Raw genomic sequence first — 57,671 nt, forward strand, 5'->3', positions numbered from 1 at the left:
CTCTTTAAATTAATGGCGGAGTGGACGGGACTCGAACCCGCGACCCCCGGCGTGACAGGCCGGTATTCTAACCAACTGAACTACCACTCCTAAAGAGTAACGTTTGAAATAATTGGCGGAGTGGACGGGACTCGAACCCGCGACCCCCGGCGTGACAGGCCGGTATTCTAACCAACTGAACTACCACTCCGCGTCATTTCAAACCTGTCATGACTCACTTTTGATTTGACTCTCAGTGCTCCTTGACAGCGGCGTGAATAATACGAATCACCCCTTTAAGAGTCAATAGTTTTTTTGCTTTTTTCTCGCTTTTTTACTCATCTGGCAACGAAAGGTTCAAAATTTCATCTGAACTGTCTGATTTCTGCTCAGAACCCGCTACTTTTTGTTCTTCTTGGCCTTTTTTGTTTTTCTTCAATTTACTCATCAAGCCACCTAATAACGGTTTTTTCTGAATAAATACACGGATCACAATAAAGCCAATAAAGATAATAAGCACATTACCCACCACTGCCCAGATGATAATTTGCTCAACATCGAGTTCTGGCTCTGGTGGCAGTTCAGGTTCTTGGTTTATTTCCGGTAAAATGGGTGCAGGTTGTTCTGGTACAGCTTCAATCGGTTTATCAATTTCAAACTCTTGCTTATCAACTTTAGCGACAAATTCACGCCCGTTTATATTGCTACCAAATAAGGTAAGTTCGACTTCATAAACACCCCAGTCATAATTAACGAGCTTTAATTCACGCACTGCTTTATCTTGCGCTTCAAGATTAAAGGCTTGCGTCTCGCCATTAGGGTAAAAAATTGTCCCTTGATAAATGAGTGATTCGGGCTGTACTTTTTCGGTATTCACATTAAGCGTAAGCTGATGGTGCTCTTCGCCCTCACCCGCTTCGCTAAATTCAAAGGTAATAGGAGCGTTTTCGATAATAATGGGATCTTTTACCAAACTGCGTCTTAATATTGGCGTTCGTACTTCGTATTCAGGTTGCCATTCACCAGAGGCAAAATTAAGCGTAAATTCACCAGTAAATACACCATCGCCCGGTCTTTCATCATAGCCTTTGCCATCATCTAATAGTTCTGCAATAGGTACCGGCTTTGCGCCAAAATTAAGGTAGTCCTTATTGTTCGTGCTAACAAAATCGACATTTAACGTCACTAAATCACGAAACAGCCCTTCTTCAATAGGTTTGCCGCCATTTGTTAAGCGACCTGTTACCTTAATGGTTTCGCCTTTAAATAATAGTGGTGGCAGCGGATCTACATGTAATTCAATATCACTTAAGATCATTAATTTACTGTCGGGTAGGATTTTTCCGATGGCTTGCCATGGACCTGGCATTGGCTTTTTAATTTTTATAATGTCGTAGGTTTCGTCATCAAACCATTCAATATTCATATCACCCAGCGAGGTAGTCGCATAAATTTTACTACCATCGGGCCTGACAAGAATAACTGCTGGTGTGCCTTTTTGTCGAAAGAAGAGTAACGTGATTTCATCAACTTGATAGTCGATGCGAAAACGGTTGTCGAAAATCTTAAGTTCATTTTGTTCGCTATTGCGTTGAATTACGTCTAATTCAGTCTGCTGCGCAAAGCTATTCGAAATCAAAAATAAACTAAAAAACCCTAACAACCATTTTTTCATTATGCGTCCTCAGTAAGCCAAAGGCAGTGGCCACCTTTATCATTAACTAAATTTAAGCGCTCTAAGTGTGCCGCTTGTTCTTCGTTATCGGCAAATACGACGTTTAGTCGAGGTCTATCTGGCGAAAGTCGGCGAATACCTTTACTGTTATCACCACTTTGCCCTTCTTTATTGGCAAGGTTAAGGCTTACTTGACCACCTGTCATGCCTAAATACACATCAGCCAATATCTCTGAATCGAGTAAAGCGCCGTGCAATGTACGTTTTGAGTTATCAATATCATAGCGGCGACATAAGGCGTCGAGGTTATTTTTTTGCCCAGGGTGTAAATCACGCGCCATCGCAAGGGTATCGAGTACTTGGCAAACGTCGTGGGTTTTGGGGTAATTTTGTCTCAGCAGCGCAAACTCATGATCCATAAAGCCAACGTCGAACGCTGCATTATGAATGACCAGCTCACCGCCTTTGATATAATCTAAAAACTCTTCCGCAACATCGCGAAACTTAGGTTTGCCCGCAAGAAAGTCGCGTGTAATACCGTGTACAAAAATCGCCTCGTCTTCAATATCTCGCTCTGGATCGATGTAAACGTGAAAGTTATTTCCGGTGAGCCTACGGTTTACTAATTCAACACAGCCGATTTCAATAATGCGGTGCCCTTGCTTAGGGTCGATACCCGTTGTTTCAGTATCCAGTACTATTTGCCTGTGAGCCATATCACCAAATCACAAATTTTGTTATGTTAATAACTTCATTCTACATAATTTAAAGGCAAACTGTGCAAAAAAACGTAGAGATTTTTACTGATGGTTCATGTCTGGGCAACCCAGGTCCAGGTGGCTATGGCACCCTACTTCGCTACAAAGGTCATGAAAAAGAGTTGAGTCAAGGTTATACCTTAACTACAAATAATCGCATGGAACTGCTCGCAGCGATTATTGGCTTAGAGTCATTAAAAGAGCCCTGTCAGGTTATTCTCACTACCGATAGTCAATATGTGAAACAAGGTATTGAATCTTGGCTTGCCAACTGGAAAAAGCGCGGCTGGAAAACCGCCAGCAAGCAAGATGTAAAAAATAAAGATCTGTGGCAACGCCTTGATGCTGCCAATTCAAAGCACCACGTTGAGTGGCGCTGGGTGAAAGGGCATGCGGGTCACACAGAAAATGAACGCGTTGACGACTTAGCCAGAGAGGCCGCAGAAAGTAGCGACTTGCTTGAAGATACTGGATTCGTAGCGCAAAGCTAGATCTCTTTATTACTCTATGATATATCTTATTCCATATTTGATATATCCAGTTTTTGCTAGTATGAATGTAACCATTGAAAGTTTCTTTCACAAACAGTCTTCAACCATCAGTTATGTGGTATTTGATAACCGTAGCTTAAAAGCCATGGTTATCGATGCCGCTGTTGATTTTGATATTGCTTCAGGCAACGTCGGCTACCAGTTTGCTGATTCGATTATTCATTATATTGATAGCCACCACTTAGATGTTGATTGGATTTTAGAAACACACGCCCACGCAGATCATTTATCTGCCGCGCAATACCTCAAGCAAAAACTCGGTGCTAAAGTGGCAACAGGCAAGCACATTACGCAAGTACAGCAGCATTTTAATAAGGTATTTAACTTCGATATTCCAACGGATGGTAGTCAATTTTGCCATTTATTCGACGATGGCGAAGTATTTTATTTAGGTGAAGAAGCGGTTACCGTGATGTTTACACCAGGACACACGCCAGACAGCGTTACCTATATTGTCGATGGCAGTGCATTTGTTGGTGATACGCTGTTTATGCCAGATAGCGGCACGGCGCGTTGCGACTTCCCAGGCGGTGATGCCAGCCAACTGTATCACTCAATTCAACGCATTTTTGAACTTGGTAACGATACCCACTTATATATGTGCCATGATTATCAACCAAATGGTCGCGAAGTGAGTGTTGTTACCAGTGTTGAGGCGCAAAAACAATATAATGTGCACTTAAAGCACGGCATTACGCAACACGATTATGTGAAAACCCGCGAATCGCGAGATGCCGATTTAGCGGTACCCAAATTGATTCACCCTTCAATTCAAGTAAATATCAATGCGGGGCACTTTCCCGAAGCCGAAGCTAATGGCACCACTTACTTAAAAATACCGCTAACGTTTAACTAGATTCACGTTTTGAGCTAATAGAAGCATTTCGAGGAGTGCTTCTTAGCCCTACACCTCTTACCGCTGGATTAAATTGCGGACGAGCATGCCATTTCGGTTTAATCGGCGTTAATGGCGCCACACGTTTTCTTGCCACAATCACGTATACACTACCCGTCGGTTTTAAATAATGTTGGCAAAACGATTGCCACGCTGCAAAACGCGATAGCCGCTTACCGCGAGCAAGCGATGAGTAAATCGCTCGTTCTTCAAATACCACTTCGAACCCTAATAAATGTAACCAGTCTTTTACTCGTGCTGGGGTAAAAAAGCGCCCACTCCACGGTAACTTTTGCTTGGCAAAAGGCAGTATGCGCGCCAAGCCACAAAAGCTAAATGGATTAAACCCGCTAAGCACTAAGTAGCCGCCAGGCATTAATACTCTATGCACTTCTCGTAAGCAGTGGTGTGGGTCGGTTAAATACTCCAAACCATGACTTAATATACAGCCATCGACTGTTTGTTCAGAAAAAGGTAATTCATCAATGTGCGCTCTTACTCCGGCTTTACTCGAGTTTGCGACATTTACTTGGTGTTTAATAACACACGCAGAGGTATCTAACTCAGCGCTCAGCTCACCAATTTTGAGCAAGTGATAGCCAAAAATTCGGTTTAACCACGGCGTGAAGATTTGCTCGATTTCTTGTTTTAAGTATTCGCCATGAGGAAAATCATACCAAGAATGGGGTTGAATGGTATTTTGTAAACTTAGCGCTGGTTTCAAGTCTTTGCCTCGTTATAATGAGAGATAGCCTACAGAGTAAACATAACAGAGCAAGTCAATATGGTACAAGTAATTCCCATTCCCGCGTTTAACGACAATTACATTTGGGCATTGGTTAATCAAGACAACAAACAGCTTTATGTGGTTGACCCAGGTGACGCGGAACCCGTATTAGCGTTCTGCCGCGAGCACTCATTATCGCTTACAGGTATCTTAATTACCCATCATCATTGGGATCACACTAATGGGGTTGAAAAGCTGGTTACGAAGTTTAGTGGTTTACCTGTATACGGCCCGAGCAACAGCCCGTTTGACGGCATTACCCATAAACTTGAAGATGACGCTGTTATAACTCTGGATGAATTACAATTAACCTTAGCAATTATGCATGTGCCAGGACATACCCTTGATCATATTGCGTATTATAATGAAAACATGATTTTTTGTGGCGATACACTTTTTAATGGTGGGTGTGGTCGATTATTTGAAGGCACACCATCACAAATGCTCACATCGCTTTTACGTATCGCAGCCCTGCCCGATTCAACACAGGTTTATTGCACCCATGAATATACGCGTGCCAACCTAGATTTTGCTTCATATATCGAGCCAGACAATCATACGCTTGCTGCCTATCGCGATGAACTTGCCAAACATAGTGATATTTCCTTGCCTACCACAATAGAACAACAAAAGGCGATAAACCCATTTTTGCGCACTCATGAACATAATGTAAGAACCAGCGTGTTAGCTAAAAATTCAATTACCGAAATAAACGATGTCAGTGTTTTTGCAGCCTTAAGGGAACTAAAGGACAATTATTAAATCTATTTATCAATTAATGATAAAAATAAATGAAATTGGCAATTTTTAGCCAAGATCGGTATTATTCGGCGTTCCGTTTTAACTCGGTATTTTGTATTAATGACTTATAAGCAAATAATTGCCCTAAGCGCCAGTGTGTGGCTTGTGGGCTGTCAAACGACAAATCAATCTCAATCAGAAAATACGGCAGAGCCAAACTATAAAGTAGCCAGCTCACAAGACGTATATGATGCATTAACAGTGCTTGCACTTGCAGAAGAAGAGCAAGAAGTCATTGAACAAATCCCTGAATTTGACGATGTGTGGCAGCGAATTCGCTATCAGCTTTCGATTCCTGTGCCGCAAAATCGTGCCGTAGTTGCCGAGCGTAATTACTACGCTAAGCACCAAAAATATTTAGATCGTATCGCCACACGTGGTACTCCCTACCTTCACTATATTGTGGAAGAGGTCGAAAAGCGTCAGATCCCTATTGAAATTGCGCTATTACCTATTGTTGAAAGCGCATTTGACCCATTTGGCTACTCGCACCGCAGTGCTTCTGGTATTTGGCAGTTTATGCCAGCCACAGGTGAGCGTTTCGGCCTAAAGCAGAATTGGTGGTACGACGGTCGTCGCGATATTACCGAGTCTACTCGCGCTGCACTTGAATATTTAACGTATTTACACAAAACACTTGATGGTGATTGGCTAAATGCGATCGCAGCATATAATTCAGGTGAAGGTCGTGTATTACGTGCGATTAAAAAGAACCGTAAAAAGCAGTTACCAACAGATTTTTGGTCGCTTGATTTACCGCGAGAAACAACCCAATACGTACCTAAACTGCTAGCGTTATCAGACTTACTTGCGCGCTCAGATGAGTTTAAAGTAACGTGGAAAAAAATAGATAATAAGCCTGCGGTTGAATTGGTTAATACTGGCGGTCAAATTGACTTAGCAAAAGCCGCTGAAATGGCCGACATTCCAGTGACTGAAATGTATAAGTTAAACCCCGCATTTAACCGTTGGGCAACCGATCCAACCGGTCCGCATAAGCTACTTGTACCAGCAGATAAAGCTTATGGCTTCAAAGCACAACTTGCCAAAATGGATGCTAAAGATCGCATTCGTTGGCAGCAATACACAGTAAAATCAGGCGATAGCCTATCAAAAATCGCCAAGCAATTTGATACCAGTACAACTAGCATCAAAACGCTAAACAAGTTGAGTAACAACACTATTCGCGTTGGTCAACAGCTGTTTGTGCCATTAAGTAATGGCCAAATAGACAATAACTTATTAAGCGGTCCAATGCGTATTGCAGCTAACAACAAAGCAAACCGCAAAACTACGCATACCGTCGTTAGTGGCGATAGTCTGTGGAAAATTGGTCGTAAATATAAAGTATCAACCAAAGACTTAATGAAGTGGAATAACTTACGCAAAAATGCGACCTTACGTCTTGGCCAGCAGTTAACGGTTTATCAAAAAACCAGTTCAACCTTAGCGGGTAATGTGACTGAACGCACCATCACCTATAAAGTGCGCAAAGGTGATTCGTTAGCGCGCATTGCGGGTTTGTATAAAGTGTCAGTATCGGACATTATGAAATGGAATGGCATTGCCAAGAATGAATACATTCAACCTGGACAAAAGCTAAAACTAAAAGTGGATGTAAAAACAGGTTAACACTAAGCAAACATATTAAAAAAGGCGCTATTTAGCGCCTTTTTTTGTCGTACGTTAACTAATGAAAGTTAAGCAATACCAATATATTTATGCACTTGCACCGATAAGCGCCAGTTTTTAGCCTTACACACTTCAATCGCTAAGCGCGTTGCCTTTGCCTTTTGACTAATAGGCTGTAAATAAACGAGTTCTGGCGTATGCCCTGCTTCAGCAAACAGCTCTTCTAACTCCTCAACATGGCGCATCATCGCAACTGGATGTTTAATCTCGTTAGCACGTTGCATGGCGCTTTTAAGTACTTTATAGCCGCCACGCATATTAATTTTTGGTGATACCGTTACCCACGTTGTTGCTGGCGCTAAAATTTCAAATGTACCACTGGTTTCAATTTGCGTAGAAAACCCGTTTTCATGAAGTAATTCACAAAGTGGATTTAAATCGTACATGCATGGCTCACCACCAGTGATCACAATATGCTTTGCTTGATATTGCTTGTCGCGAATTAGCGCAAGAATTTGTTCTGCGGTGCAATTAGCAAAATAATCCGAGTCAGCTTTCTTTTCAACTGTGTCAGAGAGATCAACTAAATAAGTATCGTCCGTATGCCATGTTTGCTTAGTGTCGCACCAAGCACATCCCACAGGACACCCTTGCAAGCGAATAAATATAGATGGGCAACCTGTGTAACTTGCCTCACCTTGAATGGTTTCGAATACTTCGTTAATTTTGTACAACGTACGCCTCTAATTACTGCTAGATTTGTCTTCAAGGTCACGAAGGTGTAGACTATCGCGCCCGCAAAAACCGCTATTATAGCTAAAGTGAGAGAAATATGTCGCAAAAAGTTGTTGTAATTTACTCTGGTGGAATGGATTCATATACCGTTTTAAATAAAGCCATTCGCCAAGGTTATGAAGTGTATGCACTTTCGTTTGATTACGGCCAGCGTCATGTTAAAGAATTAAAAGTCGCAGCAGACGTATGTGCGGAATTAAACATTTCTCATAAGGTTGTTGATATTTCGGCAATCAACCAGTTAATTGGTGGCTCATCGCTGACTGACGATATTGACGTACCGGAAGGTCACTACGAAGAAGAAAGCATGAAATCAACTGTGGTACCAAACCGCAATATGATTTTATTATCACTTGCTGTTGGTTATGCAGTTTCACTTAAAGCCAATAAGGTATTTTACGGTGCCCACTCAGGTGACCATGCAATTTATCCAGACTGCCGCCCTGAATTTGTACAAAAAATGGATGATGTATGCCGCATCGCTAACTACGAAGAAATTGAAATAGTTAGCCCATACTTAAACAATACTAAAATTGAGATTTTAACCGACGGTTTAAATATGGGCCTCGATTACAGTAAGACATGGACTTGCTACAACGGTCGAGAAAAAGCCTGCGGTAAATGCGGCGCTTGCCAAGAGCGTTTAGAAGCATTTGAGCTAAACCAGGCAAGCGATCCACTACCATATGAAGCAAATTAACTAAAACCTGTTAGTTAACGTACATTAAAAGCACCAAATGGTGCTTTTTTGTTTTCCTCTCTCCATTCGCAAAACTCATTTTCATTGCTGTTATGCACCTTAAAAACTAAAGCCACATTTGTACTCCACGCATAAGTTACACTCTTTCGCGATAAGCCATTCTAATTTGTTTACAATCCCCTCTTTTTAAGCACCCAAATTACGAATAAACTATTGGCCTTTCCCACAACTGGATTTATTTATGCCTAAGACATTGAAAGTACCTCATACGCTGGTTTTACTACTAGCGATGATGTTTGTCGCTTATCTTGCTACTTGGATTGTACCCCAAGGCTTTTTTGATACCGTAGAAACAGCGAATGGCCGCCAAGCCGTTGTGCCTGGCACTTATCAAGTTGCCACTGAAAGTCATTACCTTACGCCGTGGGACTTTCTAACGGCAATTCCACGTGCATTTGCCGCTGCACAGGATGTTATCTTTTTTGTATTAATTGTCGGTGGTGTACTCGCAATTGCACGCGCTACAGGCACAGTAGATGCGTTAATTGGCCGTTTATTAGAGAAACATGGCGATAAGCCGCAAAAACTTATTTTTGCCGTCGTCTTTTGTTTTGCCCTTGCCTCAAGTGCGATTGGTACCGCAGGCGAATACATTCCATTTGTACTTATTTTAGTGGCATTATGTAAAGCCATGCGCCTAGATGCGATGACGGCGGTCGGTATGATTGTTGCCGGCTATGGCATCGGTTATGGCGTATCTGCGTTTAATCCGTTTACTGTATTAATCGCCCAACAAATTGCCGAAGTACCTGTTTATTCAGGCTTATGGTTACGTTTAGCGATTTTCGTGCCGTTCGTATTAATCGGTTTCCATCATGTGTGGTCATACACCAAACAAGTACAAGCGGACCCTTCTCGCTCGTTAATGGCTGGTATTCCTTGTCCGTTAGAAGGTAAAGAAACCCATGATTATCCTAAGCTTAATCGTCGTCACCAACTGGTGTTATTAAGCTTTATTGCCACCTTAGTAATCGCTGTATGGGGCATTGCAACCAAAGGCTGGTACTTATATGAACTTGGCGGCTTATTTGTTGCGTGGGGCCTTGTTATTACGGTATTGGGTAAACTTGATGCCAACACTGCTGCTAACAAATTTATTGAAGGTACCTCTGATTTAGTAACTACGGCAATTCTAATCGGTGTTGCTCGCGGTATCGCACTCATTTTAGACGACGGTAAAATTCTGCACAGCCTAGTGTACGGTATGAGTTTACCGCTTTCTTATGTGAGCGCAGAAATATCAGCTGTTGGTATGCTTGTTATTCAAACTCTGCTAAATACCTTTATTCCATCGGGTTCAGGTCAAGCGTACGTTACTATGCCGTTAATGGCGCCGCTTGGTGATTTAGTAGGTGTACCACGCCAAGTTGCGGTACTTGCGTATCAATTTGGCGATGGCTTTTCGAATATGATTATCCCAACCAATGCGGTATTGATGGGCATTATAGGTATGGCAGGTGTGCCTTATGGTCTGTGGTTTAAGTTCTGCTTGCCGCTATTAGTGAAACTAATGATTGCAGCCTCTGTCGTACTGATCGCCGCCACTTTCTTTGGCTATGGTTTAGATGTGCAACCGCAAATTGCTGGGGTTGAAAGCCAAGTAACAACAAATAGCTAATTCAATTACAAGCATAAAAAAGCCACCGAATACGGTGGCTTTTTTGTAACACATCTATTTACAGAGCTTAGCTAATAGCTGCTCTTTTACATTTGGCCATTCAGTATTAAGAATAGAATACACTGCGGTATCACGAATACTGCCGTCTTTTAGGATTTGATGGTTGCGTAAAATGCCATCTTGTTTTGCACCTAAACGCTCTATTGCGGTTCTGGAAGCATCATTTTTCACATGCGTACGAAATTCCACTGCTATTGCCTTACTTTGTTCAAAAAGTTGTTTTAATAGCAAGTATTTACATTCTGTATTGACTGCTGTTCGCCTTACAGAATTTGCATACCAAGTGTAGCCAATTAACGCGCGCTTATTTTCACGATCTACACCATAGTAACGTGTCGTGCCAACGATTTGATTTGTTGCTTTATGGCGCACTGCGTAAGCGATATTGCCTTTTTCCATCTGACTAATCGCCTCAGCAATATATTGGTCCATGCTGTCTGGCGTTGGTACATTAGCAAACCATAACCTCCAGTGTTCACCATCGTTTACCGCTGTACTAAGGGCTTCCGTATGAGCTAAACAAAGGGGTTCCAAAATTACATGCTGACCTTCAATAACCTGTTTTTTAATCCACATCATTTATCTTTCTTATTATTGCTAATTTAATATTTTCCAAAAAACACAGCATAAGTAACTGAAAACAGTTTATTTTTTCAAGCAAGAATATCGTGTTCTTTGAAACGCCATACAAAATTTTGGCATAAAAAAACCCAAGCATTAGCTTGGGTTTTAAATATTTGGTGCGGATGGAGGGACTTGAACCCTCACGTGATTGCTCACACAGCGACCTCAACGCTGCCTGTCTACCAATTCCAGCACATCCGCGAAGATGTTATTTATTAGTTTGGAACGTCGTTGCTTTTGTCTTGTGAAGCAGGAACGTCTTTATCTTTTGGTTCAGCAACAACTGTCGTTGCAGCAGGAGCGTCTGATGATAAATCTGACCACTCGTCAGTTTGTTTAATCTGACCTGCTGTTAAGTTACCTAACACAATGCTTAAAATAAAGAACACTGTTGCTAAAGTGGTTGTTGTTTTTGTCATAAAGTTACCAGCACCGCTTGAACCGAAAACGGTTCCAGACGCACCAGCACCAAATGATGAACCCATATCAGCACCTTTACCTTGCTGGATTAATACAAATCCAATTAAAGCAAGTGCGACGATAAGATAAACTACTAATAAAATTTCGTACATTGTTAGCCATTTCCTTTTGCGCTATTACAGATGGTTGCAAAGCTATTAGCTTTAAGGCTTGCTCCGCCTATTAGCCCACCATCAATATCTGGTTGCGCAAATAATTGTTCGCTATTGTTCTCGTTAACACTACCGCCGTAAAGCAGTTGTATTTTTGCAGCTAACTCGCTGTTAAGTTCAGCCAGCTTGCTACGGATAAATTTGTGCACAGCTTGTGCTTGTTCAGGCGATGCAGTTTTACCTGTGCCTATTGCCCAAACGGGCTCGTATGCTACCACACTATTAGCAAGTGCATCTACACCTAATTTGCTAATAATCGCATCGATTTGCTGCCAAACAACTTGTTCGGTCAATTCTTGTTCACGTTCTTGTTCACTTTCACCAACACATAGGATCGGTGTTAGATTATTTTCTTGTGCTTTGGCAAATTTAGCAGCAACTGTTTCGTTACTTTCACCGTAAATAGCACGTCTTTCTGAGTGACCAACCAAGGTGTAATTTGCACCTAGTGCGTGAATCAATTTGGCGTCAACTTCGCCAGTAAATGCACCTGCATTATTTTCTGACACTGTTTGTGCGCCTGCTTTCAAACCTGCATCAAGTGCTGATTTAATTAAAGGGAATGGCGGGAAAACTAAAATATCAACGTCAGAGGTATCAATTTTCGTGATTACTTCGGCAAGTTCAGATACAAGCTCAAGTGAGCCATTCATTTTCCAGTTGCCGGCAACCATAGGTTTGCGTTGTGCCATTGCTTACTCCAATTTAGAAAGCGAGCAGGATGTTATCCTGACTCGCTAAAAGTTACAAGAAGTTATTGTGCGTTTTCGAGTTGTTTGCTTATAGATTCAACAACATCAGCAATTTTCTTTGAGAAATCGAAGACTTGCTTTTCTTTTTCTGCTTCAACCATAACGCGGATCACAGGCTCTGTGCCTGACTTACGAATTAACACACGACCTTTATCACCCAGTTGCTGTTCAACTTCAGCAATCACAGACTTAACATCGTTGCTTGCAAGCGGTTCAGTGCCTTTTGCATAGCGTACGTTAATCATATTCATTGGGTACTTTGTAAAGCCTTGACCTAAATCTTCAAGTGTTTGATTGCTCTCAACCATGGCTGCAAGCACTTGTAGGCTAGATATAATGCCGTCACCCGTTGAGATGCGGTCAAGATTTAGAATGTGGCCCGAGCTTTCGCCACCAATTTTCCAGCCTTTTTGCTTTAATAGCTCTAGCACATAGCGATCGCCCACTTTTGAACGTTCAAATTCAACGCCGAGTGACTTAAGCGCATTTTCAAGGCCCATGTTAGACATTACAGTGCCAACAACACCGCCGCCAAGTTCACCTTTCTCGAACGCGTATTTCGCAATGATATAAACAATGTCATCACCGTCAAATACACGGCCTTTATGGTCAACCATCATCACGCGATCACCATCACCATCGTAGGCAATACCTACGTCAGCTTTTACTTCAAGCACTTTTTGGATCATGGTATCAACATGGGTTGCGCCGCATTTTGCGTTGATATTTAAACCATTTGGCTCACACGCTACTTTAATCACTTCAGCGCCAAGTTCGCGCATAACATCAGGTGCAATGTGATACGTTGCACCATTGGCACAATCAACCACAATACGTAAACCTTCGAGCGATAAAGCGCTTGGGAACTGGCTTTTACAGTATTCGATATAACGTCCTGCTGCAGTATCAAGGCGCTTTGCTTTACCGAGCGATTCTGAAGAAACACACGTCATTTTTTCATCCATCATGGCTTCGATTTCAAGCTCTAACGCATCATCTAACTTAGTGCCTTGTGATGAGAAAAACTTAATGCCATTGTCTTGATAAGGGTTGTGAGAGGCACTAATAACAATACCTGCTTCACCGCGGAACGTTTGTGTTAAATACGCGATTGCAGGCGTTGGCATTGGACCTAATAAAATAACATCAATACCAGCCGCTACTAAACCGGCTTCAAGCGATGTTTCAAGAAGATAGCCCGAAATACGTGTATCTTTACCAATAATCACTTTTTTAGTGCCCGCTTTAGACAGTACTTTACCTGCCGCCCAGCCAAGCTTTAATGCAAATTCTGGGGTGATTGGGAACTGCCCTACCTCACCACGTACACCATCGGTGCCGAAATATTTTCTATTGCTCATTTGTAATTCCTTGTTCACAGGCCCGCCATACATTAAGTGCATCGGCGGTTTCTGTAACATCGTGTACTCGAATAATCTTAGCGCCCTTTTGCGCGGCGATAAGCGCGCCCGCAACTGAGCCAGCTAAACGCTGATCTACATCGCGCCCTAATAAATTACCAATCATCGACTTGCGCGATAAGCCAGCAAGTACTTCACACCCCATCATTCTAAACTCGTCTATGTATTTTAAAATATGGTAGTTATGTGCAAGGGTTTTACCAAAACCAAAGCCAGGATCGAGAATGATTTTATCGCGCGATATACCTGCAGCTTCGCAAGCAGCTATACGCTCAACAAAAAACTGTTTAATATCATTTATCACATCATCGTAATGAGGGTTTGATTGCATGGTACGCGGTTGCCCTTGCATATGCATTAAGCACACCGGCACGCCCAACTCAGCCGTGGTCGCCAAGGCATTGGGTTCTTGCAGTGCACGCACATCGTTAATAATATCAGCGCCCGCATTCACCGCCTGACGCATTACCTCTGCTTTGCTGGTATCGATGGAAATGAGACAATCTGACTTTTTGCGGATCGCCTCTATAACTGGAATAACGCGCGCAAGCTCTTCTTCTAATGCAACATCAGGTGCACCAGGACGCGTTGATTCACCACCAATATCAATAATGGTCGCGCCATTTTCAAGCATCGCCAAAGCCGAAATGACAGCGCTGTCGATTTGTTGATAACTGCCGCCATCAGAAAAAGAGTCTGGGGTGAGGTTAAGTATTCCCATTATATGGGTTTGGCTTAGGTCAAGTACCTTGCCGTTTGGTAAATTGATAGTAGACATAGAAATGTAGATTTAAAAAACCCCGAATTGCTCGGGGTTTTTAGGGTTGTTAGTTTACCGATGGTTGGTCGGTGTCATCAAGTTTATTTTCAGGTTTTTTCTCTGTATCAACCTGTTTTTCTGCTTGAGGTTCTTTATCGCCAGTAGCTGTTGCGCCAGCACTTGGCTTGTCATCGTCTTTACGATCATGTGCATCACGTGGTGGGCGCACTTCGCGACGCGCCATTAGGTCATCAATTTGCGCAGCATCAATCGTTTCATACTTCATTAGCGCATCTTTCATTGCGTGAAGGATATCCATATTTTCTTTTAGAATATCTTCAGCGCGTTGATAGTTGCGATCTGAGAAGTCACGTACTTCCGCATCAATAAGCTTAGCCGTTTCTCCAGACATGCTCTTGTTCTGCGTTTGACTACGACCCATGAAAACTTCGCCTTGATCTTCTGAATAAAGAAGCGGACCTAGTTTTTCACTTAAACCCCATTGCGTAACCATTTTGTGTGCAATATCAGTTGCACGTTCAATATCGTTACTCGCACCTGTGGTCACTTTATCTGCGCCATAGATGAGTTCTTCAGCAATACGGCCACCGTAAAGGCTTGAAATCATCGACTCTAAATGTTGCTTAGAATGACTTACACGGTCTTGCTCTGGTAAATACATAGTTACACCAAGTGCACGACCACGCGGGATAATTGATACCTTGTAAACAGGATCATGCTCAGGCACTAAACGTCCTACAATAGCATGACCAGCTTCGTGGTATGCCGTCATTTCTTTTTCTTGCTCGCTCATGACCATTGACTTGCGCTCTGCGCCCATCATGATTTTATCTTTAGCAGCGTCAAACTCGGCCATGCTAACAACACGCTTATTACCGCGCGCAGCAAAAAGAGCAGCTTCATTCACTAGGTTAGCTAGATCAGCACCTGAGAAGCCCGGTGTACCACGTGCAATTAGCGCTGGCTCTACGTTGTCTGCCAGAGGCACTTTGCGCATGTGTACTTTAAGAATTTGTTCACGACCGCGGATATCAGGTAAACCAACAACTACCTGACGGTCAAAACGACCAGGACGCAATAGCGCTGGGTCTAGTACATCTGGACGGTTAGTCGCAGCAATTACGATAATGCCTTCGTTACCTTCAAAGCCATCCATTTCAACAAGCATTTGGTTAAGTGTTTGCTCACGCTCATCGTGACCACCACCAAGACCTGCACCACGCTGACGGCCTACCGCATCGATTTCATCGATGAAGATGATACAAGGTGCAGCTTTCTTAGCCTGTTCAAACATGTCACGAACACGCGATGCACCAACACCAACGAACATTTCTACGAAGTCAGAACCTGAAATTGTAAAGAATGGTACTTTTGCTTCACCTGCAACCGCTTTTGCAAGTAGCGTTTTACCTGTACCTGGAGGACCTACCATCAGTACGCCCTTCGGAATGCTACCACCCAACTTTTGGAATTTTGATGGGTCACGTAAGAAATCTACTAACTCAGTAACGTCTTCTTTTGCTTCATCACAACCAGCTACATCGGCAAATGTCGTTTTAACTTGGTCTTCGCTCATTAAGCGTGCTTTGCTCTTACCAAATGACATGGCACCTTTGCCGCCACCGCCTTGCATTTGACGCATGAAGAATATCCAAACACCAATAAGTAGTAACATTGGGAACCAAGAAATGAAGATAGTTGCCAATAATGACTGCTCTTCCGGTTCTACACCTTCAACAATTGCACCGCTTTTGATCAGCTCGTCAACAATGTACTGATCGTGCATAGGGATAACAGTTTTAAACTGTTCACCATTTAATTTTGTGCCGTATACGATGCCAGCTGTGCGATCAAACTTCGCTTCGCGCACTTGTTTTGCACGGGCATCCTTTACAAACTGCGAATATGCGAGCTGGCGGTTAGCCCCTTCGCCTGGATTGAAACTCTGGAATACCGACATTAAAACTACGGCGATTACCAACCAGAGAATTAAATTTTTAGCCATATCACTCAAGGCATTAACCTCTTGTCTTATCTAACATTGAAAAAAATCTTTAACTTTAAATACTGTACTACAGTTTGTAACCTGTCGCTACTATATAAACTTCGCGAGAGCGCGCACGCGACGAATCTGGTTTGCGAATTTTAACGGTCTTAAAACTATTACGTAAGTCTTTAACAAATTGATCAAATCCCTCTCCTTGGAACACTTTGACAGCAAAATTGCCATTTGGTTTAAGTACTTGATGGCACATATCAAATGCAAGTTCGACTAAGTACATGCTACCTGCCTGATCTGTCACGTTATTTCCGCTCATATTAGGCGCCATATCCGACATCACAAGATCAACGTTCTTACCATCAATTCGTGATAACAGTGCATCCAGTACCGCTTCTTCACGAAAGTCACCTTGTAAAAATTCAACGCCAGGCAGGGGATCCATAGGTAAAATGTCACAAGATATTACTGTGCCGTTATCACCAACCTTATCAGCCGCATATTGCGACCAACCACCTGGTGCGGCACCTAAATCCACCACAGTAAGTCCCGGGCGAATTAATTTATCTTTTTTGTCGAGCTCTTCAATTTTGAAGTAAGCGCGCGAGCGATACCCGAGTTTACGGGCTTCATTGGCATATACATCATCAAAATGCTCCTTTAACCAGCGTTTTGAACTTGCCGAATGCTTTTTATTAGCCATTAAATTCTACTCTAGAATTAGTAATATTGGATATATGGCGGTAGAATACCCTTAATTCAAGATTATTTCTGCGAAATTTACTAAATATGAAGTTATCAAACAAACAAAAGCAGTTTTTAAAAGGCGAAGCACACGCGTTAAATCCAGTTGTTCTTTTAGGTGCAAATGGTTTAACAGAAGGTGTGTTACTCGAAATTGAAAACGCACTTGGCATTCACGAACTAATTAAAGTGAAAGTCCCAACCAGTGACCGTGAAACTAAAGCGCTTATTTTTGAAGCCATTGTTCGCGAAACGGGCGCTATCAAGCTACAAACGATTGGTCATATTATTGTGCTTTATAAACAAAGCGAAGATAAGAAAATCCAATTGCCAAAAGGTTAACGGAAAACATATTTTAACCTGTAAAAAAAAACGCGCTTTATGCGCGTTTTTTATTGTATTGCTTTAAGGTTAAATCAAGAAAATCCGTAGTCAGCTCGTTCAAAATGCCAGCTTCGGCATTTATCATCAAACTAAAGCCTAACTCTAACCTTGGAATAACCAACACGTCAGCACGGTATCCCTGCACCCAGCCACTGTGATAATAAATTTTCTCACCTTTGTAGTCGTAAATGCGCCAGCCCAATCCGTAATGAGCTTGGTTTAGGTTTTTACGCCAAACTCGACGCCTTAACTCTTTTTTGGTTTTAATTTGTGGTGTACTTTGCAGCGCCAGTGATTCTTTTGATAACACACTAGGGTATTGGCCAAGCTGTGCTTTGAGCCACTGCACCATATCATCTGCACTGGCATTAACGCCCGCTGCAGGACCAACCTTATAGTAATTTGGTTTAATTTTTGTGGTGTACCAACGCTTGCGTGCCCGCACGTGTGGATGAGCGTAATTGTCATCTTGCATCATGGCTTGTATACCAAGACTCGCATTTTTCATGTTTAACGGTTTAAACATGAATTCATTTACCCAGGTGCTGTAATCTATCTGCGTGGATTTTTCGATTACATCACCAATCAGGCTAAACATCACATTCTGATAACCATAACAACGCCCCGGAGAACAAATCGGTTCTACTTCTGCAAGCTTATTTTTAATTTTGTCATAAGACATGCGTGATTCAATAAGATTGTCGTACGCATTGGGCACAAGGCCACTGCTATGACTTAATAAATGCGACACCCGCAGCTTTTTATCACGACTGTGAAAATGAAAATCCGGCAGATATTTAGTCACCGTATCGTCAAGCTTTAACTGCCCTTCACTGGCGAGCTTTGCAGCCAAAGAGCCCGCAAATGTTTTTGATACCGACGCTAAACGAAAGCGTGTACTGGTGGTAATAGGTTTACCGCTAATGCGTTTAGTTTTGCCATAGCCATAGGCAAACTCCCCCGCATCTACTTTTACAACTGACAGTGCCGCACCTGGGATCCCTTTTTTTCTTAATTTAGATACCATGGTGTTCTTGTAACCTTTAACAAAACGGTCAAAATCGACCTGTTCGTTTGCGTTATCAAGACTATCCGCAACTGAAAAACAACTAAAACTCAAAAATGTTGAGAAAAACAAAAACCGCATATATATCGCTATTCTCGGAATAAATACGCACATAGTTTAACAAGCCAATAACAAGGATGCAGGCAAAACTTTTAAATATTTTGTTTGTCCAACCTGAACAACTACATTTTTTTACATGTGAACTACACATTTATACATATAATACGTATTTTATTAAACAGCATTTAGCCACAGATCAGTACAACTATAATTATTACAATGAACAAAATTACAATTTCACTTCTTATTTTGAGCACCTTGCTTGCGACGCCCTGCCTTGCTAGTAATCGGCTTTATGCAGACAACACACTTGAGGCAAGTGACGGGTTCACGTGGGATTGGAGTTTTGGTGCTGGCTACTATGTCGATAAACACTATTTACAAGGTGTGGACTACCAAGATGGTTTTGAATTAAACATCAACGTTGCCATCAACTACGACAAATTTTATTTTGATGTTGATAACTCACAACTTTCAGGTGGTTTGACGATTGGTTACAACCTCGTTGATAAGTATGACTGGAGTCTCGATTTATTTGCGATTAACGCCCATGAAGGCTTTGACGAGACTGGCACCTTTTACGACGACGATTTAGTATCTGAACTTCGCGGCGTGAAAGAACGTGAAGATGACTTTAATGCGGGTCTTCGCCTTACCCGTAAAGAAAAAACCCACCAGTTATCGTTAGAAATTCTCCACGACATTTCAGGTGCACACAAAAGCCTTTGGGCAAGTGGTTTTATTAGTACGATTCAAGATTATCGCAATTGGGAATTTCGTGTTGGCTCGGGCCTAAATATTTATTCATCGGATTTCACTGGTTATTACTTTGGCGTCGATGCCAACGAAGCAATCGCCGGATTTAGACCACAGTACAACCCAAGTGCCGCTTACAGTCTGACCTTTGAAATTCACGCCGAATACCCAATTAACGAAGATTGGGTGTTTCTTGGTGGCTGGTTATCCTCTTGGTATTCAAAGGAAATTAGCAACAGTCCATTAATCTCTAACAGCTTACGACATAAAGCTAAGGTTGGCATACGATATGTATTTTAACCTTAAATTTGTCCTTATTAAGCTCAAGCTTATTGCGTTATTTTGCTTCGCAAGCATGTGCTTTGGCAACGCCGAAAAGAACGTCAATTTGCCATTATCGCACCCTGAACTGGCCATTTTCCCTGAAAAATGTGTGGCATTGCGTCAAGGAAAACACTGTTACACCAAATTAAAGTTCCAGTGGCATGCGCCGGTCAGAGGCGATTATTGTATTCGCACAGTAAATGATAAAAAACTGATTCGCTGCTGGTATAGCAGTACCTTTGGTGAACTAGACAGTGAGTTTAACTCGCCAGAAGCAGTGCAATACGAATTAGTTGAAATTAGCTCAGGGCAAATCAGCGAGCCCGTAGAAATGAAAGTAAATTGGGTATACACCAATAAGCGAAAGAAACGTCGGTGGAGACTGTTTTAATGGATATAGCAAAAAAAATACTATTAGTTGAAGATGACACATCGCTTGCACAATGGGTAAGTGAGTACTTAGTTGAACAAGGCTTTGACGTTGTTTTGTGTCATCGTGGTGACGAAGCTGTGCAGGCAGTAAAAAAACATAACCCCGATTTAGTATTACTAGACTTAATGCTGCCAGGTAAAGATGGCATGAGTGTGTGTCGCGATTTACGTATTTTCTATCATCAGCCAATTATTATGATGACAGCAAAAGGCGATGAAATTGATGAAGTACTTGGCTTAGAAGTAGGCGCAAGTGATTATGTCATAAAACCTGTGCGTCCACGTGTATTACTTGCGCGTATCAATGCAGTAATGCGTGAAAAACAAGGGGGCTCGGATGCCAATTCTGATGAGATCAGCATTGGAAGTTTACAAATCGACACCTTGTCACGCGACGTATTTTTAGATGGTACTAAACTCGCCCTTTCAAATGCGGAATATTCCTTGTTGTTTTACTTGGCATCAAATGCGGATCAAATTCTCGACCGCGATAGCGTGTTTTTAGCGACCAAAGGCAGAGAATACGACGGCTTAGATCGCAGCGTTGATGTGCTTATTTCTGCGCTTCGTAAGAAAATTGGCGACGACCCTCAAAGCCCAAATAAAATAAAAACCATTTGGGGTAAAGGTTATTTGTTCGTAAGCCAAGCTTGGTAGTTAATGAAAAAGCTTTATATTAGCCTGATCACAGGCGCACTGATTTCATCATTTATTCTTGGTTGGTTGATTGATTCATTAAGTGCGCCTCCGAGTACTCACGATAATTTTAAAGTTGAAAAGCAAATACTTGCAGGCGTGGTTGCTGAAATAAGCCACCACCCTAAAAGCGAACATGAAGCCTTTTTAAAACGCTTCACCCAAGCGAGTCATTTTAGCTTGAGCTACCACAGTAATAGCGAGCTTGCGTTGCCCCGTGAACTGCACGGTGAATTACTGGTGCCCGGCGGTATTACCCTAGAAGACGAATTAGGCTTTTACTTGATTCAAACAAGTGCTGCATTAGCCGATAGCCATATTCAGTTGCGTGTTGAAAAGCCGCCAATGCCAACTAATCGTACCGATCTCTTTTTAACCGTTGGTTTTTATCTTGGCATTTGCATTTTTATGTGGTGGTGGCTCGCGCCGCTCACCAAACGATTAAGTTTGCTAAATAAGGCCACCGCACAATTTGCCAATGGCAACCTCGATGCGCGTATCAACTTAACCGGGCTAAGCTATATTCGTGAGCTAGAAACCAGCTACAACCGCATGGCCGACCAAATACAGCAGCTGATCGAAGAAAACCAACTACTCGCATCCAGTATGTCGCACGATATCCGCACTCCCCTAGCGTGTTTACGGTTTGGCTTAGATGCCGCGATAGATACCAAAGATCCAACTAAAATTCAGCATTACCTTGAACGCATGGAAAACGACTTAGACCAAATGGAATCCATGCTCAATAGCTATTTAGAGTACGCGACCCTTGAGCAAAAATCGTATCAAATATCGCCTACTGCCATCACCAGCAGTGAGCTATTTGATAACTGTTTTTATCAAGTTGAACCTAAACTCAATGCGCAATCTATCAAACTTGAAATAAAATCAGATACCCAGCAGCTTTATGTGGATCCGCACTGGTTAGCCCGCGCCATTGTCAATCTGCTAAGTAACGCCGCTGACTTTGCAAAAACCACCATTACGATTAGCACCACGCAAACCCACGCTGACACGTTTATTGAAATTGAAGACGATGGCCCAGGCATTGATGAAGCGAACCTAGATAACGTATTAAAGCCCTTCTTCCAGCAAGAAAATCACCGTAACCGCGCGGCCAAAAACTATGGCCTTGGGCTTGCTATCGTAGCAAAAGTCATCGCATGGCATTTCGGCGATATTAAAGTGTCTCGCTCCAAAGAACTTGGCGGTGCAAAATTTACTTTACGCTTGCCACATCGCTGCCATTTAAAGAACAAGACCAGCTCATGGTAGCCCGCTCGCCCTTTAACAAATTACGCAACTATTACATTTAGCAATTTAGCGAATTTGATTGTTTACATTTTTTTAATCTTATTGATCTAAATCAAGCGAACTCACTCTATTAATTTATTTCAATTTACAGTAGATTGGGCGGCAAACTAATAACGAGAAAAATATATGAGTGCTTCACGTGGAGAGTTTTCCTCTCGACTAGGATTTATCATGGCGGCAGCAGGCAGTGCTGTTGGTCTTGGCAATATTTGGGGCTTCCCAACACAAACGGCAACTAATGGTGGTGCAGCGTTTGTATTAATGTATTTAATTTTAGCGTTTTGCCTAGCATATCCTGCATTTATGGCTGAAATTCTAATTGGGCGATACGGCCAAGCGAATGCCGTAACGTCTCTTGAAAAACTTTCTCGTACGCAAACACAAAAACGCTTCGCATTTATTGTCGGCTTTGGCGGCATTGTCTGTGCAGCGCTTATTTTAAGCTTTTACGGTATTTTAGCCGGTTGGATGACATCTTACGCCGTAGAGGCAGGTGCAACCATCGTTGGTGCCACCAGCGTTGCAGAGTGGGCCGTTAGCGATAGTGTGGCACGCAATATTTTCTTCTGTGCAATTTTTATGTTTTTAACCGTGATTATTATTCGTAATGGCGTAGAAGATGGCATAGAGAAATGGTCTAAGCGTTTGATGCCTGCAATGATTGCTCTGCTTATTTTATTGATCATCTATGTATTAACCCTAGATGGTGCAGACAAAGGATTAGAAGCTTACCTTAACCCGGATATTTCACGAGTACTTGATCCTGACCTACTAATTAGTGCACTTGGCCAAGCGTTCTTTTCACTGTCATTGGGTACTAGCGTAATGGTGATCTATGGTTCGTATATTTCGAAAAAAGAAAACATGGTTACCATCGGCGCACAAGTTACATTTATTGACGTATCAATTGCATTTTTAGCAGGTCTTTTAGTCATTCCGGCAATGTACGTTGCATTGGAACAAGGCGTTCAAATTTTTGCTGAGGATGGCTCACTGCTCGCAGGCCCAACCCTAGTATTCCAAGTATTACCAAGTTTATTTGATTCTATGGGTCAACTGGGTGTGTTTGTTGGTTTGGCATTCTTTATCCTGATGTCGATTGCCGCACTTACGTCGTCAATATCGATGTTAGAAGGCCCTGTATCTTATCTTGTTGAGCGCCATAATATTGAGCGTAAAACCGCGACTACGTGGACTGGTATTGGTATTTTAGCCATCAGCTTTGTGATTATTTTTAACATCGGTACGATGCTCGACTTTGTGGCAACATTGGCAACAGAATATGGTCAGCCAATTATCGCGATGTTCTGCTGTATATTCGCGGGCTGGATTTGGCAACGAAATTCACTTGTTGAAGAAATTAAACAAGGTAATGAAGACGTTGAATCAGGCGTGTTCTGGAAAATCTGGCCATGGTACACAAAATTTGTGTGTCCTCTCGCTATTGCGGCGGTATTTATTCATTCATTTACCTAACCAGCTAAAGACATAAACAGATAAATAAAAAGCCGATGTGTATTCATCGGCTTTTTAGTTTTAGGCTTAGAAAATTTTTTACAAAACCGCTTTCATATGAATGTGCGGAATACCATCTTCGAGGTATTCTTGACCGTCTACTTGAAAGCCAAGTTCAGTGTAAAACTCAGTTAAATAACACTGCGCTGATATTTCAATCCCTTGCTCAGGCCAATGTGAAATACAAATATCTTTGGCAAGCGACACAATAGCGTGTGCAAGCCCTTTACCTCGCGCCTCTTTTTTAACGAGCACTCGACCAATCGCCGCGCTGTTCTCATAGTTAATCTTTGGCGCTAAACAACGCGCATAGGCAACAACATCATTATCGTCATAACCAATAATATGCTGGGTTTGCGGCTCGCAATCTAACCCATCAAGCTCTTCATACGGGCAGTTTTGTTCAACCACAAAGACATCAACGCGCAACTTTAAAATGGCGTAGAGTTCTACCTTTGTCAGTTCATTAAATGTTTTACTATAAAATTTTGTCATTATGCACCCAATAAAAAAGGGGCCTCAGCCCCTTAGATAATTATCTTCGCTTAGCTGAAAATGTGTTCTAGCTGATCGCAAATTTGGCTCAGGTTGACCTGATCATGCTCAATGGTCAAATCAGCGTAACCATCTGAGCCAAACATTCGGTCTACTTCAATTAACACATGAGTTTTCAATGCCTCAGGCACAAATGACAACTCAACTTCCTTCGGACCAAACACTTTTAGACCTGCAGGCTTGTATTCAAGCTCTTGATAACACCCTGATGTGGAATTGAAATTAGACGTACGTAAATAGCCTTTTTCAACATCGCTTTTAACCAATTTATAGCCCAATTTTTCCATTGCTAGCATAAAAGTTTTTACCGCTTCATTTGGGTATACATAAACCGGATCTCGGTCGGTTGCGTCGAGCGCAAAATCAATATTTAGACCAGTTGCAATCCAAACTACGCTTTGATTAATGCCCTGTGATATTTCGGTAATTGGCGTTTCTGAGTGCAAGCGCGCTTCAAATGGAATGCGTAATTCTTCACCTGGCTGCAATGTTCTTTGATCAACAATCGACCATTTATCTAACACATGATCTGCAAAATACTCGCCTTCGTCTGACTCTACTTTAACCTTAGTCATTAAGGCTAACTCTAATCCTGAAATATCTTGCTCTACATCGCCTGCTGTTATGATAACTTCTGCTGAAAATTTTTGCCCTGGCAGTAAATGCTCAGTATGTAGCACGGTATCCACTTTTGCCGCACCAATACCGATAGATGCGAGAACTTTTTTGAACATATAACTCACCTTGTTCTTTATACTTATACTGCATATTAACCATAAAAATATTAATTTGTCAGTTAAAAGTTATACTTGTTAAAAGTTGATTACATTTTAGTTTAGATTGCACCTTTGATTGGCTTGCGCTGAGCGTATTTCGTAGCACAGCACGGTGTTTTTAGATAGACTAAGAAAAGCCTTACTATTTAACTGAGAATTATAAAATACTCTATGGAATTATTGTTTTACGCAACAGCCTTTATTTGCGGCTTCATTATTTTACAGTTTAAATTACCACCGCTGATCGGCTTCTTATGTGCCGGTTTTGTGCTTAATCTTGCGGGGTATCAAAGTACCGAGTTGCTTGAAACAATGGCTAATCTAGGCGTGACCTTACTGCTATTTAGCATTGGCCTAAAATTAAAGATTGGCAATCTAATAAAAGCCCAAGTTTGGGGGCCTGCAACCTTGCATATTGTATTGTGTAGCGTGTTGTTTTGGGCGGCTTTACTGGGGCTCAGCTGGTTAAAGCTGCCTCTATTTTCAGAATTATCGAGTCAATCCGCAGCCATTTTGGCATTTGCACTAAGCTTTTCATCCACCGTTTTCGCGGTAAAAGTACTTGAAGAACGCGGTGAAATGGCCAGCTTACACGGTAAAGTCGCCATCGGTATTTTGGTCATGCAAGACATCTTTGCTGTTGTTTTCTTAGCGATTAGTACAGGTAAGCTGCCAAACTATTGGGCAATCGCATTGGTACTTGCCTTGCCACTTATTAGACCCGCATTTTACTGGATGCTTGCGCGTTCAAAGCACGGTGAAGTGCTCCCGCTATTTGGTTTCTTCTTTGCGTTAGTGGTTGGCTATCACGCATTTGAATTTGCGGGCTTAAAAGGTGACTTAGGTGCACTGATTATTGGTATGATCTTAGCGCCACATAAAAAAGCAAGCGAACTATCTAAGGCACTATTAAGCTTTAAAGATCTCTTCTTAGTCGGATTCTTTTTAACAATTGGCCTTAACGCCGAGCTCACGCTCAATGCACTCTTAGTTGCTGCAGTTTTAATTATTGTGTTACCCCTTAAAGTGCTACTTTACTACCTATTTACTAACGCTTTTCACTTGCGTGCGCGCACTTCCCTACTCGGTGCATTTTCATTATCAAACTACAGTGAATTTGGCTTGATTGTCTGTGCGCTAGCCGTATCGAGTGGCTGGTTAACGGGCGAATGGCTCGCGGTGCTTGCAATTGCAGTATCCATAACCTTTATTATTGCGTCGCCGCTTAATAACAAATCAAACGAGCTTTACGTAAAATATGAGAATTTCTTACTGCGCTTTGAATCGAGCAAACGCTTAGCCGAAGAAATGCCGGTTAACTTAAACAAAGCGAAAATCTTGATCTTTGGTATGGGCCGTGTTGGTACTGGTGCCTATGAAACAATTGCGCAAAGCTACCCTGAATCGGTCGCCGGTGTAGATATTAACCCTGACACAGTAGAAAAGCATATCAAGCGCGATCGATTTGCCATTTTAGCCGATGCCACCGATCCCGATTTTTGGAACCGCATTAATCACTCAGACGTAGAAATGGTAATGTTAGCCATGCCAAAACACGCGCAAAACTTGTACGCCCTTGAGCAGCTAAAAGCGTCAGGCTTCTCTGGTCAAGTAACCGCAATCGCCAATTATCGCGACCAACAAAAAGAGCTAGAAGATATGGGTGTTCATTCAACCTTTAACTTTTACTTAGAAGCTGGTAGCGGTTTTGCTGAACACGTAAAAGAAAAGGTGTTTTCTAAAGCGAGCTAGCATAAACCACTCAGTTCGATTACGTTCATTTACATTTTTGTAACACTTTTATCGTTATTCAGAGTAATATTTACCTATCCATTACTCTGAATGACGTGACTATGCAGCAACATCCTAAAAAAACCGCATTATCACCCGAAATGCGTGATTTTATCAGCAATGAACTTAAACACCTTGATTCAGACTTAGCCAAGCGCACATTTTACTTTTTACTGCTTGATAAATACGCGGTGCCAAAAACCCATGCCCTGCGCCATAACCCGCAACATCATTTACCTGTAAATCAACTCGATAATTTATTGCGAGAAAAAGGGTTCACTCCCTCAAAACCAGTCAAAATTAATTGCCATTAAGGTATACTAGCTGAGACTTTCACAATCTCACTTTATTTATGCTCGCAGATAAACACGCTTTATTGGAAGCAATCAATCAACCTATGCCGTTTGGTAAATATGCCGGCTGCCCACTGCTAAAATTACCTGAGCCTTACCTTGTTTGGTTTAAACAAAAAGGCTTCCCTGAGGGTAAGCTTGGGCAGCAACTTGCGTTAATTTATGAAGTGAAACGTAATGGCCTTGAAAAAGTGTTAATGCCATTACTTAATTAATATTCAAGGAACACACTGTGACTCAACTTTCTCAGTTATCACCACAGCCACTGTGGCAAATTTTCGAAAAAATATGCAGCATTCCACACCCGAGCAAACACGAGCAAAAAATTTCTGCGTGGATCCAACAATTCGCTACTGAGCTTGGTCTTGATGTTAAAGAAGACAAAGTAGGCAACCTAATTATTAAAAAACCTGCAACAATCGGTATGGAAAATCGCAAAGGTGTGATTTTACAAGCGCATATGGACATGGTGCCGCAAAAAAATAATGATAAAGAGCACGACTTTATCAATGACCCAATTGAAGCTTATGTAGATGGTGAATGGGTAACAGCAAATGGCACAACATTAGGTGCAGATAACGGCATTGGCCTTTCGGCAAGCCTTGCTGTTTTAGCCAGCAAAGATATCCAACATGGTCCACTTGAAGTATTAGTTACCATAGACGAAGAAGCCGGTATGACAGGTGCTTTCGGCCTTGAAGCAGGTTGGTTAGAAGGCGATATTTTACTAAATACTGACTCAGAAGATGAAGGCGAAGTTTACATGGGCTGCGCAGGCGGTATTGATGTAAACATTGAGCTGCCAATCGAATGGGAAGCGACCGATACAACTAAATCAGCTGTTAACGTATCACTTAACGGTTTAAAAGGTGGACATTCGGGTGTTGATATTCACTTAGGTCGCGCAAACGCAAATAAACTATTAGTGCGCACATTAAGCTTATTAGATATCGACTTTGCCATTGCCAACTTACAAGGCGGCTCACTGAGAAACGCAATTCCACGTGAAGCAGAAGCAACGCTAGTAATTGATGGCCAAGATAAAGACACACTAGTTAATGCCCTTAAAGATATCAACTCTCTGTTTTTAGCGGAACTAAGTAAAGTTGAGCCAAATATTTTACTATCGGTTGCTGATGCGCCATTACCTGAAAAACAACTTGCTAAAGTATCGCAGTCAGCAGTAATCAATAGCATAAATGGTTGTGTGAACGGCGTTATTCGCATGAGTGATACTATCGACGGCATCGTTGAAACATCGACCAATTTAGGTGTTGTTTTAACAAACGAAAACGCTGTAAGCGTAAAATGTCTGGTTCGTTCATTAATCGATTCTGCCCGCACTAATACGCAAAATATGATTGCATCAACATTTGCCCTTGCAGGTGCGAGCGTTACTTTCACAGGTGCGTACCCTGGCTGGGAGCCAAAAGACGATTCTGAGATTAAAGATATTTTACGTGAAACCTATCAAGGTATGTTTGGCACATTACCTAAAATTATGGTGATCCATGCTGGACTTGAATGTGGCTTGTTTAAGGATGCTTACCCACATTGGGATATGGTGTCGTTTGGACCGACGATTCGCTTTCCGCATTCGCCAGATGAAAAAGTGAAAATCGATACAGTTGAGCCGTTTTTCAACCTACTCGTTGAAGTACTCGGTAATATTCCGAATAAAAACTAAATTTCGTCTACGCGTTATAAAAAACCGAGCCTTAGATGCTCGGTTTTTTGTCATTGGTGACCTTGTCTTTATTCGGCACTATTTTATTTATGCCTTTTTTAGCACTTAGCTTTAATGATTTTGCAGACTCTAAAAACGGTTTACTATAAATCGCAAATAACGAATCATGGCCGCAATCATACTGCCCTACACCGATGGAAATCTTGCCGACTTCTGATGCTTTAATGAGGGTACCTGTCATACGGTCCCAAATAGCCAGTGCGGAACCCAAGTTAGTATCAAAGTGTTTGGGGTTATCACTGTGATGGATTTGATGTTGTGCAGGGCTAATAAAAACGCCTTCCAGCTTATCGCCCCAAGACAACCAAATATGTGAGTGGCGTAAGTTTGCGCCAAAAACGTTAAACAAAAACACAAACACATTGGCACCTAACACATCAAACATACTAATTGCATCGGCAAATAAATAGTAGCCTATACCCACAGCGGTTCCTTGTACGATTGCCATACGGCACGCGTATAAATAACTCTCCACAGGGTGAGAACGATAAATGGTAAATGGCGTAAGTACTTTTGCGCTGTGATGTACTTTATGAAATTCCCATAAAAACGGTATTTTATGCAGAGCGTAGTGCAGTAAGAAACGCGTTAAGTCATCAATAATAAAGAGTAGAAAAGTGAAAATAGTGATTACTTGCCACTTGGCCAATGCCAACGGCTCTGTGCGACCGAACAGCCACTCTAAAGCGTCACTTAGCGCAATTGCTATCGGTGCCATTGTTAATACAATAGGGCCGAACATTAAGGCTTTGATCAGTTTATTAACTACCCACAAGGCATAATCTTGCTTGGCACTTTTTGCTAACCAAACTGATTTTGGGAATAAGAATTTAAAAAAGCCTAACGTTGTACGCTGTTTTGTTGCAGCAAAATACACCGGCAGCGCTAACGCCACCGCACTTAACAAATAAAGGTAAAAAATACGTTTATTCGCATCGCTAAAATAACGCGGTAGTTCGCTTAAACTTGTTGAAAATATCTCTAACACAGCAGTTCCTACAAAAAAGGGGCCGATAGCCCCTTATTCGCAATGCCAAAACTTAAAACTGGTATTTGTAACCAATTACAAACTGTCTTGGCTTATTTGGTCTTGCGCCATACGGGCGGCGACTAATAATGTACGCTTCATCAGTTAGGTTATCAACCTTACCGTAAATGCGGCCATATTGACCAAGATCATACGATGCGGATACATCGACGATCACGCTCGACTCGGTTTTAAAGCCCGATAACGTAACATTATCACCTGCGGCTTCATCCATTTCGCTTACGTATTTAACGATTAAATTGGTTTCCCAATTATTCGCCGCTAAACCGATTTCAAAGTTCAATTGATGTTCAGGTAAATACTGTACTGAGTCGCCATCCGAAATATCACCCCACTGTTCAAAATCTGATTCAAAGCTTTCTAAAAACTCAGATTTGGTATAGGTATAAGTGAAGCTATATGGCATATCAAATTGTGTACTGATTGGATAGCTTTGACGTAACTGTGCTTCCAAGCCATACACATTCACTTCGCCACCATTAAACTCGCGGTCGAGGTCGCCTTGTGTACCACAGCTTGATTGTGAACAGCTTTCTTTTAAGTTGCTGTAGTCGTTAAAAAAGCTAACTAGTTCGATGTTAGTTGCGCCATCGTTAAAACGACCACCAAACTCATAATTAATGCTTTTCTCAACTTTAACATCAGATGCCTGTTGCGGACTGCTTGGCACAAAACCTTGATGCACACCAAATAATACGCCTGCGTTTTCTGTCACTTGATAAAAACCGCTCACGCCCGGTAGCCAAATTTGAGTCGATTTACGTTGCCAATCGTCTCTGTCCGCAAGATCGGTATAGTACATATCCATGTCTTCACCACGAACACCTGCAGACACCGTTAAGTTGCCAAGTTTTACCGTGTCTTCAATATAAACTGAAAGCGCTTCAGTATTTTCGATATTGGTTGTGGTGAATACTTTATCAGAAGCCGTTTTCTCAGCATAGCCATCAAGCATCTGATAGTTTTCACTAAAGTGTTTACGTTCAATTTCATCTTCATGATAACGCACACCGAATGCTAACTTATGATCTAAACCACCAAGTGAAAATTCGTAGTCGGCATCAATTTGAATACCCTGCGAATAGTATTCGCGGTCATTGGTACCCATAACTAAGAACATTGATGTTTCGCCATCTAGCACTGAGTTTTGCTCACCGGTTATAACGGCATATTCTCGTTCATGTAATTCTGGGTTTGTCATAATTGCAGACAAACTTGCATTTGAACTTGTTAAGCCGCCTAATTTTCGCCAAGCACGCTCGTAGTCGTTGCGGTAAATACGCGTTGTTGCAGAGAAAACATCGTTAGAGAGATTATGGGTAAACATAATTTGTGTATGCTCAGTGTCCATATTCGCAGGTTGAGAAGCCGCGTAGCGACGATACGGATTTGCATTAAAGTCCGCATCCGTTAACCCTAGGTAAGTTTCATCTGAGTTTTCATCTGCATAGGAAAGCTTAAGTTCAAAACTTTGGTCAAACGCCTGTCCGTCTAACAAATATTTGGTTTTAACGAGTAAATCATTCTTTTTAAAGCCTGAATCACTACCGTTATCGATTTCTTTAAAACCATCCGCTTGTAAGCGAACACCTTCAACTAGCAAACCCAGATTTTTGGCTACTTCGGTACCAAAATATCCGTGCGCTTTTTGATAGCCATCGGTGCCCGTTGCTAAATCCAAACCACCGGTCATTTCAAATGGCACTTGGCGCGTTACCATATTAAGCGTACCTGCAACCGTTTGCGGGCCGTGCTTAATTGCCGCAGGGCCTTTAAACACTTCTACTGCGGTCATACGCGTAGTGACTGGAAAATAGTATGCCGCCGGCGCTGAGTATGGCGCCGGACCAATTAACACACCGTCTTCTAAAATAGTTACTTTTTTACTACGCTCAGGTGTAACACCACGAAAGCCAATGTTTGGACGCAGGCCATAACCGTCTTCTTCACGAATATTTACGCCCGGTACTTTGGCTAAAATACGGTGAATATCATCGTATTCATATTTTTCTAGTTCAACTTCTGAAACAAGGGTTGCTGAACCTGACTCTGTACGCAGTTTGTCACCGTGACTAATAATGGTGATGTGCTCGATATCGTTTGCTTTGTTATCTTTTGCAACAACTGACGTTGCACAGCTTGCAATTGCTAATGCTAAAAGTGTTTTTTTCATAATAAAGCTCTAATCATTATCGCCGGCTGAAGATTTAGGTAATTCAAGCGCAAGTTTGTTAATAAAGTCATGTTTTAACTGATCGGTCACATCTTTTACTTTTGCATGTGACGTTTCTACTTTATCTTTTTCATCAATCAGTGCTTGTTGCAGCGAACCATTAATCGCATCTAACGCGGCATTTGATTGCTCAAGGCCAGTTAACATCGCGTCTTTAACATCAGTGCCCTCTTCTTCTACAAGAAAATCATCAAAACCCGTGGTGTTATCTTGCACTACACCATTGCCAGTAAAAAGCTTTTCAAACGCAGCAAGGTTTGCTTTGATATTAGCAAGCGATTGCGCCGCTATCGGTGATTCAACATCTTGAGGGCATGCTTCTAAACCACACGAATTACTTTCGTAACCAAGCGGTAATGCTAATTTTTGATCTTTTAGTTCTTCAGTAAGATAGAAAAGTGCATCGGAAATCACATTAACCGCTGCATGCACGCTATCAAAACTGTGCCAACTTCACCGGCATTTTTTAACGTCATTGCGTAGCCATTGTCACCATTCCATTTATCAAGTAACACTTGGCTGTTATCAACTAAATCGCTGGCAACTTCAACAGCGAACTCACAACGCGCGATACGACGTTCGCTATCGCTGCGGTTATTCCATGTTGCAAGTGCATCATTAGCGACTGAACAGCTGTGATTTAGCTGCTCGGTAAACAGTAAATGTTCAAGGCTAACTAGACCACGACGCGTTGCGGTACGCTGTTTAATATCGTACGGACGCGATGCATTTTGATTAATTACACCGTCTTCAAAATACACGGTATCTTGGTCTACGCCACACAAGCTTTTAGCAGGCCAAGAGTAAATTAGGTTACGCAGTTCGCCTTCATTTTCTAACAGCGGCCCCATTTGCATTAGTTCTGCATGTTGCCAAAGTGCCGTTGTATCGCGCCAGCTAGTTTGCGCCGAGGCTAATGCAGCTAAACGTTGCTGTTCAGTTGCATCACCTGCCATGGCTGCTTTTTCAACTGCACAATAGCTTTCAATGTTTTGTTTGTTTGCACTCGCTTGTTGATTAAACGAGGTAAATGTTGGCGTGATTACATTATCTACTAAGTTTGCCACTAACGCTTTCTCATCAAACGTTGTGCCGCCACCATTCCCTGGCTCGCTTGTACCGCCACCAAAATTTGGTCCCTGTGTACTTGAGGTATCTTCCGAACACGCTGCCAACGTCAATACTAATGATGTTGCCAATGCTATCGGTTTAAGTTTTGCGGATATCAACATAAAATTATCCTAAAATCTCGAATTATAAATACAGCAAAAGGTTAGTAACCGAAATTACTAACCTTTTATATCAATTTAAAATGTATTTTAAATTACCAGTTCTCTGAGTTCGCATCAGCAAAGTCATACGCGTTATCTAAGATGTCGCGAGCAGCAATTAACTTAGCTTTGTAATTCATGAACTCATCTGCACCTGCTAACACTGGCATATCACCAAATAGCTCATGCACTTCAACAAACTTAGCTTCACCTACCGTATCTTTTTTCGGGTTTAGTTCATGGTTTGCAAATGGTGAGAACGGGCTAAATTGGAAGTTCAGTGCGAAACCTTTCATTTCACCCCAATGCTTAGCGTAATCTGCGAATTCAGCTGATGTGTATTCGCCGTCTTCAATATTCTCAATATCAGCAATTACATCATTAATATAATGCACTACTGTTGCTGCGATTGCTTTTTCCCATGCTAATGCAGCTTGGAATACATGGTTGTCAAACTGTGCTTTGTCATCTGCAGAGAACTCAGCTACATTTTTGCCAACGTTGTCTGAAATCATTTTACGACCAGCAATAAAGTGCGTCATTGCCTGTGCTGTGAAATCTGTCGCTTCTTCTGCGCCAAGGTCACGTTTAGCAGCGTTAGACGAATTACCCCAAACAAACTCTGACGTTAGGTCAATTACGCCATCGATATTAATATCATTTTTACCTTGGAAGTTTTCGCGACCGCCTTTTTTAGCAATTTCGCTGTCTGAGTATTCTAGGTAGTTGCGCGCAGCACCAAAGTAACCAAAGCCTTCATCAAATTGATGTTCAAGTGCTGTGTAAGTTTTAGTACCTTTGTCAGCTACTTTGTTATCAGAAGCTAAGCCTTCACCTAGGTAATCATCAGTACCTTGCGAGAACATTAATGCGCCAAGTGTATGCTTTTGAACTAGCTGAACTAAGTCTAAGCCTTCTGGTGTGATGAAAGCTTTTGAAATTGCAACACCGTTTGCGTCTACTAGCGCTTCACCGGCATTTACTTTTTCAATTTGTGCAATAAATAAGTCGAAATAGTGGAATACTAAGCCTTCAGGTGTGCTCACTTGCTCACCAAAGTTGCTCCAACCTTTAAAGTTACCCGCAACATGCCATTCTTTATACATTTTTGATGTGTCACGACCTGCGATTTTACCGTTTTCACCACCTAGGTTTTTATCAGAAGATGAAATATCTGAGAAAAACTTTTGTTTATACGCAGACAGGTCATCGCCTAAGTGCGAGATTGGTGAATCTGCAATCGCCGCGTAGTCACTCCAAAGAGCGTTTAGATTGGCGCGTACATCTGCAGCCATAATGTTATTGGTTTCAATGTATTCAACTGTCATTAAGCCCATGTAGTGCTTAAGTTCTGCTGAAAGTGCGTGACGCGCTGTTTGACCAGAGTACGATACTGACGAGCCAGAAAAGCCGTCTAGTTTAGTGTTAAACTCGTAAACGTTAACACCGTTTTCTGCTTCGATATCACTTACTGTTAACGTAATCGTTTTAGTAAACGTAAGGCCACCCGCGTCTGTTACTGTTACGTCAACCGCAACTTCTGCTGCTTCTTCAAAATTAAACGCTAAGCTATCTTTTACTTTAAGTTTGCCATCAACGATTTCAAAAAGCGCGTCTGATACTGTGAACGTATGACCTGATGTTGCATCATCTGTTGCAGTTAGCGCACCAATCGCAACACCAAGTGTATCTTCGGTAATTGAAGATGCTGAGATTTGGATATCAGTTGGAGCTTGGTTTACAGGAGTTACAGGATCTTTTTTGCTATCGCTACCACCACAGCCAGTTAAGCCAAGAGACACAGCAATTACAGCTGATGCTAACGCAGATTTACGAAAATTAATCATTATGTGACCTATAAAGTATAATTTTTATTAATGAAGATTTATAAACTAACGCTATTATAAACTTCAAAACCAATGAGAATCAATCTCATTTAGTTTATTTTAATGTTTTGTTTACAGAAAATCATCATAGCAGTTTTATAGTGCTTCAATTTAGCAGAGATCAAATTAAGGTTTTTTAGGTAACGCAATTACAAAACATGCGCCTTTTAACGGGCCACTTTCAAGGTAACATTCACCTTCATGCCAGTTTATGATTTTTTGCACGATTGCCAATCCCAAGCCAAACCCTTTGATTTTTTTATTGCGGCTTTTATCTAAACGGGTAAATGGTTTAAAAACATTTTCCCACTCTGATTGTTCAATGCCAGGGCCATCGTCAGCCACTTTAATAAAAATAGTATTTGAGGTTTGCGTCAACGTAACGATTACTTGCTGCTCTGCGTATTTCAGCGCATTACCAATAAAGTTCTGAATTGCGCGGCCAATGAAGTGTGGGTCGGCGTTTAACTCAATGGCTGTGTTTGCTTCAATTTTGATAGCTGTTGAGTGGTTAAAACCAAGCTTCTGTACAAAATGTTGTGTTTGCGCGACCACATCGTACAACTCAATATTAAGTTGCGGTTTTTCTCGTTCTAATTTTGCAAACTCCAGCATTTCACTCACTAGCGACTCTAGCTCTTGAATGTCGGACTGCATACCGTCAAAGTATGGCTTACTTTTATCATCGCTTTGTGTTTGTTCCAACATCGCAATCGCAAATTTAAGCCGTGCTAATGGCGTTCTAAACTCGTGAGATACAGATGATGTAAGTTCGCGCTGACTATCCAATAAGTGTTTTATACGCGCTTTCATCGCCATTAACGTTTGTTTTATTGGCAATAAGGCAGACTTATCGTCACCACTAATTTGTAAATCTTCTGGCGCGCTTATATTGTGACATGCTTTTTCTAACTGATTAAAATCACGCCATAGCCAATAACTCCAGGCTGCAACGGGTAAACCTATGACCAGCAACATAATAAAAAATGGCCATACCGAATCGTAACTATTGGCATCAAAACGATACGGACCAATTTTCAGTAATTCTTTATCATTTAACTGCAAATACCAGATTACTTGCTGCGGACCGTCAAATACTGGTACTGCTAGTCCTTGTTTTAAATCAACGCTTTGTTCTGGCAAAAATGCCACGAGATCAGACGAAATCACTTCGTTTTGATAAATGTCTTTGAGTTTAGTAATACCATTCGCTGTGTTTGCTAATTGGGAAAGCGATTCTGTGACTTGCGGAGCAAGCGGTAGCGCGTCTATGCCATTGGGTTCGGGCCATAGTTTCTCGAGCGCACCGCTAAGCACAAAAATAGAGATGATAATATAGGCATATAAGCTAACAAATAACTTGCCCATTTAATTTCCTTGCAGCTTGTGGTTATCCCCAAGCATCTGATACGAACAAGTAGCCTTGTCCCCATACGGTTTTAATGCGATAAGGTTTGTCACTATTATCGCCAAGTTTTTTACGTAGTCGAGACACACGTACATCTACCGTTCTGTCTAGGCCATCGTATTCACGGCCGATCATTTTCTCGTGCACAAAGTCACGGCTAAGTACTTCGCCTGCGCTGTTTGACAATAACCACAATAATTCAAATTCGTGCGAGGTTAAGCTCACTTCTTCACCAAGCAACTTAACAATACGGCTGTTTTTATCAATGGTAAGCGTACCAAAACGCAATTCTTCACTGCTTTTTTCTACTGCTCCACGACGCAGTAGCGCAGAGATACGTGCTAATAAAACTCTTGGTTCAGCTGGTTTAATAACATAGTCGTCGGCGCCCAGCTCAAGACCAATCACCTGGTCAAAATCTTCGCCTTTTGCGGTCAACATTAAAATGGGCAACTGGTAGCGATCGCGTACTTCACGACACACGCTAAAACCATCTTTACCTGGCAGCATTACATCCAAAATCATTAAATCAGGCATATTAGCTTCAAGTGCCGCCATCACTTCAGAACCATCACTTAACACATCAACCGTCATACCGTTGTGTTCTAAATAATCTTTGGTCAGTTGTTGTAAGGCAAGATCGTCTTCCACTAATAAAATATGCGCCATCTTTATCTCCTAGAAAAAGCTCCAAGGGGTGCGTAATCGCCTACGCTGCGACTTGGTATTGCTGCTTTGTACTTTGATTTTCGCACTGGCAATTTGTTTGCCAGTTTTCCGATTGACCAAGGAGTATACTGTGCCAAACTGAACGTCAGCTTTATAACTAAAACGCCCTTCAGTGGCATTTTGCCAACATTTTAAGGGGGTTTGATCGCGTAAAATGCAAACATCCTCTGCTTTTTTTATCTGCCATTCAAAGTTAACATCAACCTGACACACATCATCACTGTTTTGCACCATGCACACCGCAGGAGCTAACTGAAAATGCGCTTTTTGCTGTGCAGCAACGCCCGCACTGTTACATGCGCACAATATAAAAAACAGACAGTATCTAAAAAACATGGGTCACCCCAGTAAATACTGTCACGCTTTGATTACTCGAAAATAAAGGACTATCACTAAGCGAACCATAATAGTGGTATTTTACTTTTGCTAACAAACCAAAATGTTGATTAATTTGCCTGTGCCAACTTAGTTCTACGTGAGGCAACCAGGCAGCATTTTGCTGAAACGTAATGCCAACCTGATCGTCGGCTTGAATACCATAATAATAATCTGCGAGTTTGTGAGATAAATAATCAAGCCCCAAACGCACACTCAATAATCCAGATTGTGTTTGCCAGCCTTTACTTAAGCTTAATGCAACGCGCTGACCTTTGTGTACATTAGAAATATCGTGCAAAACACTGGCTGAAAAGCGCCAAGTATCGGCAATATACTGATAATTCACACCACCATCTAATGCCCACTTAGGGTTATTTATTTCTGAAATAGAGATCCGTTCAGAATTTGCAGGTTCCGTGAATGCGTTTCGAGCAATAAATACATTGGCGGGGTGCCATGTCACAAAAAAGCGATTTTCTGGATTGAACTCGGAGATAAGATTAAATACATGCCGATTGTGTTCAGATAAGGTAAAACCAAGTTGACCATTATCAAAGTAAACACGTTCACCATAGTATGCAATATCGGGGATCACAATTAACGGTAAATTATCACCATCATTGAGTGGATTTGTAATTGTGCCAAAACCTAATGCTACACCAAGTCGTAATTGACTTAGTTCGATTGCATTTTCGCTTTGCTGAGCACAACTTCCCCAACTAAAAAACAATATAATTATGCAAACTATATGCTTCAATATTCAAAATTCTCCGAGAAATTACGCGCACTTTACCAATCCGAACAAATCCTGCAACAAAAATTACAATTACTTACAAGCTTCGTCGTAAAACACACAAATATTCACCCATTTTCATTAGAGATAAAAGCGTTTTGTTTAAAAATAACTCACTAACCTTTAGAGCCTGTTACTTAAGCAGCTGCCAAATTGCATTCATAATAGGTTGCTGCAAGTGCGCCTTTTTAGTCACCAAGCCAACATCAAATGCAGGTACCGGATCTGGCATCGACAAAATCTGAACTTTATCTTTTATTGGACTATTATCGACAACAACTTTCGGAATAAGTGCCACACCAAAGCCTAAACTCACCATAGAAACGGCCGCCTCATTACCTGCTACTTTGGAGTAAATTAACGGATTAATACCATTTTTCTGCCACCAGTCTGCCAAGCGCTTACGACTTAACCCTTGGTCCGGCACAATAAAAGGTAATTTTTGCCAAGGTATATCAACTCGCTCACTAATTGCATCATTGATTACGGTGCCTAAAGGTCCATCATCATTTGGCGCTATAAATACTAATGGAGACGAGCCAAGTGAGAAAAACGCAAGGCTATCGTGCAGCTTATCGGGCCTTGCCGCAATCGCCATATCCTCAAAGCCTTTCATGACCCGTTCAATGGCTAGTGCTGGGTCACCTGTATTTAATTTTACTTCAATGTGTGGATGCGCCAGTCTCACTTTTTTGAGCAAGTCATACAAAAAACTATACGTTGCGGTAACAGAGCTGAATAACTTCACTTCACCCGATAGCGCCTCCCCTGCTTCATTGAGTGATGCGCGAAACATCTGCCATTCGCTAATCGTGGCTCTGGCATAACGGACAAATGCTTCACCTTGCTTAGTTAACGACACACTGCGCTTATTGCGATTAAAAAGAATAGCCCCAACTTCGTCTTCTAGTTGTTTTATATTACGGCTAAGCGTAGGCGCGCTGACATTCGCCAGTTCACTCGCTTTTGCAAAGTGCAATTGCTCTGCCAGCACCAAAAATAATTGCAGACGTTTGATATCCATTGAAAAACTTATATTTCACTTTTTGTAATACAATAGTTCAAATATATCATTTTACGCAATTAAAAATTTCTTTTATGGTTAAATCAATGCTGCAAAAGGCAGCGATTTTTTTATTTAGGAATGAGACATGGCAACGAATTATTTTAACAGTTTACCGTTACGCGAGCAGCTTGCGCAGCTTGCTCAATGTGAGTTTATGGACCCATCTGAATTTGTCGATGGTGTGGATGCGTTAGTCGGTAAAAAATTGGTTGTAGTTGGCTGTGGCGCACAAGGACTTAACCAAGGCTTAAACTTACGCGATTCCGGTCTTGATGTATCTTACGCATTACGCGAATCAGCGATTGCTGAAAAACGCCAATCTTACCTTAACGCAACCGATAATGGTTTTGTTGTAGGCACATACGAAGAACTTATCCCAGATGCTGACTTAGTACTTAACTTAACGCCTGACAAACAACATACCAGCGTAGTAGAAGCAGTAATGCCACTAATGAAGCATGGTGCAACACTTGCTTACTCGCACGGCTTCAATATTGTTGAAGAAGGCATGCAAGTACGTGATGACATTACCGTAATTATGGTTGCACCTAAGTGTCCAGGTACTGAAGTACGCGAAGAATATAAGCGTGGCTTTGGTGTACCAACGCTTATCGCAGTGCACCCTGAAAATGATCCAGAAGGTAAAGGCTTAGCGCAAGCTAAAGCTTATGCTGCAGGTACCGGTGGTCATCGTGCAGGTGTGTTACTTTCGTCATTTGTTGCGGAAGTCAAATCAGATCTTATGGGTGAGCAAACTATTTTATGTGGCATGCTGCAAACAGGTTCACTACTGTGTTTCGATAAAATGGTTGAGCAAGGTATTGATGCGGCATACGCTTCAAAGTTACTGCAATATGGCTGGGAAGTGATCACTGAAGCACTCAAGTACGGTGGTGTAACTAACATGTTAGATCGCTTATCCAACCCTGCAAAAATCAAAGCGTTTGACTTATCTGAAGAGCTAAAAGTAATTATGCGTCCGCTTTATAACAAGCATATGGACGACATTATGAGTGGTGAATTTTCATCAGGTATGATGGCTGACTGGGCTGAAGATGACGCTAAATTACTAGGCTGGCGCAAAGAAACCGGCGAAACGGCCTTTGAAAAGCAAGCAAATACCAGTGATGAAATCACTGAGCAAGAGTTCTTTGATAAAGGCATTCTAATGGTTGCTATGGTGAAAGCAGGTGTTGAACTTGCGTTTGAAACCATGACAGCTGCAGGCATTAAAGATGAATCAGCATACTATGAGTCACTGCATGAAACACCGTTAATTGCCAATACAATTGCGCGTAAGAAACTCTATGAAATGAATGCAACCATTTCAGACACAGCAGAATACGGTTGTTACTTATATAACCATGCCTGCTTACCATTATTAAAAGACTTTATGACCACAGTTAACACAGACGTAATCGGTAAAGGACTATCTCCAACCGATAACCGCGTAGAGAATGCACGTCTGATTGAAGTAAACAAAGCGCTTCGCACACACCCTGTAGAGGTGATTGGTGAAACACTGCGTGGTTATATGTCAGCAATGAAACCAATTATTTAAGGTAAACCCTGAGTAAACTGCCCGCTTAAGCGGGCTTTTTTTTGCCTTATTTCTGAGTTAATGTAGCGCAAACAAATAAAGGGGCCAATCAAATGGAACATGCACAACCTGGTATCTTCGATGACAATAATAGGCATAGCTACTTTTTAGAATATGTCATTACTAACCGAGATGCAGACACCATTAACGCACTAAAAAATGCATTAAGAAATATTAGCGATAATCTCAATTGTAGTTCAGTTATCGCATTTGGCAGACGCCTTTGGCAACATTTAGACAACCAAGCTGAAGCGCTTGATTTTACTGATTTTGCAACGCTTTCAGGGCCGTTTGGTCACACTGCGCCCGCCACCCAACACGACTTATTAATTTGGTTGCACGGTGATGATTTAGATGGTGTGTTTGACGCGATGCAATTATGCCAATCACAGTTAAACGGCGTCGCTATTTTAGCGCTTGAGTGCCCAGGGTTTCGATACAAAGATAATCGTGATCTCACCGGCTTTGTCGATGGCAGTGCAAACCCAAAAGATTTAGCAGCAAAAGCAGACGCAGCACTACTGCCAACGTCACATTCTCATCAACAAGGCAGCTTTGTTTTAACGCAAAAATGGGTGCATGACCTGAGTGAATTTGAAAAACTGCCCGTTACCGTCCAAGAAAAAATCGTGGGTCGCACAAAACCAGATTCCATCGAACTTGAAGGCGATGATATGCCAAAAAATTCGCATGTATCGCGTACCGACGTGAAAGTAGATAATGTGGCCATGAAACTCTATCGTCGCAGTGTGCCATTCGGAAATGCAAACGAAAAAGGCCTCTACTTTTTAGGCTTTGCCTGCGAGCAACGACGCTTTCAAATTCAGCTCGAACGCATGTTTGGCCTAACCCAAGATGGTATTTATGATAAACTGATCGATTACTCAAAAGCAGTTAACAGCGCATATTGGTTTGCCCCGTCACAAACACAATTAACACAGATTGTGACGACATAAGCTGTAACAATTTAAACAAGCAAATTGCGCATATTTTATCTATCTTTAACAGTAAGTATGGTGTTCAAAGAGGTTCAATATGCGCATCTTGATTTGCTTAATTTCAGTATTAGTTTTGGCGGCATGTAACAGCACACCAAAAGCCATTTCACCGCCAAATCAACTTATCAACGACACGCAATTTACGCGTATTCCTGTTGAAACAAAAAAAGACGTATTCAGTTTATCTGACAATACCAAAGCCCTTATCGAACAAGCCGTGTCACGCGATATTGATAAACGTGTTGTAACCCGCTCACTAGTTGAATACATTTTCAGCCCACAAAACCAAAGCCTGGACTACCTATCAGGTGCAACCCTTACCGCAGAAGATACATTCAACAACAATAATGCCAATTGCCTCTCGCTGTCGATTATGGCCTACAGCATGTCTAAACACCTTGGCTTAGCGTCGCGTTTTCAGCAAGTGTATATTCCTGAATACTGGGCGAGTGAAAATGGCTACAGCTTACTCACTGGGCACGTTAATTTACGTGTTTTGCGCCCAAGTGCCAGTGATGTAGCGCTTACCTCAACCATTTACGATACCACAGGTGATCTCATCATCGATTTCAACCCTAGTAGTTTGCGTCACAAATTTCGTTCTAAAATTATTAGCGAAGACGTAATCTTGGCGATGTTTTACAACAACAAAGGGGCTGCAGCGATGATTAATGGCGAACACCACCTCGCCTATTCGTATTTTAGTGCAGCAATCGATAGTGCTCCCAACTACGGCTCTACCTACGGCAACTTAGGCGTGCTTTATCGCATTAATAATCAGTTTGATAAGGCAGAACTCGCGTACAACCACGCGCTTTCACTCGATAATGATAACAATACTGCCAAGGGTAATTTAGCTCGCTTATATGAACTAACAGGACGTAGCCTTGAGGCCCAAAACATTCGGATTGCACTTGAGCGAAAACGCAGCAAAAACCCCTATTATGCGATTGCTAAAGGCAACGAAGCGCTTTATCAAAATGACTACCGAACCGCCATCAGCTTTTTTAAAAGAGCGATTAAACTCGACCGCGAAATTCACGAAAGTCACTTTGGCTTAGCTAAGGCATACTTTATGATTGGCGATATCGACAAAGCGCTAAGCGAGTTACAACAAGCTGAAAAGCATGCCTATTTTGACAGCGAAAAACGCCGTTATCGAGGAAAAATAATGTCGTTAAGTGCACAGTTATTGAGATGATACACGCACTTTTTTTCGCTTTATCACTGAGTGTAACAACGCAAGATACACTTAAGGCTCACAGTCATTTACAAATACTCAGCCATGACCAACTTGCTGGGCGAAAAACAGGCACGCTGCACGCCAGCATTGCAGCCGACTATATTGCAAAACAATTTCAAAATGCGGGACTCTCTCCCGTATTTACCAATTACAAAGTGCCGTTTCGCTACAGCAGTGGCTTTTTTGGTGAAAAAGAAGCGCACAATGTGCTTGCAGTCAGCGAACAAATTGCCAACAGGCCAACGGTAGTAATCTCCGCGCACTTTGATCATTTAGGTACTAAAGGAAGGCACATTTATAATGGCGCCGATGACAATGCTAGCGGTGTTGCTGCGTTAATTGCGTTAGCGTCACTTATCGCCAAACAACCCAATAGGAAACTTAACTACCTTTTTCTCGCAACTGATGCAGAAGAGTCTGGTTTATTTGGCGCCCGCGAATTTATCAAGGCTTCACCTATCCCGCTGTCAAATGTATTAATCAATATTAACTTAGATATGCTTGGAGTGAGCAAGCGTAAAAAACTACTTGCCCTTTATAATGCGCCATCCAAGGCGTTTATTGAATCACTTCGCACAAACATTTGGCATAAAGACAGCGAGGTAAAATTCACAAGAGGTAATGGCTTTTATAATCGAACAATTAAAAATCAACGCAGACGCATACTTGATGCGGGCGATCACCGCGAATTTCATCGCAAGCGCATTGCTATTTTGTATTTTGGCGTAGGTGAGCATAGCAATTATCATAGCCAACACGACACCTATGAAAATATTGATCATGCTTTTTTTGATGGCAGCTTACATAATATTGCTAAGGTCATTTCTCAATTGGATGCAAACTATCGGTTGCTAAGCAGGCGTTAACCCAGCTGATCTTTTGCTTTTTTGATAATTTTTTGACTTGATACTCTAACTTACTGGCGTCACTTTTACTGCCCACTTGCCGCTCAAGTAGTAATTTTAACGGCCCCTTACCAATTAACGCTTTTGCTCCTTTGCCTGAGCTATGCTGGCAAAAACGTCGTGCAACATCTGTTGTAATGCCGGTATACCAATGTCCATAGCGGGTTTCAACTATGTAAATAAACCAAGTTGACTGTACGTGACTTTGTTTGGTGGGACTTTCTAACTGCGACATAAAACAAACACTTGGGAACTTCATTGTAAAATTTAGGTCAAATTTACACTTTTATAACCTGATAGCAAGAGGTATCATGGTGCGATTAGTAGTAAGGATTAAAGTATTCAATGAAATGGTTTAAGTATATTTCGCTGTGCGCAGTGATGGTTTTTACCTCAGGTTGCTCATCTTGGCTATATAGAATGCCAATTCCACAAGGAAACTTTTTAGAGCAAAGCGATATTGATAAGCTACGTGTTGAAATGACACGTGAACAAGTACTCTATGTATTGGGTCAACCAATCGCAAAAGATGCATTTGATGAGAGCAATTGGTATTACTTATATCAATTTAACCCAGGTAGAGACAGCGAAGTGCGCAAAGAGCTTGTGGTTGAATTTGAAGGCGACAAACTAAAAGCGTTACGCGGTGATTATGAAACGCCAGAAACATTTAATACACCGCTAGAGCAATAAGTTAACGCTTAATCTGAGTTCAGATTAACGTAAAAAAGTCATGCAATTGCATGACTTTTTTGTTTTATGATTGGCGACGTCCTGAACGCCCGCCAGTAATCTTATTTGCCCTGCCCTCATCTTTCGCTTTTTCTGCGCGGCGTCTGCGCGCTTCTTTCGGATCGGCAATTAATGGACGATAAATTTCGATTCGGTCACCGTCTTTTACGATTTGATGCAACTTACAGGTACGATTCCAAATACCTACCGCAAGCTTTGTTAAATCAATCTCAGGGCATTTATCTAAAATGCCGCATTGCCCAATAACCTGTTCAACGCTTAAGTCGTCCTCAGTATTAAAGGTCACCGTTGTTGCGCTGTCAGGCAGTGCGTAAACTATTTCTATCGATTTCATTTATTTGTAAACCTGTTTCGCGCGCTGAGTAAATGCTTTTACCATATTATTTGCCACTTCATTAAATACTTTGCCAAATGCAAGTTCGACTAGCTTGTTGGTAAATTCAAAATTGAGTTCTAAGCTCACTTTACACGCATGATCATCAAGCGCTGTAAACTTCCAACCACCCGCCAAGGTTTTAAACGGACCATCAATCAGGCGCATATCAATCGCTTGACCCGCTTTTAATGTATTTTCCGTTGAAAACCATTTACGCATGCCAGCTTTCGAGATTTCTACTGATGCAGACATACACAACTCATTTTGGTTATGTACTTTTGCACCAGAGCAATTTGGCAAAAATTCAGGATATTTAGAAACATCATTAACTAAATCATACATTTGCTGCGCACTAAACATCACGAGCGCAGATCGACTAATTTGCGGCATATTCTCTCCAGATTTAACAACGCGAATTCTATCAAGGTTTGACGCAGAAACAAAAAATAACCCGTGTAATGGCAAAAAATAGTGTAAAACCATAGCGGATAAGTATAATGGCGGCATTATGGCAAAACACAAAAAACCAAAAGCACAAAGCAATACCATCGCGCTAAATAAAAAAGCGCGACACGAGTATTTGCTGCAAGATAAATTTGAAGCTGGTATGGAATTACAAGGCTGGGAAGTGAAAAGTATTCGCGCCGGCAAAGTAAATATTACCGAAACCTTTATTCAAGTTAAAAACGGCGAAGCTTACTTACATGCAAGCCAAATTACGCCTTTAATTCAAGCGTCTACACATGTTGTGTGCGATCCAATGCGGCCGCGAAAACTGCTGCTCAATAAACGTGAAATAGATCGTTTAGTGGGTGCAGTAGAACGCGACGGTTTTTCTTTAATCGCCACTGCAATGTATTGGAAAAAATGCTGGGTTAAACTTGAATTCTGCCTTGCTAAAGGTAAGAAGTTGCACGATAAGCGTGCCGACAGCAAAGATAAAGATTGGGCTCGTGAAAAAGAACGTATGATGAAACATTCTGCACGTTAAACTCCCAGTAAATTATTAAAAACCACGCCTTTGCGTGGTTTTTTTATGCTAAATTTAAATCAACCTATATCGCCTCACACCTCACATACCTCTAAATAAGATTTCCCATCAAGCTATTTCTTTTTACAAACAAAGTTACACTTTAGTTTTAGGGACAAAAGTAAGCTTATTGTTAATTTATAATTAACATGTTATTAATTTAAAAGGTTAATTCACGCTATGAATTTATCGTTTAATTTATAATAATCAAACAAGGAATGGTCCATGAAAAGCGCTACAAAGTTTAAGCTTAACTCCTTAACCTCCGTTATTTCTGCGTCACTACTGTTTTCAGCCTATACAGTTAATGCTGAACAAGAAAAGCAAGTCGAACGCATCGAGATCACCGGCTCTCATATAAAACGCACCGATCTTGAAGGCCCTTCACCTGTAACAAGTTTATCAGCTGATGATATTGCCAAAACAGGCGTTACCGACTTAATTGGCTTATTCGCGAAACTGCCAATTTCTGGCCAAGGTACATTTTCAACGCAAGCCAACAGCAGTGACGATACCGCAAATGGCGGCTCGAGTGTGTCATTACGTGGTTTAGGTGCTGACTCTACATTAATTTTAGTGAATGGCCGCCGCGTGTCGGTAAGCCCATTTGCAAAAGGCATTGATACTGCATTTGTTGATATTAACAATATCCCAATCGCCGCAATCAAACGTGTTGATATCCTAAAAGATGGCGCATCTGCTACTTATGGTTCTGATGCGATTGCTGGTGTAATTAACGTTATTTTACGTGATGACATCGACGGTGTAGAAATTAGCGCAAAATATGGCGATACCGCAGATGGCGGTGGTGAAGAAACAAACGTATCAGTGGTTTTTGGTAACACCACAGATAACAGCTCTCACACCTTTATTCTTGATTATTTTAACCGCGAAGAAGTACTTTACGCAGACCGTAATTATAGCGCAACAGCCAATCAACGAGCACGCACGGGTGATGTTTACGCTACTGATTTTCGCTCTTCGTCAGGTATTCCTGGCACTATCGCGCTAAAGTCTGATCCAACTAATCGTATGCCAGACACCTTTGGCAATGATGTGTGTGCGCCTGAGGATATTATTGGTAATTTATGCGGCTATGACTATGCACCTTATATGACCATGTTCCCGCAAAATGAGCGCTTTAGCTTTAACTATTCAGGTCGTTACGATGTGAATGATACATTCCGTGTATTCACAGAACTTAACGGTCAAAACTCAAAAACCATGATCCGCGGTGCTGGTAGCCCGAGTTTTAATGAACTATTTATGGATGGTGACAACATTAACCATCCATTTGCCAATATGCCTGATCATGAGTTCCATGGCCAAGATTTAACGATGCGTCGCCGCATGGTTGATATTGGCAACCGCGAAAAACGCGTTGACGCAGATTATTACCGTGCAATCTTAGGATTTGAAGGTGAATGGGGCGATTGGGGCTATGAAGTTGCGTATTCTTACATTAAAAGTCAATCGGTCGAACGCGGTGTAGACGGTTTCCCTAATAAAGTGCGCTTACAAGAAGCGATTGACTCTGGCGCATACGACCCATTTGAACCATCATCAAATGGCCAACAGGTGCTAGATTACATTGAAACCACTACCACACGTATTGGTAAATCAACCAATAAGACATTCGACTTTAAAGTAAATGGCCCATTAGCAGAATTACCAGCAGGTGAACTGATGTTGGCTGTGGGTGCTGAATATCGTGAAGAATCGATTAGCGATAACCCAGACGATCAATATTTACGTGGTCAAATTTTTGGTACTGAAGCGACACAAGCAAACGGCACGCGTGACAATAGCTCGTTGTTTGCAGAAGTTGCCGTGCCGGTTATTGATGACTTAGAGGTGCAACTGGCGGTTCGTTACGAAGACTACAGTGACTTTGGTGATACTACTAATCCAAAGCTGTCATTCTCTTGGCGCGCGATAGATAACCTACTTGTACGCGGTTCTTGGGGTACGGCATTTAGAGCACCATCGCTACACCAACTTGGCCTTGGCCGAACGGATGAGTCCCCTACTTTAGTTGATAAATATCGCTGTGACTTAGTTGGTCTTGGCTGCGATCCATTCGAATATACCGCAGTCTTTGAAGGTAACCCTGATTTAGGCCCTGAAGAATCTGAAAGTTACAACCTTGGTGTGGTGTACAATATTACCGATGATTTAAGCGTATCAGTTGATTACTATAGCTATGATATTGAAGATATTATCGATTCTGATACTCAGTTCATATTTACTACACAAGGCGGAAACCCAGACATTGTTGAACGTATACCAACCGGCATTGCTAACGACCCAGGTGAAGTTGTTACGATTTACGATACTTTCCAAAATATTGGTGACTTAACCACGTCAGGCCTTGATGTCGATGTGAAATACAATTTACCGACAGAAATTGGCGACTTTAAGTTCTCTTACGTGATGAATTATATGTTGGAGTATGAAGATAAGCGCCCTGATGGAAATGGTGGTCAGCGTATCGATACGGAAGCCGGTGACTTTGAACAGCCTGAACTACGCTTCACCTTGAGTGCTGATTATGCGATAAATGATTTTACAACATCACTTGCGCTTAACTTTGTTGATTCATTTAAGCAAGATGATTCAGTTCGCGTGCAAACAGCACGAGATGCGCAAGGTAACAAAATTGAAAATCAAACGGTTACGTTATCTGATGTCGATGAATTTATCACGGTTGATGCAACCTTTAACTACCATGGTATTGAAAATACAACGCTTACATTAGGTATTACTAACCTGTTTAATGAAGAACCACCATTTACTTATGATGAGTTTATGGGTTTTGCGACCAATGTGCACAGTGGCCAAGGCCGCTTTATGTACTTACAAGCAAATTACAAGTTCTAAACACTAAAGCAAAAAAGCCCCGCAAGGGGCTTTTTATTGTTTGGGTTAGTTAATACATTAAATTAGAATGCAATCATCATCAAACTTGTGTTTGATACTAAACATGGTCACGTTGTTTTTTACACTCAAGCATTTCTTTCCAGTGCACAATTTCTTCATGTAGCTTTGGCGTTTCGCCATCAAAACCTGCTGCATCAAGCATTTCTTCAACGCTTACAATACCACCTTTTTTCTTAAATACACCTCGGACATAAGCAACGGCATGTAAGCCACGCTCCGATTTAAACGTTTGCTTAATATAAAAATACTTATGATCCCAGCCAACTAATTGTGTTGCCACAGTGAAAGTTTGCAGAGGTTTAATATCTTTAATGTAGGTAATTGCTGTGGCATTTACAATTGGAAACCAACGACGCTTCATTACCACTGAAAATAACCCCAATCGCTCAGTCATCCAAGTACGCGCCAAATCCATAAAGGCCAGATAACGCGAATTAGTGAGGTGAAGGTTAATATCACAGTCGCTTGGTAGTGCTCGAAAATCAATTTCAACTTCATCTAACAAAGGTTGATAAAGTTTATTACGCTTTATCCGATAAAAGAGTAATAGTAATCTAAAATATAAATTCATTTGTCTTGAGTGGTCTTACCAGAAAAGTTTATTCTCTCAGGTTTAATAATAATCTCAAGTACAAAAAACAATACTTTAAGGGTTTTATGAAGTCGTATATCTCATTTATTATACTTATGTGCGTTAGCTTCCAGCTTAAGGCGAGTTTTGAGTTACCTGGTAGCGGCACAGTTGTTTACCCATCAGGTTTAAAGCAAGAATTTAGTTTTGGCTTTAAATGGGACAAACAAAATAAATTATTTACCATAGGTGATGAACAGTATCCTATGGATCAAATGCCGGACTCTTATTCAATTGCACTTACGCTGGCAGGAGACGATCAGGCGGTTTTTGTACAGGAGTTTGCCAATGGTTATATATCTGAGTTTGAATGGCGATTAGGGCCGCATGTTATTAAGCTTGAAAAAAAGCGTTTAGAGTACCCTGTGCGTGGCGACTATATTCTGTGGATTGATCAATACAACTATTTTTTAAAAAATGGCAATCCCAGCGTCAAAATCGTATTTAATAAAGACGGTATTAACTACATTATTCCAAGTGGTATTACCAAAGACAACGGAAGACGACGTTAAGGCTAGTCACTTAAAGTAAACTAGCCCATCTACTTTAAACCATTACACCTTAATAGTTTTACGATTAATGCCATACTCACGTAGTTTGTTTGCAATTGCAGTGTGGCTTAAGCCTAAACGCTTCGCAAGTTGACGCGAGCTTGGGTAAGCTGGATACAACTTTCTTAAAAGCGTCGATTCAAAGCGTTTCACCGCTTGGTCTAGCGTACCTTCAAAATCAGACTCAAGATAACCCAAATCATTGGTAAAACTAGGTAGCTGTAAATGCTCGATGCTTAAATTCTCATCATCAAGCAGTGAAATAGCTCGATATAGAGAGTTCTCTAATTGGCGCACATTACCCGGCCACGGATATTGCTGTAAAAACGCGGTAATGGTGTCATCTAATACCGGCGACTTGCGCCCTAATTGATGCGAATAACGGCTAATAAAGTGCTCGGTTAACGGCACAATATCGGCTTTGCGATCTCTTAACGGCGCAAGCTCTAGGCTAAGCACATTAATGCGATAATAAAGATCTTCCCTAAAGCGCCCCTCTTGTACCATGCCTGGAATATCTTTCTGTGTTGCCGCTAAAATTCGTACATTAACTTTAACTTCATTTTCACTGCCAACACGTCTGAAAGTGCCGTCTTGTAAAAATCTCAGTAGTTTAGTTTGCAGTTGCGCCGACATTTCCCCGACTTCATCAAGAAATACAGTACCGCCGTCGGCTTGTTCTAATACACCGCGGCTTTCAGCATTCGGCAATGCACAGCCAAACAATTCAGGCTCAGCCACATCATCAGGCAAGGATGCACACGACAACGTAACAAACGGCTTATTTGCGCGATTTGACGCATAATGACACGCTTTCGCCAACAACTCTTTGCCTGTACCCGTTTCACCTGTGATTAAAATAGGTGCCTCTAACTGCGCCATTTTGCGAGCTTCACGCACTACTTTGCGCATTGCGCTGCTATGTGTATGAATCGTCGCAAAGCTCTCGTTACCTTGTCGTCTAAAGGCACTCACCTGCTCCCCTAAACGGCTTTGCGATTTGATGTTAACTACCGCACCGACAAAAATCGTTTCATTTTCAGCGTCAGGCACTGAAATTGGCAAGATATCGGCAATAAAATCTTCGCCATTCACTTCAACACGCGTTGTTTGCGCAAGCACTTCAGCGCTTTCTAACCAACGTGTAAAGTTAAACCCTTTTAGTTGAGTATTAATATGCTGACCAATAACCTCTGTACTTGATGTATTTAAATCGCGACAAGCTGAATCGTTACATTGGCGCACAATACCTTTTACATCAATAGAAATAACCCCATCGGGTAATGCACTTAATAAAGTGGTAAGTTCATTATGCTCTCGCTCAGAAGGCAAAAATGCGGTTGTTCTTACATCTTCTACACCTTGAATTAAACGAATTTCAGGCATAATTTTCTGAAACTGTTCAAACTCAATTGGCGGAAAAGAGACATACATCCGACAGTTAACTGAATCAACTTCAATACCTTTTAAGTCAACTTGGTAACTTACTAAAATATTGAGTATTTCCTGCGCGATACCAATTCGGTCCGCACAATGGATCTCTAAGCGCATAATTTCCCCATTACCAACTTAAGCACAATATTTTGATAATACTGAAAAAACCAAAGATTGGAAGAAAATTTGTAAACATAAATGAACAAAAAAGCTATAACCCATAACTATTCATTCAAATCAAAAAAGGGAGCAAACGCTCCCCATTTTGATTAACCCGATTTCAGGTTATTTAGTACCCCGGATAAACCATCCATTCACCATCATCGAGTTGAATATATGGCTTACCATTAAACATCTGCATTCGTGTACCCGAGTTCTCACCCACCATAGGTGTTTTCGGTAAATCAGCGGCTAACATGCCAAGATCTAAGGTGCCGCTAAAGATGTTTTGTCGCGTTGCGCGGGCAATTAGCTCTGAAATAGCCAGATAACTAGACGGCTCAGAAATCACTTTTTGTGCACTATTTGCTTTGGCATTTGGTCCGATAAACTTAACGCCCACCGGAATATCTAGAATTGCTGGACTCGGAATATCACGCATACCTGCAATTTGCATTTTATCGCCCGCCAATGATGCACCGTGCTCTGGTACCATAACCACCATATAGTTACGGCCGCTTTGTTCTAAACGCGTAAAGAACTGGTTAAATTGCTTAAATAAGATTTCTGTACGCGTGCCGTAGCTTTTTAAACTGCTACCAAACTTACTGCGCCCTTCAATCACATTACCATCGTGCAAACTAATGGTGTTGTAGTAAAGTGCCGCACGTGGCTTGTTTGAGGTTAGCCTTGATTTAAGCCACTTATTTAATACCTGACCATCATCGAAAATAGGTGTACCATCAAACGAGCGCTGTGCAATTTTAACACCTTGTAACGACTGCAGTTTTGCATCAACACGCCCTTGACTTTCCACCATACCAAGGAAATTATCAAAATTACCATTGTGGTTCATAGCAAAGTCGTTATCAAAACCCAGCGACTTTAAGTTCTCAAACAAGTAACACTGCTTATTAGCATCTGAATATAAGCCCTGGTGAGATGTTTGCCCACAGCTTGCTTTTAATAAACGAATACCTGCAGGTCCACTGTACGACGTAGCTGAGCTGAAGTTATCAAACAGTAAATCAAACTGATTAAACAAAGGGTGCTTACTAAGGTTCACTCGCTCTAAATCGTCCCAGCCAAGTGAACACACGTTGAGTAGCACAATATCAAAGTCACCACCTTGGTTAGATGTTGGGAATTCAGTTTTTAAGCGCGCTTGTTGTTGATAAAACGCCGACATTGCTTGTTCGGGGTTTAAGGAGGTGCTTTGTACATTTTGTTGCGTTGCTTGCGCGCTATTTTGTACGTAAGTTGGCGCGGGTTGCATACTCTCTTGGCTGGCAAAAAATTGTAATGCGCCAATATACAAAATACCCGCGATACTCACCGTGGTAAAACGAACCCAATTTACCAAATAAATATAAACAATCACCAAAACCAGCGCCATGGCGACGAATTGCCACGATAAAAAGCGCGACAACAACTCGATAAGGTATGGCAAACTAAAATCACTAAGCAGATCACCACTTTCAAGTAAGCGACTAAGCGGTGGTAAATAAGAGTCATAATGCAATAAAAATAATGCGACAAATGCCCCGATAATATGTTTGGCCTTAATCAACAAAGCATGCTTGAATGGCAGTAAAAGAAACGCAATAAACGCAATATTTTCCAGTACATGCAAATCGATAACATCTGAAAAAAATAAGCCTAGCTTGACTAAAAAATATAAATTCCAAAGCCCTAGTGCGTCATAACGCAACGGATCTTTATCTGGGTGTGCAATGCTCATTGATTATTCTTTTTCCTGCGGCTTATATGGATGAATCGCTTTATGTTTAAACGTCCACGCTTTGTACAGCTTAGTAACAAAATGCTTAAGCTCTTTTGAAAACTGTGCGATTGCAATGCCTATCACAATGCCAAAAATAAACGCCAAAATAATATAAGTTAAGTACATTAATTATTTTCCAGAAGCTTAAGAGGATGTGCTTTACAAGGCTTACGACTTGGAAAGCGGTTTATATCGTGTACAACAGCCGTGCGTCCTGATGTACTCATTGCAAGTGGCACTTGCTCTACCGCAGATTCTAGTAACTGTACGGAGAAATCTTCCAATTCTTTGTTGTCGTCGGCGTGTTTAAGCTCTCGGCAAATTTGTTCTATGTATAAGTCTTGCGAATAAATGCTATGAGCAGCAAAGAACTCACTGATTGCTAATCTGAATAATCGCTCAATGGCGTTATCCACATCATTTTCTCGGCAAGCATGCAAATAAAGCAAAACTTGCGATTGATTCGCAGTAAAAATATCACCGTTACGTTTTACAGAAAAAAGACGTAATGCATCAATTGGCTCGACACCTTTAATCAAATCCAAGATCACCAAAACGCCACTAATCCCCGTCGACAAACTGGCTTCACGTTGCAGTTTCACGGCATCAACAAAGCTATTTGGTGTTAAATACCCTTTTGCTTCCACCCCTTTAGCATGAGCCAGTACTGCTTTGTAATCTTTTGGCAGCGTACGCACAAACTTAACGCCTTGCAAAGCTTGCACCTGCGACATCAAACGTGAAATATCTGTGGTTGTGTGCAAAATTAAATTAACGCCTAAGGTTAAAAATACACACTCATCGTGGTGACGTAACACGCCATCTTTGTTTTTAATTACAATTTTTAGCCAAGGCCCGCAAACATCTCGTAATTCATAGCAAAGTGCAGCAAGTTCCGTCTTTTTAACATCATGGGACGCACACAAAACCACTGTTGCAGCTTTATTTTCGCGAGCATGTTCGGCTACGCTTTGGTTATCGTCGCATATTAAATAATGTGGCGGTAATTTTGTCTCGCTAGGCAACAACTCTTTGCTAATAAAAACCTGTTCTAAATTTTGATAAACAGGTTCAACATTCGCTTCATTTTGAACGTTTAGCTCGGCCGATACCGGTTGTTCAAAAAACAACTGATAACTTATCTGGCTTAGCACCCCTTTTTCACTGCGCCAAAAATCAAAGTACAAGTTGTGGTTCATTAAATGGCTATTAAGATGGGCAACACCGTCAATTAATTTGCTGTGAGCTAAAAAAGTGGGCGCTTTTTGTTGCGCTGTTTTCCCTGTAAACAAAAAGATCAGGCTAATATTGTAGCGTTCAGCTATAGATTGCGTTTTATGCAATAGTTTTTTAACTAATTTAGCTTCAAAGTGGTTAGCTAAATCTTCGGAAAAGTGAATAATTAAATGCGCACCGCGAAAGCCAGAATAATAACTTAGCTCTTCAATTGTTTGTGAAATAAACTGAGTGCTGTTTTCGATAAAAAACGATGTGTCTAAGGCAAAAAGTTGCGCTTTTTTTAGTTGCGGCCATTTATCTGATTTAGCAGAAAATCGCTCAGGGTCTTGCGATATTACAAAGCTCTTGCTTTGTTCGTTTATTGAGCTCAAGGCAAGCTCAATACCTGCTTCTTCGCTGTTGGCGAAAAGCGCGTATGTCGCTGCTTTAAAAATAAGCCCATGATCGCTCTGAATACCCAAAAAGTTCAATTTATGCACATTTAACCCACTTTTGCTTTATAAGCGCATTATTAATACATAACGCGTCGCTCTAAAAAAGTAATACTTTCTATTTAGATGAAAATATGATTTTATATACAATCATTTAGCCAAGTCCAGCGCCATTGTTGAGAAAAGTGCTAAATTTTAGTTTGCTCAAGCCGATAACAATTAATTCAAATTGTATTAAGCTCGCAAAATTAAAGGCCTACAAGGAAAACACACGTTATTTTGTCTCAAATGCTACGTAATAGAGTGTAATAGTTTAGCCCAATCTAACCGACTAATAATATAGAAGCTTTAACTTAAGAGGTTAATATTGTGACTAATAATCAAAACGCTGAAACCATAGAAAATGCGTATCATGCGCACGATATTTCTAAATTGGAAACAAAAAGCAAAATTGCTGTCGCCGATTACGTTGAGATTACAGAAAAGCAAAAAGAAATGAAAATCATTGCTAAGTATGATCTTTTTAGCGAAATCGAAGAAATTTAATAATTATACGTTTTAACAAAGCCCATTTTGTATGAATCGAGTATTTTTTAAAGGCATGAAAGGTGGTACGGGAAGTACATCTATTATTGCCAATATAGCAACACTGTTATCTCAAAGCCATCACGACGTGTTGTGTATTGACCTTGATTCTAAAAATGAACTGTGTCTGCACCTTGGCCACGAGTGGCAAAACCAAACTGGCTGGACAAATAAAATAGCGGATGCCGAATCTAGTTGGGCTGATATTGCGTTTATCAATGAAGATAACGTTAAATATGTGCCTTATGGCTCGGAACTTGCCAATAATTTTTCATATAATACACTGTTAAATCAGTCAAAACGTTTAGATATCGACCACAACAGTTGGTTGCTGTTTGACGTACCAAGCCATATGTCACTCGATGACTTAGCCCTTGATGACAGCGATATCGTTATCAATGTAGTGACCTGCGACCCTGCGTGTTATAGCCAAATTAAAAAAGGTAACACACATAACCAAGCGTATTACTTAATTAATCGCTTTAATGCCAGTAACCCGCTTGAACTCGATGTATATCAAATTTGGCGTGCAAATTTAAAGCAATTAGCACCGTTTTTTATTCATTTTGATAGCGCGGTACCTGAAGCACTTGCAGCTAAAAATGTGCTTATTAACACTTCACCGCTCAGTGTAGTAAAAGAAGATTTTCACGCACTCGCAAGCTGGTTAAATAACAAACGCAAGAGTCTGTCGTAACACATATGAATACGTCTAGCCTCGTTAGCCCAAAGCACAATATTGGTAGAGTAAAGTCACGCTATCGCTTCTTTTTTGAAGAAAATAGTTACAGTGTATTTATGTCACTGTTACTTACTGTGGCTTACTTTGTTTTGCATGCCTTTATTAAGTTAGAACGTATCGATTTTGATAATGCTTTTTATCGCTACTTTCCACAATTAAAACCGAACCGCTTTCGCCTTGGCGACCCAATCCGCTTTGTTATTCAGTTAACCTTTCTCACGCTAGTAAAGTTTAAACGTGATGGTAAACAAGCCGTTGAAAAAGAATCAAAGTATTCCATTTTCAAAATTTTGCCGCTATTTATCGACTGGGCAATGCGATTCGATAAATGGTTTACCCTACGCGTGCGGCAATCACTTAACAAAGAAATAAATGAAAATACCCAAACCGGATTTCAAAAATTAACCTCCGCCGATTTTTGGGAAA

General features: G+C 41.4%; 59 protein-coding genes and 3 tRNA genes (1 of these 62 running past the window's edge). 27 read left to right on the top strand and 35 right to left on the bottom strand.

Annotated features, from left to right (window positions below; genetic code table 11):
- Positions 1-13: 13 nt before the first annotated feature.
- The 4 genes from C2M30_RS02940 to dnaQ all read right to left on the bottom strand — a co-directional run bounded on the left by C2M30_RS02940 (position 14) and on the right by dnaQ (position 2,370).
- Positions 14-90: transfer RNA gene (locus C2M30_RS02940), tRNA-Asp, on the bottom strand.
- 23 nt (positions 91-113) lie between these two features.
- Positions 114-190 (bottom strand) — tRNA-Asp (locus tag C2M30_RS02945).
- A 123-nt stretch (positions 191-313) separates the two neighbouring features.
- Entirely contained in the window at positions 314-1,654 is a 1,341-nt protein-coding gene (locus C2M30_RS02950; RefSeq protein ID WP_105170619.1) for a TIGR03503 family protein, read from the bottom strand.
- The gene (gene dnaQ, locus C2M30_RS02955; RefSeq protein ID WP_105170620.1) at positions 1,654-2,370 is read right to left on the bottom strand and encodes a DNA polymerase III subunit epsilon; all 717 of its coding nucleotides are present in this window, start codon (positions 2,368-2,370) and stop codon (positions 1,654-1,656) included. The genes C2M30_RS02950 and dnaQ overlap by 1 nt, the downstream gene beginning before the upstream one ends.
- Before the next feature lie 62 nt (positions 2,371-2,432).
- On the opposite strand from dnaQ, the gene rnhA reads away from it, so the two are divergent.
- A complete protein-coding gene (gene rnhA, locus C2M30_RS02960) occupies positions 2,433-2,903 on the top strand; it encodes a ribonuclease HI (RefSeq protein WP_105170621.1) in 471 nt (156 codons plus the stop codon).
- A gap of 61 nt (positions 2,904-2,964) precedes the next feature.
- Positions 2,965-3,819 (top strand): MBL fold metallo-hydrolase, encoded by an 855-nt coding sequence (locus C2M30_RS02965; RefSeq protein ID WP_105170622.1) that lies wholly within the window; start codon positions 2,965-2,967, stop codon positions 3,817-3,819.
- Here the strand turns inward: C2M30_RS02965 and C2M30_RS02970 are convergent.
- Positions 3,812-4,582, bottom strand: coding sequence for a class I SAM-dependent methyltransferase (locus tag C2M30_RS02970; protein ID WP_010560470.1), 771 nt, complete (start codon positions 4,580-4,582; stop codon positions 3,812-3,814). The genes C2M30_RS02965 and C2M30_RS02970 overlap by 8 nt on opposite strands.
- Before the next feature lie 60 nt (positions 4,583-4,642).
- On the opposite strand from C2M30_RS02970, the gene gloB reads away from it, so the two are divergent.
- Positions 4,643-5,407, top strand: a complete 765-nt coding sequence (gloB, locus tag C2M30_RS02975; protein WP_105170623.1) for a hydroxyacylglutathione hydrolase — start codon at positions 4,643-4,645, stop codon at positions 5,405-5,407.
- A gap of 99 nt (positions 5,408-5,506) precedes the next feature.
- Positions 5,507-7,078, top strand: coding sequence for a LysM peptidoglycan-binding domain-containing protein (locus C2M30_RS02980; RefSeq protein ID WP_100913093.1), 1,572 nt, complete (start codon positions 5,507-5,509; stop codon positions 7,076-7,078).
- 68 nt (positions 7,079-7,146) lie between these two features.
- Here C2M30_RS02980 and queE read toward each other — a convergent pair whose 3' ends face one another.
- Positions 7,147-7,812, bottom strand: a complete 666-nt coding sequence (gene queE / locus C2M30_RS02985; RefSeq protein ID WP_105170624.1) for a 7-carboxy-7-deazaguanine synthase QueE — start codon at positions 7,810-7,812, stop codon at positions 7,147-7,149.
- A 98-nt stretch (positions 7,813-7,910) separates the two neighbouring features.
- On the opposite strand from queE, the gene queC reads away from it, so the two are divergent.
- Together queC and C2M30_RS02995 are read left to right on the top strand one after the other, a co-directional pair.
- A complete protein-coding gene (gene queC / locus C2M30_RS02990; RefSeq protein ID WP_010560474.1) occupies positions 7,911-8,573 on the top strand; it encodes a 7-cyano-7-deazaguanine synthase QueC in 663 nt (220 codons plus the stop codon).
- Between the two features lie 241 nt (positions 8,574-8,814).
- A complete protein-coding gene (locus C2M30_RS02995) occupies positions 8,815-10,251 on the top strand; it encodes a YfcC family protein (RefSeq protein WP_105170625.1) in 1,437 nt (478 codons plus the stop codon).
- Between the two features lie 54 nt (positions 10,252-10,305).
- Here the strand turns inward: C2M30_RS02995 and C2M30_RS03000 are convergent, their stop codons facing one another.
- The 8 genes from C2M30_RS03000 to rlmE form a co-directional block, all read right to left on the bottom strand.
- A complete protein-coding gene (locus tag C2M30_RS03000; protein WP_105171139.1) occupies positions 10,306-10,887 on the bottom strand; it encodes a GNAT family N-acetyltransferase in 582 nt (193 codons plus the stop codon).
- Positions 10,888-11,049: 162 nt separating this feature from the next.
- A tRNA-Leu gene (locus C2M30_RS03005) sits at positions 11,050-11,136 on the bottom strand.
- Positions 11,137-11,150: 14 nt separating this feature from the next.
- A complete protein-coding gene (gene secG, locus C2M30_RS03010; RefSeq protein ID WP_010560479.1) occupies positions 11,151-11,507 on the bottom strand; it encodes a preprotein translocase subunit SecG in 357 nt (118 codons plus the stop codon).
- Between the two features lie 2 nt (positions 11,508-11,509).
- The gene (gene tpiA, locus C2M30_RS03015; RefSeq protein ID WP_105170626.1) at positions 11,510-12,259 is read right to left on the bottom strand and encodes a triose-phosphate isomerase; all 750 of its coding nucleotides are present in this window, start codon (positions 12,257-12,259) and stop codon (positions 11,510-11,512) included.
- Between the two features lie 62 nt (positions 12,260-12,321).
- Positions 12,322-13,680: a phosphoglucosamine mutase gene (gene glmM / locus C2M30_RS03020; RefSeq protein ID WP_105170627.1), complete on the bottom strand. Its 1,359-nt coding sequence runs from the start codon at positions 13,678-13,680 to the stop codon at positions 12,322-12,324.
- Positions 13,670-14,518 carry a dihydropteroate synthase gene (gene folP, locus C2M30_RS03025; protein WP_105170628.1) on the bottom strand — a complete coding sequence of 283 codons (849 nt, stop codon included), beginning with the start codon at positions 14,516-14,518 and terminating at the stop codon, positions 13,670-13,672. The genes glmM and folP overlap by 11 nt, the downstream gene beginning before the upstream one ends.
- Positions 14,519-14,567: 49 nt before the next feature.
- On the bottom strand, positions 14,568-16,526 hold the full coding sequence (ftsH, locus tag C2M30_RS03030; protein WP_105170629.1) for an ATP-dependent zinc metalloprotease FtsH: 1,959 nt from the start codon (positions 16,524-16,526) through the stop codon (positions 14,568-14,570).
- Between the two features lie 67 nt (positions 16,527-16,593).
- The gene (rlmE, locus tag C2M30_RS03035) at positions 16,594-17,223 is read right to left on the bottom strand and encodes a 23S rRNA (uridine(2552)-2'-O)-methyltransferase RlmE (RefSeq protein WP_010560484.1); all 630 of its coding nucleotides are present in this window, start codon (positions 17,221-17,223) and stop codon (positions 16,594-16,596) included.
- 86 nt (positions 17,224-17,309) lie between these two features.
- Here rlmE and yhbY point away from each other — a divergent pair, with 86 nt between their 5' ends.
- On the top strand, positions 17,310-17,606 hold the full coding sequence (gene yhbY / locus C2M30_RS03040; RefSeq protein ID WP_010560485.1) for a ribosome assembly RNA-binding protein YhbY: 297 nt from the start codon (positions 17,310-17,312) through the stop codon (positions 17,604-17,606).
- Between the two features lie 37 nt (positions 17,607-17,643).
- On the opposite strand, the gene C2M30_RS03045 is transcribed toward yhbY, so the two are convergent.
- A complete protein-coding gene (locus tag C2M30_RS03045) occupies positions 17,644-18,795 on the bottom strand; it encodes a serine hydrolase domain-containing protein (RefSeq protein ID WP_105170630.1) in 1,152 nt (383 codons plus the stop codon).
- A 198-nt stretch (positions 18,796-18,993) separates the two neighbouring features.
- Here C2M30_RS03045 and C2M30_RS03050 point away from each other — a divergent pair, with 198 nt between their 5' ends.
- The 5 genes from C2M30_RS03050 (at position 18,994) to C2M30_RS03070 (ending at position 23,772) form a co-directional block, all read left to right on the top strand.
- Positions 18,994-19,830: a MipA/OmpV family protein gene (locus tag C2M30_RS03050; protein WP_105170631.1), complete on the top strand. Its 837-nt coding sequence runs from the start codon at positions 18,994-18,996 to the stop codon at positions 19,828-19,830.
- Positions 19,820-20,245 carry a DUF3019 domain-containing protein gene (locus C2M30_RS03055; protein ID WP_105170632.1) on the top strand — a complete coding sequence of 142 codons (426 nt, stop codon included), beginning with the start codon at positions 19,820-19,822 and terminating at the stop codon, positions 20,243-20,245. Before C2M30_RS03050 ends, C2M30_RS03055 begins: the two co-directional genes overlap by 11 nt.
- Positions 20,245-20,943 (top strand): response regulator, encoded by a 699-nt coding sequence (locus C2M30_RS03060; RefSeq protein WP_054978388.1) that lies wholly within the window; start codon positions 20,245-20,247, stop codon positions 20,941-20,943. The genes C2M30_RS03055 and C2M30_RS03060 overlap by 1 nt, the downstream gene beginning before the upstream one ends.
- A 3-nt stretch (positions 20,944-20,946) precedes the next feature.
- Positions 20,947-22,257 carry an ATP-binding protein gene (locus tag C2M30_RS03065; protein WP_105170633.1) on the top strand — a complete coding sequence of 437 codons (1,311 nt, stop codon included), beginning with the start codon at positions 20,947-20,949 and terminating at the stop codon, positions 22,255-22,257.
- A 165-nt stretch (positions 22,258-22,422) separates the two neighbouring features.
- The gene (locus tag C2M30_RS03070) at positions 22,423-23,772 is read left to right on the top strand and encodes a sodium-dependent transporter (RefSeq protein ID WP_105170634.1); all 1,350 of its coding nucleotides are present in this window, start codon (positions 22,423-22,425) and stop codon (positions 23,770-23,772) included.
- A 78-nt stretch (positions 23,773-23,850) separates the two neighbouring features.
- Here C2M30_RS03070 and C2M30_RS03075 read toward each other — a convergent pair whose 3' ends face one another.
- Together C2M30_RS03075 and C2M30_RS03080 are read right to left on the bottom strand one after the other, a co-directional pair.
- Positions 23,851-24,306, bottom strand: a complete 456-nt coding sequence (locus C2M30_RS03075; RefSeq protein WP_105170635.1) for a GNAT family N-acetyltransferase — start codon at positions 24,304-24,306, stop codon at positions 23,851-23,853.
- 50 nt (positions 24,307-24,356) lie between these two features.
- Positions 24,357-25,100, bottom strand: a complete 744-nt coding sequence (locus C2M30_RS03080; RefSeq protein WP_010560493.1) for a sporulation protein — start codon at positions 25,098-25,100, stop codon at positions 24,357-24,359.
- A 213-nt stretch (positions 25,101-25,313) separates the two neighbouring features.
- Between C2M30_RS03080 and C2M30_RS03085 the strand changes: the two genes are divergently transcribed.
- The 4 genes from C2M30_RS03085 (at position 25,314) to C2M30_RS03100 (ending at position 28,973) form a co-directional block, all read left to right on the top strand.
- A complete protein-coding gene (locus C2M30_RS03085) occupies positions 25,314-26,894 on the top strand; it encodes a cation:proton antiporter family protein (protein WP_105170636.1) in 1,581 nt (526 codons plus the stop codon).
- A 101-nt stretch (positions 26,895-26,995) separates the two neighbouring features.
- Positions 26,996-27,247 carry a hypothetical protein gene (locus tag C2M30_RS03090; protein WP_010560495.1) on the top strand — a complete coding sequence of 84 codons (252 nt, stop codon included), beginning with the start codon at positions 26,996-26,998 and terminating at the stop codon, positions 27,245-27,247.
- A 38-nt stretch (positions 27,248-27,285) separates the two neighbouring features.
- Positions 27,286-27,501: a DUF3820 family protein gene (locus C2M30_RS03095; RefSeq protein WP_010560496.1), complete on the top strand. Its 216-nt coding sequence runs from the start codon at positions 27,286-27,288 to the stop codon at positions 27,499-27,501.
- Positions 27,502-27,518: 17 nt separating this feature from the next.
- Positions 27,519-28,973, top strand: coding sequence for an aminoacyl-histidine dipeptidase (locus C2M30_RS03100; RefSeq protein ID WP_105170637.1), 1,455 nt, complete (start codon positions 27,519-27,521; stop codon positions 28,971-28,973).
- Between the two features lie 31 nt (positions 28,974-29,004).
- On the opposite strand, the gene C2M30_RS03105 is transcribed toward C2M30_RS03100, so the two are convergent.
- From C2M30_RS03105 to ilvY, 10 genes are all read right to left on the bottom strand, one after another.
- Complete coding sequence (locus C2M30_RS03105) at positions 29,005-30,021, bottom strand: sterol desaturase family protein (RefSeq protein WP_010560498.1); 1,017 nt, start codon at positions 30,019-30,021, stop codon at positions 29,005-29,007.
- A 52-nt stretch (positions 30,022-30,073) separates the two neighbouring features.
- The gene (locus C2M30_RS03110) at positions 30,074-32,254 is read right to left on the bottom strand and encodes a TonB-dependent receptor family protein (protein WP_105170638.1); all 2,181 of its coding nucleotides are present in this window, start codon (positions 32,252-32,254) and stop codon (positions 30,074-30,076) included.
- Between the two features lie 9 nt (positions 32,255-32,263).
- A complete protein-coding gene (locus C2M30_RS22020; protein WP_325050726.1) occupies positions 32,264-32,728 on the bottom strand; it encodes an imelysin family protein in 465 nt (154 codons plus the stop codon).
- Positions 32,725-33,546, bottom strand: coding sequence for an imelysin family protein (locus C2M30_RS22025; RefSeq protein ID WP_325050727.1), 822 nt, complete (start codon positions 33,544-33,546; stop codon positions 32,725-32,727). Before C2M30_RS22025 ends, C2M30_RS22020 begins: the two co-directional genes overlap by 4 nt.
- A 92-nt stretch (positions 33,547-33,638) precedes the next feature.
- Positions 33,639-35,432, bottom strand: a complete 1,794-nt coding sequence (locus C2M30_RS03120) for a DUF4856 domain-containing protein (RefSeq protein ID WP_105170639.1) — start codon at positions 35,430-35,432, stop codon at positions 33,639-33,641.
- A gap of 165 nt (positions 35,433-35,597) precedes the next feature.
- Positions 35,598-36,839 (bottom strand): ATP-binding protein, encoded by a 1,242-nt coding sequence (locus tag C2M30_RS03125; RefSeq protein ID WP_105170640.1) that lies wholly within the window; start codon positions 36,837-36,839, stop codon positions 35,598-35,600.
- A 22-nt stretch (positions 36,840-36,861) separates the two neighbouring features.
- Positions 36,862-37,548 (bottom strand): response regulator, encoded by a 687-nt coding sequence (locus C2M30_RS03130; protein ID WP_054978376.1) that lies wholly within the window; start codon positions 37,546-37,548, stop codon positions 36,862-36,864.
- 9 nt (positions 37,549-37,557) lie between these two features.
- Positions 37,558-37,944: a DUF3019 domain-containing protein gene (locus tag C2M30_RS03135; protein ID WP_105170641.1), complete on the bottom strand. Its 387-nt coding sequence runs from the start codon at positions 37,942-37,944 to the stop codon at positions 37,558-37,560.
- Positions 37,934-38,716 (bottom strand): MipA/OmpV family protein, encoded by a 783-nt coding sequence (locus C2M30_RS03140; protein ID WP_158683307.1) that lies wholly within the window; start codon positions 38,714-38,716, stop codon positions 37,934-37,936. The genes C2M30_RS03135 and C2M30_RS03140 overlap by 11 nt, the downstream gene beginning before the upstream one ends.
- Positions 38,717-38,912: 196 nt before the next feature.
- A complete protein-coding gene (gene ilvY / locus C2M30_RS03145; protein ID WP_105170643.1) occupies positions 38,913-39,803 on the bottom strand; it encodes an HTH-type transcriptional activator IlvY in 891 nt (296 codons plus the stop codon).
- A gap of 127 nt (positions 39,804-39,930) precedes the next feature.
- Between ilvY and ilvC the strand changes: the two genes are divergently transcribed.
- The 4 genes from ilvC (at position 39,931) to C2M30_RS03165 (ending at position 44,552) form a co-directional block, all read left to right on the top strand.
- Positions 39,931-41,406, top strand: a complete 1,476-nt coding sequence (ilvC, locus tag C2M30_RS03150; RefSeq protein ID WP_105170644.1) for a ketol-acid reductoisomerase — start codon at positions 39,931-39,933, stop codon at positions 41,404-41,406.
- 92 nt (positions 41,407-41,498) lie between these two features.
- Positions 41,499-42,401 carry a Dyp-type peroxidase gene (locus tag C2M30_RS03155; protein ID WP_105170645.1) on the top strand — a complete coding sequence of 301 codons (903 nt, stop codon included), beginning with the start codon at positions 41,499-41,501 and terminating at the stop codon, positions 42,399-42,401.
- A gap of 79 nt (positions 42,402-42,480) precedes the next feature.
- Positions 42,481-43,644 (top strand): tetratricopeptide repeat protein, encoded by a 1,164-nt coding sequence (locus tag C2M30_RS03160; RefSeq protein ID WP_105170646.1) that lies wholly within the window; start codon positions 42,481-42,483, stop codon positions 43,642-43,644.
- The gene (locus tag C2M30_RS03165) at positions 43,641-44,552 is read left to right on the top strand and encodes a M28 family peptidase (RefSeq protein ID WP_105170647.1); all 912 of its coding nucleotides are present in this window, start codon (positions 43,641-43,643) and stop codon (positions 44,550-44,552) included. Before C2M30_RS03160 ends, C2M30_RS03165 begins: the two co-directional genes overlap by 4 nt.
- Here C2M30_RS03165 and C2M30_RS03170 read toward each other — a convergent pair.
- Positions 44,506-44,826 carry a GIY-YIG nuclease family protein gene (locus C2M30_RS03170; RefSeq protein ID WP_105170648.1) on the bottom strand — a complete coding sequence of 107 codons (321 nt, stop codon included), beginning with the start codon at positions 44,824-44,826 and terminating at the stop codon, positions 44,506-44,508. The two genes, C2M30_RS03165 and C2M30_RS03170, sit on opposite strands and share 47 nt — an antisense overlap.
- 110 nt (positions 44,827-44,936) lie before the next feature.
- Here C2M30_RS03170 and C2M30_RS03175 point away from each other — a divergent pair, with 110 nt between their 5' ends.
- A complete protein-coding gene (locus C2M30_RS03175) occupies positions 44,937-45,284 on the top strand; it encodes an outer membrane protein assembly factor BamE (RefSeq protein WP_105170649.1) in 348 nt (115 codons plus the stop codon).
- 64 nt (positions 45,285-45,348) lie between these two features.
- On the opposite strand, the gene C2M30_RS03180 is transcribed toward C2M30_RS03175, so the two are convergent.
- The gene (locus C2M30_RS03180) at positions 45,349-45,678 is read right to left on the bottom strand and encodes an RnfH family protein (RefSeq protein WP_105170650.1); all 330 of its coding nucleotides are present in this window, start codon (positions 45,676-45,678) and stop codon (positions 45,349-45,351) included.
- The gene (locus C2M30_RS03185) at positions 45,679-46,110 is read right to left on the bottom strand and encodes an SRPBCC family protein (RefSeq protein WP_010560514.1); all 432 of its coding nucleotides are present in this window, start codon (positions 46,108-46,110) and stop codon (positions 45,679-45,681) included.
- A gap of 118 nt (positions 46,111-46,228) precedes the next feature.
- Here C2M30_RS03185 and smpB point away from each other — a divergent pair, with 118 nt between their 5' ends.
- Both smpB and C2M30_RS03195 read left to right on the top strand, forming a co-directional pair.
- Positions 46,229-46,711, top strand: a complete 483-nt coding sequence (gene smpB, locus C2M30_RS03190) for an SsrA-binding protein SmpB (RefSeq protein WP_010560515.1) — start codon at positions 46,229-46,231, stop codon at positions 46,709-46,711.
- A gap of 264 nt (positions 46,712-46,975) precedes the next feature.
- Positions 46,976-49,630, top strand: a complete 2,655-nt coding sequence (locus C2M30_RS03195; protein WP_199775869.1) for a TonB-dependent receptor — start codon at positions 46,976-46,978, stop codon at positions 49,628-49,630.
- Between the two features lie 97 nt (positions 49,631-49,727).
- On the opposite strand, the gene C2M30_RS03200 is transcribed toward C2M30_RS03195, so the two are convergent.
- Positions 49,728-50,261 carry a thioesterase family protein gene (locus C2M30_RS03200; protein ID WP_105170651.1) on the bottom strand — a complete coding sequence of 178 codons (534 nt, stop codon included), beginning with the start codon at positions 50,259-50,261 and terminating at the stop codon, positions 49,728-49,730.
- 86 nt (positions 50,262-50,347) lie between these two features.
- Here C2M30_RS03200 and C2M30_RS03205 point away from each other — a divergent pair, with 86 nt between their 5' ends.
- Entirely contained in the window at positions 50,348-50,833 is a 486-nt protein-coding gene (locus C2M30_RS03205; RefSeq protein WP_105170652.1) for a hypothetical protein, read from the top strand.
- Positions 50,834-50,875: 42 nt separating this feature from the next.
- Here C2M30_RS03205 and tyrR read toward each other — a convergent pair whose 3' ends face one another.
- The 4 genes from tyrR to bcsE all read right to left on the bottom strand — a co-directional run bounded on the left by tyrR (position 50,876) and on the right by bcsE (position 55,966).
- On the bottom strand, positions 50,876-52,423 hold the full coding sequence (tyrR, locus tag C2M30_RS03210) for a transcriptional regulator TyrR (protein ID WP_054978363.1): 1,548 nt from the start codon (positions 52,421-52,423) through the stop codon (positions 50,876-50,878).
- 172 nt (positions 52,424-52,595) lie between these two features.
- Positions 52,596-54,206 (bottom strand): cellulose biosynthesis protein BcsG, encoded by a 1,611-nt coding sequence (gene bcsG, locus C2M30_RS03215; protein WP_105170653.1) that lies wholly within the window; start codon positions 54,204-54,206, stop codon positions 52,596-52,598.
- A 3-nt stretch (positions 54,207-54,209) separates the two neighbouring features.
- Positions 54,210-54,374: a hypothetical protein gene (locus tag C2M30_RS21455; protein ID WP_158523435.1), complete on the bottom strand. Its 165-nt coding sequence runs from the start codon at positions 54,372-54,374 to the stop codon at positions 54,210-54,212.
- Positions 54,374-55,966: a cellulose biosynthesis protein BcsE gene (bcsE, locus tag C2M30_RS03220; protein WP_105170654.1), complete on the bottom strand. Its 1,593-nt coding sequence runs from the start codon at positions 55,964-55,966 to the stop codon at positions 54,374-54,376. Before bcsE ends, C2M30_RS21455 begins: the two co-directional genes overlap by 1 nt.
- 321 nt (positions 55,967-56,287) lie before the next feature.
- Here bcsE and C2M30_RS21460 point away from each other — a divergent pair, with 321 nt between their 5' ends.
- The 3 genes in view from C2M30_RS21460 to bcsA are tightly spaced (at most 31 nt apart) and all read left to right on the top strand, a layout consistent with a single transcriptional unit that may run on beyond the window.
- Positions 56,288-56,464 carry a hypothetical protein gene (locus tag C2M30_RS21460; protein WP_158683308.1) on the top strand — a complete coding sequence of 59 codons (177 nt, stop codon included), beginning with the start codon at positions 56,288-56,290 and terminating at the stop codon, positions 56,462-56,464.
- A 31-nt stretch (positions 56,465-56,495) separates the two neighbouring features.
- Entirely contained in the window at positions 56,496-57,200 is a 705-nt protein-coding gene (gene bcsQ / locus C2M30_RS03225; RefSeq protein WP_105170655.1) for a cellulose biosynthesis protein BcsQ, read from the top strand.
- Between the two features lie 5 nt (positions 57,201-57,205).
- Positions 57,206-57,671: the beginning of a UDP-forming cellulose synthase catalytic subunit gene (gene bcsA / locus C2M30_RS03230; RefSeq protein ID WP_105170656.1), read on the top strand. It continues 2,162 nt past the right edge of the window; 466 of the gene's 2,628 nt are visible here — the first part of the coding sequence; its start codon is at positions 57,206-57,208; its stop codon lies beyond the right edge, outside the window.

This window comes from Pseudoalteromonas sp. T1lg24 (assembly GCF_002964745.1).
Classification (GTDB): Bacteria; Pseudomonadota; Gammaproteobacteria; order Enterobacterales; family Alteromonadaceae; genus Pseudoalteromonas; species Pseudoalteromonas spongiae.

Bases quoted from the DNA above. Each gene is read 5' to 3' on its own strand.
- C2M30_RS03155 (WP_105170645.1), top strand. From the start codon at position 41,499: ATGGAACATGCACAACCTGGTATCTTCGATGACAATAATAGGCATAGC.
- ilvY (WP_105170643.1), bottom strand. From the start codon at position 39,803: ATGGATATCAAACGTCTGCAATTATTTTTGGTGCTGGCAGAGCAATTG.
- C2M30_RS03180 (WP_105170650.1), bottom strand. From the start codon at position 45,678: ATGAAATCGATAGAAATAGTTTACGCACTGCCTGACAGCGCAACAACG.
- C2M30_RS03065 (WP_105170633.1), top strand. From the start codon at position 20,947: ATGAAAAAGCTTTATATTAGCCTGATCACAGGCGCACTGATTTCATCA.
- C2M30_RS03200 (WP_105170651.1), bottom strand. From the start codon at position 50,261: ATGAATTTATATTTTAGATTACTATTACTCTTTTATCGGATAAAGCGT.
- smpB (WP_010560515.1), top strand. From the start codon at position 46,229: ATGGCAAAACACAAAAAACCAAAAGCACAAAGCAATACCATCGCGCTA.
- C2M30_RS03110 (WP_105170638.1), bottom strand. From the start codon at position 32,254: ATGAAAAAAACACTTTTAGCATTAGCAATTGCAAGCTGTGCAACGTCA.
- glmM (WP_105170627.1), bottom strand. From the start codon at position 13,680: ATGAGCAATAGAAAATATTTCGGCACCGATGGTGTACGTGGTGAGGTA.
- C2M30_RS02950 (WP_105170619.1), bottom strand. From the start codon at position 1,654: ATGAAAAAATGGTTGTTAGGGTTTTTTAGTTTATTTTTGATTTCGAAT.
- C2M30_RS03185 (WP_010560514.1), bottom strand. From the start codon at position 46,110: ATGCCGCAAATTAGTCGATCTGCGCTCGTGATGTTTAGTGCGCAGCAA.
- C2M30_RS03160 (WP_105170646.1), top strand. From the start codon at position 42,481: ATGCGCATCTTGATTTGCTTAATTTCAGTATTAGTTTTGGCGGCATGT.
- C2M30_RS02980 (WP_100913093.1), top strand. From the start codon at position 5,507: ATGACTTATAAGCAAATAATTGCCCTAAGCGCCAGTGTGTGGCTTGTG.
- C2M30_RS03060 (WP_054978388.1), top strand. From the start codon at position 20,245: ATGGATATAGCAAAAAAAATACTATTAGTTGAAGATGACACATCGCTT.
- gloB (WP_105170623.1), top strand. From the start codon at position 4,643: ATGGTACAAGTAATTCCCATTCCCGCGTTTAACGACAATTACATTTGG.
- ilvC (WP_105170644.1), top strand. From the start codon at position 39,931: ATGGCAACGAATTATTTTAACAGTTTACCGTTACGCGAGCAGCTTGCG.
- queC (WP_010560474.1), top strand. From the start codon at position 7,911: ATGTCGCAAAAAGTTGTTGTAATTTACTCTGGTGGAATGGATTCATAT.
- C2M30_RS03080 (WP_010560493.1), bottom strand. From the start codon at position 25,100: ATGTTCAAAAAAGTTCTCGCATCTATCGGTATTGGTGCGGCAAAAGTG.
- rlmE (WP_010560484.1), bottom strand. From the start codon at position 17,223: ATGGCTAATAAAAAGCATTCGGCAAGTTCAAAACGCTGGTTAAAGGAG.
- C2M30_RS02965 (WP_105170622.1), top strand. From the start codon at position 2,965: ATGAATGTAACCATTGAAAGTTTCTTTCACAAACAGTCTTCAACCATC.
- tyrR (WP_054978363.1), bottom strand. From the start codon at position 52,423: ATGCGCTTAGAGATCCATTGTGCGGACCGAATTGGTATCGCGCAGGAA.
- bcsG (WP_105170653.1), bottom strand. From the start codon at position 54,206: ATGAGCATTGCACACCCAGATAAAGATCCGTTGCGTTATGACGCACTA.
- C2M30_RS03050 (WP_105170631.1), top strand. From the start codon at position 18,994: ATGAACAAAATTACAATTTCACTTCTTATTTTGAGCACCTTGCTTGCG.
- C2M30_RS03095 (WP_010560496.1), top strand. From the start codon at position 27,286: ATGCTCGCAGATAAACACGCTTTATTGGAAGCAATCAATCAACCTATG.
- C2M30_RS03165 (WP_105170647.1), top strand. From the start codon at position 43,641: ATGATACACGCACTTTTTTTCGCTTTATCACTGAGTGTAACAACGCAA.
- C2M30_RS21455 (WP_158523435.1), bottom strand. From the start codon at position 54,374: ATGTACTTAACTTATATTATTTTGGCGTTTATTTTTGGCATTGTGATA.
- C2M30_RS03170 (WP_105170648.1), bottom strand. From the start codon at position 44,826: ATGTCGCAGTTAGAAAGTCCCACCAAACAAAGTCACGTACAGTCAACT.
- C2M30_RS02995 (WP_105170625.1), top strand. From the start codon at position 8,815: ATGCCTAAGACATTGAAAGTACCTCATACGCTGGTTTTACTACTAGCG.
- yhbY (WP_010560485.1), top strand. From the start codon at position 17,310: ATGAAGTTATCAAACAAACAAAAGCAGTTTTTAAAAGGCGAAGCACAC.
- C2M30_RS03055 (WP_105170632.1), top strand. From the start codon at position 19,820: ATGTATTTTAACCTTAAATTTGTCCTTATTAAGCTCAAGCTTATTGCG.
- C2M30_RS22025 (WP_325050727.1), bottom strand. From the start codon at position 33,546: ATGTTGATATCCGCAAAACTTAAACCGATAGCATTGGCAACATCATTA.
- C2M30_RS03090 (WP_010560495.1), top strand. From the start codon at position 26,996: ATGCAGCAACATCCTAAAAAAACCGCATTATCACCCGAAATGCGTGAT.
- dnaQ (WP_105170620.1), bottom strand. From the start codon at position 2,370: ATGGCTCACAGGCAAATAGTACTGGATACTGAAACAACGGGTATCGAC.
- C2M30_RS03075 (WP_105170635.1), bottom strand. From the start codon at position 24,306: ATGACAAAATTTTATAGTAAAACATTTAATGAACTGACAAAGGTAGAA.
- bcsQ (WP_105170655.1), top strand. From the start codon at position 56,496: ATGAATCGAGTATTTTTTAAAGGCATGAAAGGTGGTACGGGAAGTACA.
- C2M30_RS03000 (WP_105171139.1), bottom strand. From the start codon at position 10,887: ATGTGGATTAAAAAACAGGTTATTGAAGGTCAGCATGTAATTTTGGAA.
- C2M30_RS03130 (WP_054978376.1), bottom strand. From the start codon at position 37,548: ATGGCGCATATTTTATTAGTGGAAGACGATCTTGCCTTACAACAACTG.
- C2M30_RS03045 (WP_105170630.1), bottom strand. From the start codon at position 18,795: ATGCGGTTTTTGTTTTTCTCAACATTTTTGAGTTTTAGTTGTTTTTCA.
- secG (WP_010560479.1), bottom strand. From the start codon at position 11,507: ATGTACGAAATTTTATTAGTAGTTTATCTTATCGTCGCACTTGCTTTA.
- ftsH (WP_105170629.1), bottom strand. From the start codon at position 16,526: ATGGCTAAAAATTTAATTCTCTGGTTGGTAATCGCCGTAGTTTTAATG.
- C2M30_RS03195 (WP_199775869.1), top strand. From the start codon at position 46,976: ATGAAAAGCGCTACAAAGTTTAAGCTTAACTCCTTAACCTCCGTTATT.
- C2M30_RS03205 (WP_105170652.1), top strand. From the start codon at position 50,348: ATGAAGTCGTATATCTCATTTATTATACTTATGTGCGTTAGCTTCCAG.
- C2M30_RS03070 (WP_105170634.1), top strand. From the start codon at position 22,423: ATGAGTGCTTCACGTGGAGAGTTTTCCTCTCGACTAGGATTTATCATG.
- C2M30_RS03175 (WP_105170649.1), top strand. From the start codon at position 44,937: ATGAAATGGTTTAAGTATATTTCGCTGTGCGCAGTGATGGTTTTTACC.
- tpiA (WP_105170626.1), bottom strand. From the start codon at position 12,259: ATGGCACAACGCAAACCTATGGTTGCCGGCAACTGGAAAATGAATGGC.
- C2M30_RS03125 (WP_105170640.1), bottom strand. From the start codon at position 36,839: ATGGGCAAGTTATTTGTTAGCTTATATGCCTATATTATCATCTCTATT.
- C2M30_RS03120 (WP_105170639.1), bottom strand. From the start codon at position 35,432: ATGATTAATTTTCGTAAATCTGCGTTAGCATCAGCTGTAATTGCTGTG.
- C2M30_RS03085 (WP_105170636.1), top strand. From the start codon at position 25,314: ATGGAATTATTGTTTTACGCAACAGCCTTTATTTGCGGCTTCATTATT.
- C2M30_RS03135 (WP_105170641.1), bottom strand. From the start codon at position 37,944: ATGTTTTTTAGATACTGTCTGTTTTTTATATTGTGCGCATGTAACAGT.
- folP (WP_105170628.1), bottom strand. From the start codon at position 14,518: ATGTCTACTATCAATTTACCAAACGGCAAGGTACTTGACCTAAGCCAA.